General features: G+C 70.8%; 54 protein-coding genes and 4 pseudogenes (2 of these 58 only partly in view). 27 read left to right on the top strand and 31 right to left on the bottom strand.

The features are described 5' to 3' along the window. A protein-coding gene (gene dacB / locus IH68_RS0133755; protein ID WP_030942585.1) for a D-alanyl-D-alanine carboxypeptidase/D-alanyl-D-alanine-endopeptidase crosses the window boundary here: on the bottom strand, positions 1 to 640 show its 5' portion. 989 nt of this gene lie to the left of the window's left edge; the window shows 640 of its 1,629 coding nt (coding positions 1–640); it begins with the start codon at positions 638 to 640; the stop codon falls past the left edge of the window. Positions 641 to 719: 79 nt separating this feature from the next. On the opposite strand from dacB, the gene IH68_RS0133750 reads away from it, so the two are divergent. Both IH68_RS0133750 and IH68_RS0133745 read left to right on the top strand, forming a co-directional pair. Then, complete coding sequence (locus IH68_RS0133750) at positions 720 to 1,211, top strand: inorganic diphosphatase (RefSeq protein WP_030942583.1); 492 nt, start codon at positions 720 to 722, stop codon at positions 1,209 to 1,211. Positions 1,212 to 1,315: 104 nt separating this feature from the next. Continuing rightward, positions 1,316 to 2,986 (top strand): threonine/serine ThrE exporter family protein, encoded by a 1,671-nt coding sequence (locus IH68_RS0133745; RefSeq protein ID WP_030942581.1) that lies wholly within the window; start codon positions 1,316 to 1,318, stop codon positions 2,984 to 2,986. A 116-nt stretch (positions 2,987 to 3,102) separates the two neighbouring features. Here the strand turns inward: IH68_RS0133745 and IH68_RS0133740 are convergent, their stop codons facing one another. After that, positions 3,103 to 3,984, bottom strand: coding sequence for a DedA family protein (locus tag IH68_RS0133740; RefSeq protein ID WP_030942579.1), 882 nt, complete (start codon positions 3,982 to 3,984; stop codon positions 3,103 to 3,105). A 142-nt stretch (positions 3,985 to 4,126) separates the two neighbouring features. Between IH68_RS0133740 and IH68_RS0133735 the strand changes: the two genes are divergently transcribed. Then, the gene (locus IH68_RS0133735) at positions 4,127 to 4,492 is read left to right on the top strand and encodes a YbjQ family protein (RefSeq protein ID WP_030942577.1); all 366 of its coding nucleotides are present in this window, start codon (positions 4,127 to 4,129) and stop codon (positions 4,490 to 4,492) included. Positions 4,493 to 4,510: 18 nt separating this feature from the next. Here IH68_RS0133735 and IH68_RS0133730 read toward each other — a convergent pair whose 3' ends face one another. Then, positions 4,511 to 5,293: a MerR family transcriptional regulator gene (locus tag IH68_RS0133730; RefSeq protein WP_030942575.1), complete on the bottom strand. Its 783-nt coding sequence runs from the start codon at positions 5,291 to 5,293 to the stop codon at positions 4,511 to 4,513. Positions 5,294 to 5,414: 121 nt separating this feature from the next. Here IH68_RS0133730 and IH68_RS0133725 point away from each other — a divergent pair, with 121 nt between their 5' ends. Beyond that, positions 5,415 to 6,701: an ion channel protein gene (locus IH68_RS0133725; RefSeq protein ID WP_030942573.1), complete on the top strand. Its 1,287-nt coding sequence runs from the start codon at positions 5,415 to 5,417 to the stop codon at positions 6,699 to 6,701. A gap of 33 nt (positions 6,702 to 6,734) precedes the next feature. Next, positions 6,735 to 8,135, top strand: coding sequence for a glutamate decarboxylase (locus IH68_RS0133720; protein ID WP_030942571.1), 1,401 nt, complete (start codon positions 6,735 to 6,737; stop codon positions 8,133 to 8,135). 84 nt (positions 8,136 to 8,219) lie between these two features. Here the strand turns inward: IH68_RS0133720 and IH68_RS53865 are convergent. The 5 genes and pseudogenes from IH68_RS53865 to IH68_RS0133695 form a co-directional block, all read right to left on the bottom strand. Continuing rightward, positions 8,220 to 8,409, bottom strand: a pseudogene (locus IH68_RS53865) (ATP-binding cassette domain-containing protein); the annotation flags it as partial. A 3-nt stretch (positions 8,410 to 8,412) separates the two neighbouring features. Continuing rightward, positions 8,413 to 9,054 (bottom strand): PadR family transcriptional regulator, encoded by a 642-nt coding sequence (locus IH68_RS0133710; RefSeq protein ID WP_030942569.1) that lies wholly within the window; start codon positions 9,052 to 9,054, stop codon positions 8,413 to 8,415. A 23-nt stretch (positions 9,055 to 9,077) separates the two neighbouring features. Beyond that, on the bottom strand, positions 9,078 to 9,617 hold the full coding sequence (locus IH68_RS0133705) for a DinB family protein (RefSeq protein WP_030942567.1): 540 nt from the start codon (positions 9,615 to 9,617) through the stop codon (positions 9,078 to 9,080). Between the two features lie 120 nt (positions 9,618 to 9,737). Beyond that, entirely contained in the window at positions 9,738 to 11,201 is a 1,464-nt protein-coding gene (locus tag IH68_RS0133700; protein ID WP_030942565.1) for an aldehyde dehydrogenase family protein, read from the bottom strand. 112 nt (positions 11,202 to 11,313) lie between these two features. Continuing rightward, positions 11,314 to 12,138 (bottom strand): helix-turn-helix domain-containing protein, encoded by an 825-nt coding sequence (locus IH68_RS0133695; protein ID WP_051833872.1) that lies wholly within the window; start codon positions 12,136 to 12,138, stop codon positions 11,314 to 11,316. A gap of 360 nt (positions 12,139 to 12,498) precedes the next feature. Between IH68_RS0133695 and IH68_RS0133690 the strand changes: the two genes are divergently transcribed. Continuing rightward, positions 12,499 to 12,993 (top strand): ATP-binding protein, encoded by a 495-nt coding sequence (locus tag IH68_RS0133690; protein ID WP_030942562.1) that lies wholly within the window; start codon positions 12,499 to 12,501, stop codon positions 12,991 to 12,993. 93 nt (positions 12,994 to 13,086) lie between these two features. Here the strand turns inward: IH68_RS0133690 and IH68_RS0133685 are convergent, their stop codons facing one another. The 5 genes from IH68_RS0133685 to rpmG all read right to left on the bottom strand — a co-directional run bounded on the left by IH68_RS0133685 (position 13,087) and on the right by rpmG (position 15,485). Next, a complete protein-coding gene (locus IH68_RS0133685; protein WP_051833879.1) occupies positions 13,087 to 13,305 on the bottom strand; it encodes a DUF397 domain-containing protein in 219 nt (72 codons plus the stop codon). A gap of 388 nt (positions 13,306 to 13,693) precedes the next feature. Beyond that, on the bottom strand, positions 13,694 to 13,927 hold the full coding sequence (rpsR, locus tag IH68_RS0133680) for a 30S ribosomal protein S18 (RefSeq protein WP_030942559.1): 234 nt from the start codon (positions 13,925 to 13,927) through the stop codon (positions 13,694 to 13,696). Between the two features lie 5 nt (positions 13,928 to 13,932). Beyond that, positions 13,933 to 15,060: a CobW family GTP-binding protein gene (locus IH68_RS0133675; RefSeq protein WP_030942558.1), complete on the bottom strand. Its 1,128-nt coding sequence runs from the start codon at positions 15,058 to 15,060 to the stop codon at positions 13,933 to 13,935. Further along, a complete protein-coding gene (locus IH68_RS0133670; RefSeq protein ID WP_030942557.1) occupies positions 15,057 to 15,311 on the bottom strand; it encodes a type B 50S ribosomal protein L31 in 255 nt (84 codons plus the stop codon). Before IH68_RS0133670 ends, IH68_RS0133675 begins: the two co-directional genes overlap by 4 nt. Positions 15,312 to 15,320: 9 nt before the next feature. Beyond that, positions 15,321 to 15,485, bottom strand: a complete 165-nt coding sequence (gene rpmG / locus IH68_RS0133665; RefSeq protein ID WP_030573688.1) for a 50S ribosomal protein L33 — start codon at positions 15,483 to 15,485, stop codon at positions 15,321 to 15,323. A gap of 74 nt (positions 15,486 to 15,559) precedes the next feature. Here rpmG and rpmB point away from each other — a divergent pair, with 74 nt between their 5' ends. The 4 genes from rpmB (at position 15,560) to IH68_RS0133645 (ending at position 17,441) form a co-directional block, all read left to right on the top strand. Beyond that, a complete protein-coding gene (gene rpmB, locus IH68_RS0133660) occupies positions 15,560 to 15,796 on the top strand; it encodes a 50S ribosomal protein L28 (RefSeq protein ID WP_030942555.1) in 237 nt (78 codons plus the stop codon). Then, a complete protein-coding gene (gene rpsN, locus IH68_RS0133655) occupies positions 15,796 to 16,101 on the top strand; it encodes a 30S ribosomal protein S14 (RefSeq protein ID WP_030942553.1) in 306 nt (101 codons plus the stop codon). The genes rpmB and rpsN overlap by 1 nt, the downstream gene beginning before the upstream one ends. Positions 16,102 to 16,284: 183 nt before the next feature. After that, positions 16,285 to 16,812, top strand: a complete 528-nt coding sequence (locus IH68_RS0133650; protein WP_030942551.1) for a hypothetical protein — start codon at positions 16,285 to 16,287, stop codon at positions 16,810 to 16,812. Positions 16,813 to 16,916: 104 nt separating this feature from the next. After that, positions 16,917 to 17,441, top strand: a complete 525-nt coding sequence (locus IH68_RS0133645; RefSeq protein ID WP_030942549.1) for a DUF4232 domain-containing protein — start codon at positions 16,917 to 16,919, stop codon at positions 17,439 to 17,441. 212 nt (positions 17,442 to 17,653) lie between these two features. Here the strand turns inward: IH68_RS0133645 and IH68_RS0133640 are convergent, their stop codons facing one another. Further along, a complete protein-coding gene (locus IH68_RS0133640) occupies positions 17,654 to 18,811 on the bottom strand; it encodes a DUF2786 domain-containing protein (RefSeq protein WP_030942546.1) in 1,158 nt (385 codons plus the stop codon). Between the two features lie 34 nt (positions 18,812 to 18,845). Further along, the gene (locus tag IH68_RS0133635) at positions 18,846 to 19,790 is read right to left on the bottom strand and encodes a S41 family peptidase (protein WP_030942544.1); all 945 of its coding nucleotides are present in this window, start codon (positions 19,788 to 19,790) and stop codon (positions 18,846 to 18,848) included. Between the two features lie 112 nt (positions 19,791 to 19,902). Here IH68_RS0133635 and IH68_RS0133630 point away from each other — a divergent pair, with 112 nt between their 5' ends. Genes IH68_RS0133630 through IH68_RS0133620 form a run of 3 tightly spaced genes read left to right on the top strand, consistent with a single transcriptional unit; the run spans position 19,903 to position 23,020 of the window. After that, positions 19,903 to 20,526: a LysE family translocator gene (locus IH68_RS0133630; RefSeq protein WP_030942541.1), complete on the top strand. Its 624-nt coding sequence runs from the start codon at positions 19,903 to 19,905 to the stop codon at positions 20,524 to 20,526. 31 nt (positions 20,527 to 20,557) lie between these two features. After that, a complete protein-coding gene (locus tag IH68_RS0133625; RefSeq protein WP_030942539.1) occupies positions 20,558 to 21,286 on the top strand; it encodes a Clp protease N-terminal domain-containing protein in 729 nt (242 codons plus the stop codon). 42 nt (positions 21,287 to 21,328) lie between these two features. Then, a complete protein-coding gene (locus IH68_RS0133620) occupies positions 21,329 to 23,020 on the top strand; it encodes a bifunctional 3'-5' exonuclease/DNA polymerase (protein WP_030942538.1) in 1,692 nt (563 codons plus the stop codon). 49 nt (positions 23,021 to 23,069) lie between these two features. Here the strand turns inward: IH68_RS0133620 and IH68_RS0133615 are convergent, their stop codons facing one another. From IH68_RS0133615 to IH68_RS58440, 3 genes and pseudogenes are all read right to left on the bottom strand, one after another. After that, a complete protein-coding gene (locus IH68_RS0133615; protein ID WP_030942536.1) occupies positions 23,070 to 26,102 on the bottom strand; it encodes an AfsR/SARP family transcriptional regulator in 3,033 nt (1,010 codons plus the stop codon). A gap of 357 nt (positions 26,103 to 26,459) precedes the next feature. After that, on the bottom strand, positions 26,460 to 27,353 hold the full coding sequence (locus tag IH68_RS0133610) for a glycosyltransferase family 2 protein (RefSeq protein WP_107057564.1): 894 nt from the start codon (positions 27,351 to 27,353) through the stop codon (positions 26,460 to 26,462). A 171-nt stretch (positions 27,354 to 27,524) separates the two neighbouring features. Then, positions 27,525 to 28,322, bottom strand: a pseudogene (locus tag IH68_RS58440) (IS200/IS605 family accessory protein TnpB-related protein); the annotation flags it as partial. Here IH68_RS58440 and IH68_RS59905 point away from each other — a divergent pair. After that, on the top strand, positions 28,203 to 28,469 hold the full coding sequence (locus tag IH68_RS59905; protein ID WP_420719020.1) for a 3-oxoacyl-[acyl-carrier-protein] synthase III C-terminal domain-containing protein: 267 nt from the start codon (positions 28,203 to 28,205) through the stop codon (positions 28,467 to 28,469). The pseudogene IH68_RS58440 and the gene IH68_RS59905 overlap by 120 nt on opposite strands. A 15-nt stretch (positions 28,470 to 28,484) precedes the next feature. On the opposite strand, the pseudogene IH68_RS59520 reads toward IH68_RS59905, so the two are convergent. From IH68_RS59520 to IH68_RS0133585, 5 genes and pseudogenes are all read right to left on the bottom strand, one after another. After that, positions 28,485 to 28,637 (bottom strand): annotated as a pseudogene (locus IH68_RS59520) (XRE family transcriptional regulator); the annotation flags it as partial. Between the two features lie 35 nt (positions 28,638 to 28,672). Further along, positions 28,673 to 29,611: a DMT family transporter gene (locus IH68_RS0133600; protein WP_234341698.1), complete on the bottom strand. Its 939-nt coding sequence runs from the start codon at positions 29,609 to 29,611 to the stop codon at positions 28,673 to 28,675. Between the two features lie 88 nt (positions 29,612 to 29,699). Then, a complete protein-coding gene (locus IH68_RS0133595; protein WP_030942528.1) occupies positions 29,700 to 30,197 on the bottom strand; it encodes a YbaK/EbsC family protein in 498 nt (165 codons plus the stop codon). Beyond that, entirely contained in the window at positions 30,194 to 32,203 is a 2,010-nt protein-coding gene (locus IH68_RS51960; protein WP_159403764.1) for a class II fructose-bisphosphate aldolase, read from the bottom strand. The genes IH68_RS0133595 and IH68_RS51960 overlap by 4 nt, the downstream gene beginning before the upstream one ends. A gap of 77 nt (positions 32,204 to 32,280) precedes the next feature. Next, complete coding sequence (locus IH68_RS0133585; protein WP_030942524.1) at positions 32,281 to 33,726, bottom strand: hypothetical protein; 1,446 nt, start codon at positions 33,724 to 33,726, stop codon at positions 32,281 to 32,283. A gap of 924 nt (positions 33,727 to 34,650) precedes the next feature. Here IH68_RS0133585 and IH68_RS59515 point away from each other — a divergent pair. From IH68_RS59515 to IH68_RS0133525, 12 genes are read left to right on the top strand one after another with little or no spacing between them, the layout of a single operon-like run. Beyond that, positions 34,651 to 35,016, top strand: a complete 366-nt coding sequence (locus IH68_RS59515) for a hypothetical protein (RefSeq protein WP_324607691.1) — start codon at positions 34,651 to 34,653, stop codon at positions 35,014 to 35,016. Positions 35,017 to 35,018: 2 nt separating this feature from the next. Beyond that, on the top strand, positions 35,019 to 35,591 hold the full coding sequence (locus IH68_RS50440; RefSeq protein WP_199931960.1) for a thiamine pyrophosphate-dependent enzyme: 573 nt from the start codon (positions 35,019 to 35,021) through the stop codon (positions 35,589 to 35,591). Beyond that, positions 35,588 to 36,625, top strand: a complete 1,038-nt coding sequence (locus tag IH68_RS0133570; protein WP_051833870.1) for a hypothetical protein — start codon at positions 35,588 to 35,590, stop codon at positions 36,623 to 36,625. The genes IH68_RS50440 and IH68_RS0133570 overlap by 4 nt, the downstream gene beginning before the upstream one ends. Next, positions 36,622 to 37,554 carry an isocitrate lyase/phosphoenolpyruvate mutase family protein gene (locus IH68_RS0133565; protein WP_051833869.1) on the top strand — a complete coding sequence of 311 codons (933 nt, stop codon included), beginning with the start codon at positions 36,622 to 36,624 and terminating at the stop codon, positions 37,552 to 37,554. The genes IH68_RS0133570 and IH68_RS0133565 overlap by 4 nt, the downstream gene beginning before the upstream one ends. After that, complete coding sequence (locus IH68_RS51955) at positions 37,551 to 38,672, top strand: hypothetical protein (protein WP_030942515.1); 1,122 nt, start codon at positions 37,551 to 37,553, stop codon at positions 38,670 to 38,672. The genes IH68_RS0133565 and IH68_RS51955 overlap by 4 nt, the downstream gene beginning before the upstream one ends. After that, on the top strand, positions 38,669 to 39,133 hold the full coding sequence (locus tag IH68_RS0133555; protein ID WP_030942513.1) for a YjbQ family protein: 465 nt from the start codon (positions 38,669 to 38,671) through the stop codon (positions 39,131 to 39,133). The genes IH68_RS51955 and IH68_RS0133555 overlap by 4 nt, the downstream gene beginning before the upstream one ends. Then, entirely contained in the window at positions 39,130 to 40,272 is a 1,143-nt protein-coding gene (locus IH68_RS0133550) for a pyridoxal-phosphate-dependent aminotransferase family protein (protein ID WP_030942511.1), read from the top strand. The genes IH68_RS0133555 and IH68_RS0133550 overlap by 4 nt, the downstream gene beginning before the upstream one ends. Continuing rightward, positions 40,272 to 40,577, top strand: coding sequence for a glutaredoxin domain-containing protein (locus IH68_RS0133545; protein WP_030942509.1), 306 nt, complete (start codon positions 40,272 to 40,274; stop codon positions 40,575 to 40,577). Before IH68_RS0133550 ends, IH68_RS0133545 begins: the two co-directional genes overlap by 1 nt. After that, positions 40,574 to 41,776 (top strand): ATP-grasp domain-containing protein, encoded by a 1,203-nt coding sequence (locus IH68_RS0133540; protein WP_051833868.1) that lies wholly within the window; start codon positions 40,574 to 40,576, stop codon positions 41,774 to 41,776. Before IH68_RS0133545 ends, IH68_RS0133540 begins: the two co-directional genes overlap by 4 nt. 20 nt (positions 41,777 to 41,796) lie before the next feature. Continuing rightward, positions 41,797 to 42,462, top strand: a complete 666-nt coding sequence (locus tag IH68_RS51950) for a metallophosphoesterase family protein (protein ID WP_159403763.1) — start codon at positions 41,797 to 41,799, stop codon at positions 42,460 to 42,462. Positions 42,463 to 42,491: 29 nt separating this feature from the next. Next, positions 42,492 to 43,649: an ATP-grasp domain-containing protein gene (locus tag IH68_RS0133530; RefSeq protein ID WP_030942503.1), complete on the top strand. Its 1,158-nt coding sequence runs from the start codon at positions 42,492 to 42,494 to the stop codon at positions 43,647 to 43,649. Next, positions 43,646 to 44,923, top strand: coding sequence for an MFS transporter (locus IH68_RS0133525; RefSeq protein ID WP_051833866.1), 1,278 nt, complete (start codon positions 43,646 to 43,648; stop codon positions 44,921 to 44,923). Before IH68_RS0133530 ends, IH68_RS0133525 begins: the two co-directional genes overlap by 4 nt. 329 nt (positions 44,924 to 45,252) lie before the next feature. Here the strand turns inward: IH68_RS0133525 and IH68_RS0133520 are convergent, their stop codons facing one another. The 6 genes from IH68_RS0133520 to IH68_RS59510 all read right to left on the bottom strand — a co-directional run bounded on the left by IH68_RS0133520 (position 45,253) and on the right by IH68_RS59510 (position 53,216). Continuing rightward, a complete protein-coding gene (locus tag IH68_RS0133520) occupies positions 45,253 to 46,443 on the bottom strand; it encodes a PTS fructose transporter subunit IIC (RefSeq protein ID WP_051833865.1) in 1,191 nt (396 codons plus the stop codon). A gap of 300 nt (positions 46,444 to 46,743) precedes the next feature. Then, on the bottom strand, positions 46,744 to 47,928 hold the full coding sequence (locus IH68_RS0133515) for a hypothetical protein (protein WP_030942496.1): 1,185 nt from the start codon (positions 47,926 to 47,928) through the stop codon (positions 46,744 to 46,746). A gap of 221 nt (positions 47,929 to 48,149) precedes the next feature. After that, positions 48,150 to 48,551, bottom strand: coding sequence for a barstar family protein (locus tag IH68_RS50425; RefSeq protein WP_037885640.1), 402 nt, complete (start codon positions 48,549 to 48,551; stop codon positions 48,150 to 48,152). 77 nt (positions 48,552 to 48,628) lie between these two features. Beyond that, positions 48,629 to 49,288 (bottom strand): ribonuclease domain-containing protein, encoded by a 660-nt coding sequence (locus tag IH68_RS0133505; protein WP_030942492.1) that lies wholly within the window; start codon positions 49,286 to 49,288, stop codon positions 48,629 to 48,631. 632 nt (positions 49,289 to 49,920) lie between these two features. Further along, positions 49,921 to 50,193, bottom strand: coding sequence for a hypothetical protein (locus IH68_RS56610; RefSeq protein WP_159403762.1), 273 nt, complete (start codon positions 50,191 to 50,193; stop codon positions 49,921 to 49,923). A gap of 56 nt (positions 50,194 to 50,249) precedes the next feature. After that, complete coding sequence (locus tag IH68_RS59510; protein ID WP_037885638.1) at positions 50,250 to 53,216, bottom strand: winged helix-turn-helix domain-containing protein; 2,967 nt, start codon at positions 53,214 to 53,216, stop codon at positions 50,250 to 50,252. Positions 53,217 to 53,748: 532 nt separating this feature from the next. Here IH68_RS59510 and IH68_RS0133495 point away from each other — a divergent pair. Next, positions 53,749 to 54,515 (top strand): annotated as a pseudogene (locus IH68_RS0133495) (site-specific integrase); the annotation flags it as partial. Positions 54,516 to 55,313: 798 nt separating this feature from the next. Here IH68_RS0133495 and IH68_RS0133490 read toward each other — a convergent pair. Both IH68_RS0133490 and IH68_RS51945 read right to left on the bottom strand, forming a co-directional pair. Next, complete coding sequence (locus IH68_RS0133490) at positions 55,314 to 56,120, bottom strand: hypothetical protein (protein ID WP_030942486.1); 807 nt, start codon at positions 56,118 to 56,120, stop codon at positions 55,314 to 55,316. A gap of 50 nt (positions 56,121 to 56,170) precedes the next feature. Further along, on the bottom strand, positions 56,171 to 56,357 hold the end of the coding sequence (locus IH68_RS51945; RefSeq protein ID WP_051833864.1) for a helix-turn-helix transcriptional regulator. The gene runs 836 nt beyond the window's last position; only the last 187 of its 1,023 coding nucleotides appear in the window; its start codon lies off the right edge, out of view; the stop codon is at positions 56,171 to 56,173.

The following is a 56,357-nucleotide window of genomic DNA, read 5'->3' as shown; positions in this document are numbered from 1 at the left end:
GCGCGGCGACCGCGGTGGCGATCTTCGTGACGGATGCGGGGGTCAGTGCGGTGTCGGCACCGGTGCCGTACAGACGCTTGCCGGTGGCGACGTCGACGACTGCGGCGGTGTGCCGGCTGCCGAGCGCCGCGTCCTCCAGCAGGGGGCCCAGGAGGCCGGAGAGGGCCGTGCCGGTCGGGGCCGACTTGACGGTGCTCGTGGCGCCGCCCAGGCCGGTCAGGACGGATGCGGCACTGGGGGCGGGGCGCGGGCCGCCGGCCGCCGCATCGCCCGAATCGGACGTATCGGGATTACGTCCGTGATCTGCGCCACCCGTACGGTCCAGGGCGGCTGCACGGTCCGCCTCGGCCGTACGCTGACCGGTGGAGTCCCAGGGGCCGGCGGCGGTCGCCACGGCGACGGCCAGCGTCACACCGACGGTGGCGGCGCCCGCGGTGTACTGCCAGGTCCTGACGGTCTTCGGCCATCTGATGCGGGTGGGCCGTACCCGTGTGAGCTGCGGTTTCGCAGCTGCCGCGGCTCGTTCGAGCTTCGGGCGCACGGCCTGGGCGGCCCGTGCCAGACGCGGTCGGACGGCGTTCGCGGCCCGCACCACATGCGGCCTCGCGGCCCGCCAAGGCCTCAGCTCTGGCACGACCACCAGCCCCTTTCGCGATCACACACCTGCGTGAGGGACACTTAACCACCAGAACTATGTGCTGATCATGGAGGAGCCACCGGTGGAGTTCGACGTCACGATCGAGATCCCGAAGGGTTCGCGGAACAAGTACGAGGTGGACCACGAGACCGGTCGGATCCGCCTGGACCGTCGACTCTTCACCTCGACCGCCTACCCGACCGACTACGGCTTCGTCGAGAACACTCTCGGCGAGGACGGCGACCCGCTGGACGCGCTGGTCATCCTGGACGAGCCGACCTTCCCGGGCTGCCTGATCAAGTGCCGTGCGATCGGCATGTTCCGGATGACGGACGAGGCCGGCGGCGACGACAAGCTGCTGTGCGTGCCGGCGACGGACCCGCGCGTGGAGCACCTGCGTGACATCCACCACGTGTCCGAGTTCGACCGCCTGGAGATCCAGCACTTCTTCGAGGTCTACAAGGACCTGGAGCCCGGCAAGTCCGTCGAGGGCGCCAACTGGGTGGGCCGGGTCGACGCCGAGATCGAGATCGAGCGGTCCTACAAGCGGTTCAAGGAGTCCGGCGGCCACTGAGGCCCCAGTCGTCCAACGGGCCGTACGCGCACGCGTGCGGCCCGTTCGTGTTTCTGTGCGCATACTGGCCTAGCTGCACGCGTCGTACAGGGAGCGTTACTCAAGTGACGGAGGCGGAGGACCGCAAGCCGCAGTCGGACGAGGCCAGGGGCACGTTCGATCCAGAGATCACCTCGGAGTTCGCCATTCCGGCGGGGTTCGCAGCCCCCAGAGTCGTCGTCGAGCCGGAGACCACGTCCGAGTTCGCCGTCCCCGACGGGCTGGACGTTCCACAGGCATCCAATGCCGAGCCCGGGGGTTCGGCGTTCAGCACGCCGAGGACCTACAGCGCCCAGCACGCCCTGGCCGCCTTCACGCCGGCGACCGGCATACCCGTGGTCAGCCTCACCAAGGACCTGCCCTGGCAGGACCGGATGCGCACGATGCTGCGGATGCCGGTGGCCGAGCGGCCCGCTCCGGAGCGGGGCCCGAAGGCGGAGGAGGGCGGTCCGGCCGTCCCACGCGTCCTCGACCTGACCCTGCGTATCGGCGAGTTGCTGCTGGCGGGCGGTGAGGGCGCGGAGGACGTGGAGGCCGCGATGTTCGCGGTCTGCCGGTCCTACGGCCTCGACCGCTGCGAGCCGAACGTCACCTTCACCCTGCTGTCGATCTCGTACCAGCCGTCCCTGGTCGACGACCCGGTGACGGCGTCGCGCACGGTGCGCCGCCGGGCCACCGACTACACGCGGCTGGCGGCCGTGTTCCAGCTGGTGGACGACCTCAGCGACCCGGAGAACCACATCTCCCTGGAGGAGGCCTACCGGCGGCTCGCCGAGATCCGCCGCAACCGACACCCGTATCCGGGGTGGGTGCTGACCGGCGCGAGCGGGCTGCTCGCCGGGGCGGCCTCCGTGCTCGTCGGCGGTGACGTGATCGTCTTCATCGCGGCCATGCTCGGCGCGATACTCGGCGACCGGCTGGCCTGGCTGTGCGCGGGGCGCGGGCTGCCGGAGTTCTACCAGTTCACGGTCGCCGCGATGCCTCCGGCGGCCATCGGGGTCGCGCTCACCGTGGCGCATGTCGACGTCAAGGCGTCCGCGGTCATCACCGGTGGGCTTTTCGCGCTGCTGCCGGGGCGGGCGCTGGTGGCGGCCGTGCAGGACGGGCTGACCGGGTTCTACATCACCGCGTCGGCGCGGCTGCTGGAGGTCATGTACCTGTTCGTCGGCATCGTCGTGGGTGTGCTGGTGGTGCTGTATTTCGGGGTGAACCTGGACGCCAAGCTCAACCCCGACGCGGCTGTGCGCATCGCCGAACGGCCCGGGTGGCAGATCGGGGCGTCGATGCTTCTGTCGCTGACGTTCGCCGTGCTGTTGCAGCAGGAGCGGGCCACCGTGCTGTGGGTGACGCTGAACGGCGGAGTCGCGTGGTCGGTGTACGGCGCGCTGCACTATCCCGGCGGGTTGTCGCCGGTCGCCTCCACGGCCGTGGCGGCCGGGCTGGTGGGGCTGTTCGGGCAGTTGTTGTCGCGGTACCGGTTCGCTTCCGCGTTGCCGTACACGACGGCGGCGATCGGGCCGCTGCTGCCGGGGTCCTCGACGTACTTCGGGTTGCTGTCGATCGCCCAGAACAACGTCGACAAGGGGCTCGTGTCGCTGGCCACGGCTGCGTCCTTGGCCATGGCCATTGCCATCGGCGTCAATCTGGGGTCGGAGATCTCGCGGTTGTTCCTGCGGATTCCCGGCGGGGGTTCTGCGGCGGGGCGGCGGGCCGCGAAGCGGACGCGGGGGTTCTGAGCGCCCAATGGCTCGGGGGCTTGTGTTGGACGGCGCGTGCGGGTGCGTTGTGGTTTCTCGCGCCCACGCGGCGGAGCCGCATTTCGATACAGCCCCGTGCCCCTTATGGGGCGCCTCTAGTACCCCTGGTTGTAGGGGTACTGCCCGTTCTGCTGGTCGCCGTACTGGCCCTGCTGGTACGGCGGCTGCTGCTGCGGGTACTGCTGGGCGTACTGCTGGTCCGGGTAGTACGGCTGCGGCTGCTGCTGCGGCTGCTGCTGGTACTGCTGGTGGTAGCCCTGGTCGTCGGCCGGGGGGATGCGGCGGAGTTGGGTCGTCGCGTCGTCCATGACGGGCGGCTGCTGGTGCTGGGGCGCGGCGGGTGCCTCGGGGGTCTTCTTCGCCTTGGAGCGGGCGCGCAGGAACTCGATGATGATCGGGATCACCGAGACGAAGACGATCAGGATGAGGATCGCTTCGATGTTCTTGTGGACGAAGTCGATCTTGCCGAGCCAGGAGCCGAGCAGGGTGACGCCGGCGCCCCAGAGGACGCCGCCGATGACGTTGAAGACCACGAACGAGCGGTACTTCATGCCGCTGACGCCCGCGATGATCGGCGTGAACGTGCGCACGACGGGCACGAAACGGGCCAGGACCAACGACTTCGGGCCGTACTTCTCGAAGAACTCGTGGGCCTTGACCACGTTCTCCTGCTTGAAGAGGCGGGAGTCGGGGCGGTTGAAGAGCGACGGGCCGACCTTCTTGCCGAACATGTAGCCCGCCTGGTCGCCCAGGACCGCGGCGACGCAGATCAGGGCGATGGCGGCCCAGAGCGGGAAGTTCAGCTGGTTGGTCGTGATCAGCAGGCCGGCGGTGAAGAGCAGCGAGTCGCCCGGCAGGAAGAAGCCGATGAGCAGGCCCGACTCCGCGAAGACGACGAGGAGCAGGCCCCAGATGCCGAACGTGTCGAGGAGGTAGTTCGGATCCAGCCAGCTCGGGCCGAGGGCAAGCGTCGTCACGGTTCCGGGCTCCTGAGGGGGTGGAGGAAGGTACGGCGTCCTTGTGCGGGCGCCCAAAGCTATCAACGCAAGGTGACCGCCCCAGGTTCCACCGGTGTCTCCAGGATGCACTGTGCGTCGACTGGCACAAAGCTGTGAGGTTATGGGCATTGATGAGTACGGCGGCGGGCAGGGACCCCAGCCGGATGTGTTGGTCGTCACGACGAACGACGTTCCCGGGCACCGGGTTCAGGAGGTCCTCGGTGAGGTCTTCGGGCTGACGGTGCGCTCCCGGCATCTGGGGAGCCAGATCGGCGCGGGGCTGAAGTCGATGATCGGCGGCGAGCTGAAGGGGCTCACCAAGACGCTGGTGCAGACCCGGAACCAGGCCATGGAGCGGCTCGTCGAGCAGGCACGCGCGCGTGGGGCGAATGCCGTGCTGATGTTCCGGTTCGACGTGACCGAGGCTGCGGACGTGGGCACCGAGGTGTGCGCCTACGGGACGGCGGTGGTCCTGGCCCGGGAGTGAAAACCCGGGCCAGGAGGGCTACGAGGTGTGGCGGGACGCGTTCGCCTCGATGGCTTCGCTGAGGTGTTCGGCGAGGCCCGGGCGCATGGAGTCGTAGAACGCCTTGAACCGCTCGTCGGAGACGTACATCTCCCCGAAGCAGCGGTGCATCTCGTACGGAACCTCGAAGAAGTACCTGCTGATGTGCTGCCGGTGTTCCTCGGCCAGGTCCATGGCGGCCTCGCCGGTGGGCTGCTCCCCGGCGGCCACCAGGTCGGCGTACCGGCGGCCCCAGTCGTCGACCTCGGCCTGGATGCGCTTCCAGTCCTCCTTGGTGTAGGTGGCCGCGCGGCGCTGTGACTCGGCGTACGCCTCCGTGCCGCCCCAGCGTTGTTCCGCCTCCTCGGCGTACTGCTCGGGGTCCTTGTCCCCGAAGACCTCGAACCGCTCTTCGGGGGTGAGGTTGATGCCCATCTTGCGTGCCTCCATGGCGTGCTCCACGGCCGCCGCCATCTTCTGCAGCCTCTCGATCCGGGCGGTCAGCAGCTCGTGCTGGCGGCGCAGGTGCGCGCGCGGGTCCGCGGCCGGGTCGTCGAGCAGGGCGGCGACCTCGTCGAGCGGGAAGCCGAGCTCGCGGTAGAACAGGATCTGCTGCAGCCGGTCGAGGTCGGCCTCGCTGTAGCGCCGGTGGCCCGCGTGGCTGCGCTCGCTCGGGGCGAGCAGGCCGATGTCGTCGTAGTGGTGCAGCGTGCGCACCGTGACGCCGGCGAAGCCCGCGACCTGTCCCACGGAGTAGCCGTCCTGTCCTGCCGAGTGACTCACTTCGTCCGCTCCCTTCTCGGTACGCACTCCACGGTGAGTCCTCACGTCACGTGAGGTGCAAGCCCGGAGCCAGGAGAAGATTCCGGATGTTCTGATCCTTTTGTTCGCTTATGGTGAGCCCGTGGCCCACGACACCGCGCAGCAGGCGCCCGCCTCCCCCGCGGCACCCGCGCGCGCGTTGCTGCCGTTGATCCTCCCTGCTCTCGTCGTGGGCGTGGGTGCCGGCCTGCTGTTCACCGGGGTGAGCGCGGCGGGCGAGCAGCTCCAGCACGTGCTCTGGGAGAACCTGCCGGACGCCCTGGGGGTGGGCCGGTACTCCGTGCTCTGGATGCTCGTCATGCTCACCGCGACGGGTGTTGCGGTGGGGCTGGTGGTGTGGAAGGTGCCCGGTCATGCGGGGCCCGATCCGACGACCCTGGGGCTGGACGCTCCGGTGCTGGCGCCCGCCGTGCTGCCGGGGCTGCTGGTGGCCACCACCCTGATGCTGGCGGGCGGGCCGAGCCTCGGTCCGGAGAACCCGGTCATCGCGGTGAACGTGGGGCTCGCCTTCTGGCTGGGGCGGCGGCTGCTCCCCCGGATGCCGGGCGGGCTGTGGGCGGCGCTGGCGGAGGCGGCGACGATCGGTGCGCTGTTCGGGACGCCGGTGGCGGCGGCGCTGGTCATCTCCGAGGCGCTGGCCGGGCGGCAGCTGAAGGGGCTGCTCTGGGACAACGTGTTCGGGCCGCTGCTGGCGGGCGGGGCGGGCGCCCTCACGACCACCCTGGTGGCGCATCCGAGCTTCGACCTGGATCTGCCCCCGTTCGGCGGGCATCCAGGCTGGGGCGATCTTCTGGCCGCCCTGGTGATCGCGCCGCTGGCGGCGCTGCTCGGCATGTGCGCGGTGTACGCCTTCCCGTACGTCCACGCCGTCTTCCGGCGCCTGAGACACCCGATGATCGCACTTCCGGCCGGCGGGCTGGTCCTGGGGCTGCTGGGCGCCCTGGGCGGGCATCTGACGCTCTTCAAGGGGCTGGACCAGGTCGCGGAGCTGGCGCGGGATCCCGAAGGCCGGTCGGCGGGCGCGTTCGTCGGGATGGCGGTGGTGAAGCTGGCTGCGCTGGTCGTCGCGGCGTCCTGCGGCTTCCGGGGCGGGCGGATCTTTCCGGCGGTGTTCGTCGGCGCCGCCTTCGGCCTGGGCACGCATGCCCTCTTACCCGCCGTTCACCCGACGCTCGGTGTCGCCGCGGGAGTCCTGGGCATGCTCCTCGCCGTCACCCGGCAGGGCTGGGTGAGCCTGTTCACGGCCGCAGTCCTGGTGGCCTCGCCGACGATCCTCGCCCTCCTGTGCATCGCCTCGCTGCCCGCCTGGCTGCTGGTGACCGGCCGGCCCCAGATGCGGCTGCGCGACGACGGAACTCCGGTCCGCTGACACCCGTTCCCGAGAAGACACGAGGAGACGTCCATGCCGCTCCACGAAGGTCCCGAGAAGCCCGACGAGCGCCCGCTGTCGGTCAACCCCTTCTACGGGGAGGCCAATCCGGTCGGCGGCATGACCCAGGCGCCGCCCAAGCACCGGCTCCCGGACACTCCCCTGCCGCCGATGACGGCGTACCAGCTGGTGCACGACGAGCTGATGCTGGACGGCAACTCACGGCTGAATCTCGCCACTTTCGTCACCACCTGGATGGAGCCGCAGGCCGGCGTCCTGATGGCGGAGTGCCGGGACAAGAACATGATCGACAAGGACGAGTACCCGCGCACCGCCGAGCTGGAGCGGCGCTGTGTGGCGATGCTCGCCGACCTGTGGAACGCGCCGGATCCGTCGGCGGCGGTGGGCTGTTCGACGACCGGTTCGAGCGAGGCGTGCATGCTCGCCGGGATGGCGCTCAAGCGGCGCTGGTCCAAGCGGAACCCTGCCCCGGGCGCCCGCCCCAACCTCGTCATGGGCGTCAACGTCCAGGTCTGCTGGGACAAGTTCTGCAACTTCTGGGAGGTGGAGCCCCGTCTGGTCCCCATGGAGGGCGAGCGCTTCCACCTCGATCCGGAGGCCGCGGCCGCCCTCTGCGACGAGAACACCATCGGGGTCGTCGGCATCCTCGGCTCCACCTTCGACGGCTCGTACGAGCCCATCGCCGACCTGTGTGCGGCGCTCGACGCCCTCCAGGAGCGCACGGGGCTGGACATCCCGGTCCACGTCGACGGCGCGTCCGGCGCCATGGTCGCACCCTTCCTCGACGAGGACCTGGTGTGGGACTTCCGCCTCGCGCGCGTGGCGTCCATCAACACCTCGGGGCACAAGTACGGGCTGGTCTACCCGGGCGTCGGCTGGGCGCTGTGGCGCGACAAGGAGGCGCTGCCCGAGGAACTCGTCTTCCGCGTCAACTACCTGGGCGGCGACATGCCGACCTTCGCCCTCAACTTCTCGCGCCCCGGCGCACAGGTGGTCGCCCAGTACTACACGTTCCTGCGGCTGGGCCGGGAGGGCTACCGGGCCGTGCAGCAGACCACCCGGGACGTGGCGACGGGCATCGCCGAACGGGTGGAGGCGCTCGGCGACTTCCGGCTCCTGACCAGGGGCGACGAGCTGCCCGTCTTCGCCTTCACCACCGCGCCGGGCGTGAAGTCGTACGACGTCTTCGACGTGTCCCGGCGGATGCGCGAGAAGGGCTGGCTGGTGCCCGCGTACACCTTCCCGCCGAACCGCGAGGACCTGTCCGTGCTGCGGGTGGTGTGCCGCAACGGCTTCTCGGAGGACCTCGCGGAGCTGTTCCTCGAGGACCTGACCCAGCTGCTGCCGGAACTGCGCCGGCAGCCGCACCCGTGGACCAGGGACAGGGGAGCGGCCACCGGCTTCCATCACTAGCGAACTACCGGCTCAGGCGCGCGCCCCCCCCACGGCCAGGGGAAAGAACACCGCGGGCAGCCGCGGGGGTCGAGGCCGGTCGTAGAGGGCCGCGTGCCGGCCGAGCAGGCCGATGCGCAGGCACACGGCCCGGGCCTCGGTCACCACGTCGTGCCCGGCCACCTCGGTCCGGCCCGCGTCGGGCCGCAGCAGGGTGGACAGGATCCGGACCAGGGTCGTCCTGCCCGCGCCCGTTCGGGCCCAGGACTGCTTGCACGGTGCCGCGGGCGACCGTGGTTTAGCGGTCGTCCTCGGGGTGCCGCTCCCCCGTCGCGTACGGGTTCTCCTCACCCTCGACGAGGACGCCGACGAACGGCGCGCCCTCCCCCGCGAACGTGTACGCCCCGCTCTCGATCCGCCCGATCAGCCCCTGGGTCCACTCGGCCTCGGCGTCGGCCGTGTGGACCCAGAGGTTCATGATCTCGCCGATGTGGCCGAGCTGTTCGGGGCCGTCCTCCGGGATGTAGTGCTCGGTGACGGCCCCCCGCCACTCCTCGATCCGCCGGATCCGCTCCTTGAGGAGCGCTGCCGCCTCGGCGCGCGGCAGGTCGACGAGGAAGCCGATGGCCGCCGACTTGACGTCCATCTTCTGGTCGTACGAGGTCAGCGCCTCGCGCAGCAGCCGGAAGTACTCCTCGGTGCCCCGGTCGGTGATCTCGTACTCCGTGCGCGGCGGGCCGCCGGCCGTGGACGGCGCGATCTCGTGCGCGTGCATCAGCCCTTGCTTCGCCATCTGTTTGAGCGCGTGGTAGATCGAGCCGGGCTTGGCGTTGGACCACTCGTGCGCGCCCCAGTACTCCAGGTCGTTGCGCACCTGGTAGCCGTGGGCCCGCCCGTGCTGGCGGACCGCGCCGAGCACGAGGAGACGGATCGCGGACATGCCGTCCAGCTTATTGTCAAGGCTCAGCCCGCTTGCTCCAGGGCGACCAGTTCGAACGCCGTCTTCCCGTCGAGGGATTCGCGGATGATGTCGGCGTGACCCGCGTGCCGGGCCGTCTCGCGGATCAGGTGCAGACAGAGCCAGCGCACCGAGACGCGGCCCTCCGGCGGGAACCAGGGGTCGTTCGGGAGCGGGAAGGTGTCGTCGAGGCTCGCCACCGAGCGGATGTACGCCTCCGTCTCGGCGGCGACCTTCTCCCAGTACGCGAGCTGGGACTCGACAGTCTCGCCGTCGACGAGCTGGAAGGTCTCGTGCCAGTTGGTCTCGTCCCGCTTGATGGCCGGCGGCTCCTGCTTGGCCCGGGCGATCCAGCTCTGCTCGACCTCGACGACGTGCTTGAGCAGACCGGAAAGGGACAGCTCGCTGGCACTGGGCCTGCTCGCGGCCTGCTCCTCGGTCAGCCCGAGCAGCGCGCGCCGGATGCCGCCGCGCTGTTCCTCGATGAACGAGAGCAGTGCTCCGCGCTCGTCTCCCCGAGCCTCTGCGGGAACGTGAGTGACCATGACCGCCGCCTTTCGCCGGTGGCAGGGAGTCCGTCCCCCTGCCTGACACCGACGAAGCTACGGGCCATTGAGGTCAGGTTCTGTCCTCAATGGCCCCGCTGCGGAAACTCACCCTGGAACTCAGAAGGGGAACCCGCTCCGCCCGTGCTGAACCGAGATCCACTTCAGGGTGGTGAAGGAGTCGATGGTCGTCTCGCCGTTGAGGCGGCCGACGCCGGAGCTCTTCTCGCCGCCGAAGGGGACGAGGGGCTCGTCGTGGACGGTGCCGTCGTTCACATGGAACATGCCGGTCTCGATCTGCTTGGCGAAGGAGACGCCCCGCTCGATGTCGCCCGTGTGGACGGCGCCGCTCAGGCCGTACGGCGTGTCGTTGACGAGGCGTACGGCCTCCTCCTCGCCGTCGAAGGGGATGAGGAAGGCGACCGGACCGAAGACCTCCTGGCGGAGCAGGGCCGAGTCGGCGGGGACGCCGGTGAGGACGGAGGGCTCGACCAGGTTGTCGGTGGTCGTGCCGTGCACCAGGGCGGTCGCGCCCTCGGCGATGGCCTGCTCGACGGTGGCCGAAAGGGAGTCCGCCTGCGAGGAGTTGATCACCGGGCCGATGACGGTCCCCGGGTCGCTCGGGTCGCCGACCTTCAGGGTCTTCACCTTGGCGACGAACTTCTCCGTGAACTCGTCGGCGATCGAACGGTCCACCAGCACCCGGTTCGCGGCCATGCAGACCTGGCCCTGGTGGACGTAGCGGCTGAAGACCGCCGCGTCGACCGCGTAGTCGATGTCGGCGTCGTCGAGGACCACGATCGCGCTGTTGCCGCCGAGTTCGAGGACCGAGCGCTTGAAGTGCGAGGCGCAGACGGTGGCCACATGACGGCCGACCTTGTCGGAGCCGGTGAAGGAGATGACCTTGGGGATCGGGTGCTCGATGAAGGCGTCGCCGATCTCCGCTATGTCCGTGATGACGACGTTGAGCAGACCGCCGGCCAGTCCGGCGTCCTCGAAGATCTTCGCGACCAGGGAGCCGCCGGTGATCGGGGTGTTCTGGTGCGGCTTCAGCACCACGCCGTTGCCGAGCGCGAGGGCCGGGGCGACCGACTTGATCGACAGCAGGAAGGGGAAGTTGAAGGGGCTGATGACGCCCACGACGCCGACCGGGACGCGGTAGAGGCGGTTCTCCTTGCCGTCCACCGGCGAGGGGAGGATCTTGCCCTCGGGGCGCAGCGCCCACTGGATGGACTCGCGCAGGAACTCCTTGGCGAGGTGCAGCTCGAAGCCGGCCTTCAGATGGGTGCCGCCGAGCTCGGCGATGATCATCTCGGTGATCTCCTGCTCGCGCTCCTCGATCAGTTTGAGGGCCTTCTCGAGGACCGCCCGGCGCGCGTACGGGTTGGTCGCGGCCCACTGCTTCTGGGCGCGGGCCGCCGCCTGGTACGCCTCGTCGACCTCGTCGACCGTGGCTATGGTGATCGACGCCAGCTTCTCACCGTCGTACGGGTTGAAGTCGATGATGTCCCAGGAGCCGGTGCCCGGGCGCCACTCACCGTCGATGTACTGCTGGGCCAGGTCGGTGAAGTAGGACGACGACATGTGATCCCCAAATCACTAGCAGACACACGATCAACGTGACGGTCTGATCACACGTCATCGTACTTGCGGCCCAGGTGAGTTGGGGACTCTCGGCGAACCTATGGGGATAACCCTACGAGAGCTGAAGGAGACCCCGTAGAAGATCGCGGCTCTCGTCCGGTCCGGGGCTGTCCTGCTGGAGTTCCTTGAGCGCCCTCTCGTACTGGACGACGTCCTCGTGCTTGTCCAGGTAGAGCGCGCTGGTGAGCTGCTCCAGATAGACGACGTCCGAGAGGTCGGACTCCGCGAAGCTGAGGATCGTGAACGCGCCGCTCTCGCCGGAGTGGCCGCCGAAGCTGAACGGCATGATCTGCAGCCGCACGTTGGGGCGTTCGGACACCTCGATCAGATGCTGGAGCTGGTCCCGCATCACCTCGCGGTCGCCGTACGGGCGGCGCAGCGCGGCCTCGTCCAGGACGATGTGGAAGTCGGGGCCGCCCGCGGAGGCGAGGTGCTTCTGCCGCTCCAGACGCAGCGCCACACGCTTGTCGATGTCGGCCTTGCTCGCGCCCTTCATGCCACGCCGTACGACTGCACGTGCATACGCCTCGGTCTGCAGCAGGCCGTGCACGAACTGCACCTCGTACGCCCGGATCAGGTGCGCCGCGCCCTCCAGGCCCACATAAGTGGGGAACCAGCTCGGCAGGACGTCCGAGTAACTGTGCCACCAGCCCGCGACGTTGGCCTCCCGGGCGAGGGAGAGCAGCGAGGTGCGCTCCTGCTCGTCCGTGATGCCGTACAGCGTCAACAGGTCTTCCACATCACGCGTCTTGAAGCTCACCCGGCCCAACTCCATCCGGCTGATCTTCGACTCGGACGCGCGGATCGAGTAGCCCGCCGCCTCGCGAGTGATGCCGCGCGCCTCGCGCAGCCGCCTGAGTTGCGAGCCGAGCAGCATGCGCCGCACCACCGATCCGGGCTCTCCCACGCTCACGTTCGCCAGCCTCCCCAACGCCTTCAGGGGCCGAAGTCTGCCACTAAATCACTCCGAGCAGTACTCGTCCGATTACAGAGAAGGAAAGAACCCAAAGATTCTGCACAGGAAGAGGGAAGGAGTTGGCAAGCAGCGGGAGAGAAGATGGCGGAAAAAATGGCCAACAAGCGGTACGGGAGGGTCCAATTCGGTCGCGTGCACGTGCATCTGCACCTTGCATCTGCACCGCGCATCCAAGACCATGGTCTCGCGCAACCGCTGCATCGCAACGCAACGACCGCGAATTCCTCGGGAGTGCCTCGCATGGGGACGAATGGATCGACCATGCTCGAGCCGTTACGGCAGGGCCTTCCGCCGCTGGATCCCGCGGCCGTGTCCAACGCCGCCTCCTGCGCTCTGCCCGCCCGCTACGAAGCGGTGCGCGAGGCAAGGCTGTTCACCCGCAGAACGCTCGACCAGTGGGACATAGGCGACCGTTTCGACGACGTCTGTCTGGTCGTCTCCGAACTGGTCACCAACTCGCTGCGGCACGGACTGCCGGCCGGCACCCTGTGCACCGCCGAGCAGAGCCCGCCCGTGCGGCTGCACCTGATGCGCTGGACGGCGCGGCTGGTGTGCGCGGTGCGCGACCCGAGCCATGCGACCCCGGCCCCGCGCGAGGCGGACGACTTCTCGGCGGAGTCGGGCCGCGGCCTGTTCCTGGTCGACTCCTTCGCCGACAGCTGGGGCTGGCACCCGATGGCGGGCACGCTCGGCGGCAAGGTCGTCTGGGCGCTGTTCCAGCTGCCGCACCCGCCCCAGCCGCTGCCCTCCGAATAGCGCACCCCGGCGCCGTATGACGCCGGGGTTCTACGCGCGTTACTGCACGTAAAGCGCCGATTGCCCCGAGTTGCACCCGGGGGTGAACCGGTGTCAGCCCGCTATCAGGTGGTCGAACTCGCCGTCCTTGATGCCCAGGAGCATCGCCTCGATCTCCGCGCGCGTGTAGACGAGCGCCGGACCGTCGGGGAAGCGCGAGTTGCGCACGGCAACGTCCCCGCCGGGCAGGCGGGCGAACTCCACGCAGGAGCCCTGCGAGTTGCTGTGCCGGCTCTTCTGCCAGGCCACACCGTCCAACTCCGTGGCCGCCATGCCGTTGTACACGTCGTGGTCCACAGGTCGCTCCCGGTGGTGCGGTGGCTTTGGGGCCAGTGATGCAGTGGTCAACTGGTCCGGATCATAGCCGTGTTCACGTGCGGATGCATGAGCAGATGCACGTGCACGCGGGGTGGTTCTGTGGTTACAGCTGTGACGTACGGGGTGTGGCATCCGTTCCAGCGCATGCCCCGGAGCCCACATGACATGCGCCGGAGCCAAAACCCTCGTGCACTAGGGAGAGACGCGTATCGCGGCCTTCTTGTTCCACCTTCAAGTGCTCGACCGGCATGATTCAGCCGTCCGGCGTTCGAGGACGAGGCCGTTGAGGCCGATCGGGGGTCCAGGGGGCAGAGCCCCCTGGGGACGGTGCCGTGGCGAAGCGTCAGCGGCCGACGTACGGCAACAATGCCATCTCCCGGGCGTTCTTGATCGCGCGGGCGAGCAGTCGCTGCTGCTGGGCCGTGACACGGGTGACGCGACGGCTGCGGATCTTGCCGCGGTCGGAGATGAACTTCCGCAGCAGGTCGGTGTCCTTGTAGTCGATGTACGTGATCCCGGCCGTGTCCAGCGGGTTGGGGCGGGACTTGGCGGGGCTGCGGTCGGGCTTGCGGGCCATGCGGGTCAGACCTCCAGGAGGGTGTCGAAGGCGGGCGGCAGCCGCTTCCAGGCGGCGCGCCCGGCGGCGTACTCGGCGTCGGTCAGCAGGCAGGACTCCAGCAGGTGTTCGAGTCCGTCGCGGTCGAGGCCGGGCGAGGTGAAGACGAGGTGCTGACAGCAGTCGCCGTGCTCGGGATGCCAGTCCAGTGCGGCGGCGGCGCGGCGCACGGGCGGGACCATGTCCCAGGCGGCGTCGGGGAGCGAGGCCAGCCACGGCCCCGCACTCTCCACGCACAGGGCCCCGCCCGCCGCGTCCCAGTGCAGCAGTGTGTCCGGCTTGTCGGCGAGCCAGAACCGGCCCCGGCTGCGGGCCGCGGCGCAGGTCAGATCCTCCAGCGCCGCATACAGCCGCTCCGGGTGGAAGGGGCGGCTGCGGTGCCAGACGAGGGTGGAGACGCCGTGCGCGTCGGCCTCGGCGGGGAGGAGCGCACAGGCCGGATGCTGGGCCGCAGCCGCCGCCTCGACGTCAAAACCTGCGAGGGCGGCCACCGCCAGGTCACCGTGGCCGATGACGACTTGGCGGGCCGTCGGGTGGAGCTGGGCGAGCAGCTCACGGTCCTCCTCGTCGGCCTCCTCGGAGTCGGTGACGGCGAGGATCGGGGCGTACTCCAGCTGGCGCGCGAAGGTGTCCGCGACCGTCCGCTGGTCCGTGGCCGCCGCGGCGAGGCCACCGTCGGCGAGGTCGTCGCCGTTGCCGAGGTAAGGCAGGACGAGTGCCGGGTCCACGGCTGTGATGACGCCGGTGACCGTCAGGCCTCCGGCCACGACCACCTCGGCCATGGCCTTTGGTTCGACGGAGTCCCACAGCTCGACGACGGCGAGGCGCGTGTCCCCCGCGTCCGCGAGCCGGCGCAGCTCGGGGACGAGGTCCTCCCTGAGCGCACAGCACGCGCAGTCGTTGACCAGGGGCGCCTCACCGGCCGACACGAGACCGCTCGCGTCGCGGATCGTCCGTACGACCGTGCCCGCCGCGGCCGTGGCGAGGTCGTGGTGGAGTACGACGCTGCCGGGGACGTCGGCCAGCAGTCGGGCGACAGCCGCCTTGCGGGCGTCGGCGTGCAGCCCGCCGACGATCACCACCGACAGGCTCACGCTCGGCCCCGCTTCCCGAACCGGCGCTCGAAGCGCTCCACACGGCCGGCGGTGTCCAGGACACGGGCGGTACCGGTGTAGAAGGGGTGGCTGACGTTCGAGATCTCGACGTCCACGACGGGGTACGTGTGGCCGTCCTCCCACTCGATCGTCTTGTCGCTGCTCATCGTCGAGCGGGTGAGGAAGGCGTGGTTCGCGGCACGGTCGCGGAAGACGACGGGACCGTAGGCCGGGTGGATTCCGTTGCGCATGGCGTTGGTTCAGCGCTCCTCTCGGAAGTCGACGTGGCGGCCGGCGACCGGGTCGTACTTGCGCAGGGTCATGCGGTCGGGGTCGTTGCGGCGGTTCTTGCGGGTCACGTAGGTGTAGCCGGTCCCCGCCGTGGAGCGGAGCTTGATGACCGGGCGGAGTTCGTTGCGAGCCATGGTGATACCTTACTGAAAATGAATTCCATTAGCGACATCGCTTCAGGGATCACATCAGGAGAGGTACGTCACCCATGTCCGCGCACTGCATGCTGACCGGGGCACAGCCCGGATTCGGCAACCGCATCTCCCGCTCCCACCGGCGGACCTCCCGCCGTTTCGACCCCAACATCCAGAGCAAGCGGTACTGGCTGCCGAGCGAGGGCCGATACGTACGGCTGCGGCTGAGCACGAAGGGGATCAAGACGGTCGACACGATCGGCGTCGAGGCGGCCGTGGCGCGGATCCGCGCTCGGGGGGTGCGGGTCTGATGGCGAAGAAGAGCAAGATCGCGAAGAACGAGCAGCGGCAGGAGATCGTCGCCCGGTACGCCGAGCGGCGCGCCGAGCTGAAGGAGATCATCCGGCGGCCGTCGACGACGGAGGAGGAACGGCTCGCCGCCCAGCGGGAGTTGCGGCGCCAGCCGCGCGACGCCAGCGCGACACGCGTACGCAACCGGGACCAGGTGGACGGGCGGCCGCGGGGGTACTTCCGGGCGTTCGGGCTGTCACGGGTCTCGTTGCGGGGGCAGGCGCATGCCGGGTACCTGCCGGGGGTGCGCAAGTCGTCCTGGTGAGCACGGGTGGGGCCTGGGAACGCGGGTGGGTGCGGGGAGCGCGGGTGGGTCCGGTGAATCTCACAGCCGCTCCTCATGGGCCGGACGGCCGTCCCTGGTAGCTTGCTGCGGGCGTTCGGGCCGTACGGCCCGGCCACCTGCTATGGCTTGCCCCTGCTCGTTGCTACTGCTTGGGAGCTACCAGTGACTTCGGCGACCTTCACGCGTCCGGCCCGCACGGTGTCGCGCCGGCAGCTGCGGATCGCGGCCGCCGCCGCGGGGCTGGCGGGTGCGCTCGTGCTCACCGCGTGCAGCGGCGGCAGCGACTCCAAGGACGACTCCTCGACCGGCCCCTCCGCGTCCGCCGCCTCCACCGCGGACACGGGCGGCGGCACCGGCGGGACGACGAGCGCGTCCGACGGTCTGCAGGGCAGCTGGCTCGCCACGACCGGCGGCAAGGCCGTCGCCCTCGTGATCAACGGCAAGCAGGCCGGGCTCTTCTCGACCGGCGGGTCCGTGTGCAGCGGGAGCGCGGGCAAGGAGGCCGGGATGCAGATGATCCACCTCACCTGCACGAAGGGCGGCAAGGAGCGGGCGACGGGGATGGTCGACTCCGTGTCCAAGAACTCGCTGAAGATCACCTGGTCGGGCACCGTGGGCAAGGAGACCTACACCAAGGCGGAGGGCGGGACCCTGCCGTCGGGGCTGCCGACCGCGAACCTCGGTCAGTAGTCCGGCAGGGCGGGCAACCGCTGCAGGGGATCGTGCGTGATGATCCATGCATGCGATCACCGGCATCGCGCCGCCGAGTACCAGCACAGCATCAGAGGATCCACATGCGCGCCACCCCGATCACCGTCGCCGCTCTCGCCGCGGCGCTCCTCCTGACCGCCTGCGACGGCAGCGGCGGTGACAGCGGCTCCACCGACAAGGACAAGGCCGGCGGCGCCTGCACGCTCGACGCCGTCGGCGTGCAGGTCGCGGCGAGCGCCGCACCGTCCGCCGGGGACTCCGGCAATGTCACCGTCACGCTCACCAACCGCGGTTCCAAGTGCACCCTGAACGGCTTCCCGGGTGTCGACCTCTACGCGGGCAACGTCTCGAGCACCGTCCTCGCCACCAAGGCCGCGAAGGCCCAGAAGCTGACCCTCACCAAGGACGCGACCACCTCCTTCACGATCACGTACGTCCGGGGCGAGGCAGGCGGCAAGAAGAGCCTCCCGGTGAAGACGGTGAAGTTCACCCTGCCCGGCTCCACCGCCGACCACAGCTTCAAGTGGTCGTACGGCGACGTCGCCCTCAAGGGCGACACGAGCGAACCGAACGCCTCGGTGACGCCCTTCCAGCAGGCCGGGGACTGAGCGCTCCGCCCGGTTGTGCCGATCTGCGGCTCCGCCGCGGACCGCGGGGCGATGATGCTCCGTCGACGTCTGCGGCACCGTCGCGGCCGGCCGCTCCCCCACCGCGGCGCAGCCGCATACCGACAGGCCCCGCGCGCCTTGGGGGCGCTGCCGAGCCGGAGCGGAGTTCGCGCGGCCTGCTCAGGGCCGCCAGGCCCTGACGTCGGGGCACCTCACGGGAGCCGTGGCCGGGCCCCCACCTGGGCCCGGTCCGCTGCCTGGGCGCCCTCCGTCCAGCCTGCCTCGTCGTTCACCCCGCGCAGGCGGGTCGTCGTCGTCTCGGGGAACATGTGGTCCGTGTGGGCCGTGACCGCGACCTCGCGGGAGGCCAGTACCGGGAGCAGGTCGTCGGTCACCTGCGTCTCGGCGGCCGCCGCGAGGCGCGTGCCTATCCGGTGGGCATAGGCCGCGAGGAAGGACTGCCGGAAGGTCTTGGTGCGCTTGCGGCCGCCGGCCCGCTGGGCGGTCTCCGACTTCGTCATCGCCGTCGTGGCCTGCACGAGGAGCGAGGTGTAGAGAAGCTCGACGGCTTCCAGGTCGGCTTCGAAGCCGACGACGGTGGAGAAGCCCAGCGGCTCGTTCCACACGGCCCGACAGTGGTTCGCGGTGGCGACCGCGTCCAGCAGCACTGCCTTGGCCTGCTCGTACGGCGCCTCGACGCCGATCCGGCAGGCGCCGGGGGCGTCGGGGGACGGCGCCCGGGCCGCGAGCAGTGCCTCGTCGATGCTGTGCCGGGCCATCAGCTCCTGTGCCTTGGCGGACAGCGCCTCCGCCTCGTCCGGGAACCCGGTCGCCTCCGCCTTGGCGAGCAGCGCGCGGATACGGGTGAGCATGCGGGACTCGGATGTCGGGCCGGCTCCGGGGGCGGAACCGGGCCGCCGCGTGGGCTCGTCGAGGGGTTCGAGGGCCGGCAGGCGCAGCAGCAGGCGGTACAGCTCCAGGAGGGCGGTCGCGTGCGAGAAGCGGTCGATGCGGGGTGGGGTGCCGGTGGCCCCGGCGGTTTCGGCCGCTTCGGCGGTGAGCTCCTCCAGCTGCGCGGTCCAGCGGGGGCCGCGCGGCCCGTCGTACGGTGTCTGCGCCCGGATCAGCGCCGATGCCAGGCCCACGTGTACGTCGTCCAGCTCGCGGCGCACGATCCGGACCAGGTCGGCGGGCTGCCAGCCGCGCCGCCAGGCCGTCGCCACGAACTCCCGGCCGCGGCGGGCGAGTTCGGCGTCCGCCGCCGGGTCTGCGGCCAGCAGGGAGGCGCCCGTGTCGAGGGCGGTGTCGGACTCGGCGTACAGGGCGGCCTTGAAGGCGCGTTCGACGGTGCTGGACGGAGTGCTGGTCACTCGTCGATCGTGCCATGCGGCACTGACAGTCGGGTCAGCCGTGGATCAGGGCCAGGGCTCGGTCGAGGGCGTCCGGAGCCGGGCACGGGATGTCGGGGAGGACGCCGGTGCCTTCCCAGTTGGTGCCGGAGACCGGGTTGACGGCACGGGCGACCGGGATGGTGGCCTCCAGGTTCGGGTGGACCGTCCAGCCCTCCCGAGGGTGGGCGCCACCGCGGGTGCTCTCCCCCACGACGGTCGCGCGGCCCAGTTGCTGGAGGTCGTAGGCCAGTTCCTCGGCGGCGGAGAAGGTGTGGGGCCCGGTGAGGACGTGGACCGGCTTGGTGCCGCCGAAGCGGGTGCCGGGGACGTGCGGCAGGGTCCAGGACTGGTCGTGCCGGTCGCCCACGCGCGCGTACATGGTGTTGAGGTGGGTGCGCTCGTCAAGGAGGTAGCTGCAGACGAAGGCGACGGTGTCCGGGTCGCCGCCGCCGTTGCCCCGCAGGTCCAGGATGAGCGCCTCGGCGCGGGCGACCAGGGTGAGCGCCGCGGCGAGCGGCTCGGCCGACCAGGACAGTGGGAAGAGGAAGGGGGCCAGTTCGAGGAGGGCGGTGCCGCCCGAGAGCAGCTCGACCCTGGGCACGCCGCCCAGGGAGGTGTCGAACTCGCGGCGCATCGCGGCTTCCGCAGCCTCGCCCTGGCCCTGCGGCACCTGCTCGGGGTGGTACATGAGGCGCAGGTGCAGATCGCCGTTGACGGACTGCAGATCCGCGGTGACCAGGTCGCTCAGCTCCTCGGCGCTCTGCACGTCGTACGCCCCCTCCGCGAGGCGCCGGCGCAGCAGCACGGCCAGTTGCTCGGCGGCCTCCGGAAAGACGTAGTGCTCGGTGAGGAGCCGGGCCGTCTCGTCGACGACCGCGGGAACGTCCTGGACGGGGGCGGGTGTTGAGGCAGGGGCAGGGGCCGTGGAGGAGCTCGTCGTCAGCGTGGTCGTGGTCATGGCAGGTGAGTCAATCACCGTCCCCATGCATCCCACATGGCGTTTTCCCGGACTCGTCTCACCCACCGAAATTCGTTTCGCTCCTCTCCCTTGCCGGTTCAAGCATGGATCCATGGTGGACATGTCTTCGTACGCGGCATTCCTCGTCGCCGCCTTCGCGCTCTGCATCACTCCCGGCCCCGACATGATGTTCATCGTGGCGATGGGCGGACGGGGCGGGCCCAGGACCGGAGTGCTGGCCGCGTGCGGCGTGGCCTGTGCGATGTTCGTGCACTCGGTCGCCGCGGCGCTCGGTCTGTCGGCGCTGTTCCTGGCCCTGCCGACGCTCTATCACGTGCTGCGCTGGGCGGGTGCGGCCTATCTGCTCCACCTCGCGGTCAGGGCCTTCCGGGACCGGGCGGTGCCGGTCGAGGAGGGTACGGCGGCGGGGCCCGGGCGGCGGCGGGCCTTCTGGCAGGGGGCGGTCACCAATCTGCTCAACCCCAAGGTGATCCTCTTCAACGTCGCCTTCCTGCCGCAGTTCGTGGACCCCGGGCTGGGGCACGTGCGCGAACAGTTCCTGGTCTTCGGGCTGACGATCACGATCATGGGGCTGGGCGTGGACGGCTCGATCGGACTGCTCTCCGGAAAGCTCTCCTCGCTGCTGCGCCGGAGCCGGCGGGTGGCGCGCGGGCTGAACATCTTCAGCGGGACGGTGTTCACGGCATTGGCCGTTCGACTGTCAACCCAGGGTTGACAGTCCCCTGCTGTCAACCTAAGGTTGACACATGACGACGAACCCGAGCATCACGTCATCCGTACGTCTCGACGACCTGATCACGGCGATCAAGCGGGTCCACGCCGCGCCCCTCGACCAGCTCCAGGACGCGGTGATCGCTGCCGATCACCTCGGCGAAGTGGCGGACCACCTGATCGGCCACTTCGTCGACCAGGCCCGGCGTTCCGGAGCGTCCTGGACGGACATCGGCCAGAGCATGGGGGTCACCCGGCAGGCCGCGCAGAAGCGGTTCGTGCCGAAGGAGTCGGCCGACCTCGACCCGAGCCAGGGCTTCAGCCGGTACACCCTGCGTGCTCGCAACGTGGTGATGGCGGCCCACAACGCCGCCAAGGACGCGGGCAACTCCGAGGTGCTCCCCGCACACCTGGTCCTCGGCCTGCCGGTCGAACCGGAGGGCCTCGCAGCCAAGGCGATCGTCGCGCAAGGCATCACTCTCGACGCCGTGCGGCAGGCGGCGACCGCCGCGCTGCCGCCCGCCGCCGAGGAGGTCCCGGAGCTCGTCCCGTACGCCTCGGACGCCAAGAAGGTCCTGGAACTCACCTTCCGCGAGGCCCTGCGCCTGGGCCACAACTACATCGGCACCGAGCACATCCTGCTGGCCCTGCTGGAGTTCGAGCACGGCACAGGCCTGCTGGCGGATCTCGGCATCGAGAGGAAACCCGTGGAGGCGGACATCGCCAAGGCCCTGGAGGGCCATCCCAAGCTCCGGGACAAGTAGAGCCGGAGGCCGTTGTCAGACCCCCCTGCCACACTCGCAACCATGACCGACCGCTGGGCGCTCGCTCCGGCCGAGGACGGTGGCGTGGAGATCGCCCCCCTCGGTCCGGACGGGCTGCTCGCCGGGCCGGTCCTGTGGGAGCCCGACCTCGCGACGGCCGTGCGGGGACGGCCGGAGGTCGTGCGGTGGGTGTGGCGTTCCACGGCCGAGGTGTATCCGCGTCTGCTCGCCACGGGGGTGCGAGTGGAGCGGTGCTACGACGTCGAGGACGCCGAAACCCTCCTGCTGGGCCACGAGGGGCGGTACGGCGAGCCCCGCTCGGCGGCCGCCGCTCTGGCCCGGCTCCGCGGCGGCCCCGTACCGCCCGACCCTCCCCTGCGCTCCGCGGAACCCGGCGCGCAGTCCCCGCTCTTCGAACCGCAGACCGTCCCTGTGCCGCTGCCCGACCTCGTCGAGGTGTACGCAGAGCAGCAGCGCCGGCACGACGCCACTGTGCACCCCGACCGGATGCGGCTGCTGACGGCGGCCGAGTCGGCGGGGATGCTGGTGGCCGCCGAGATGAACCGCGCCGGGCTGCCCTGGAGCGCCGAGGTGCACCGCCGGGTGCTGCACGAACTGCTCGGCGAGCGCTATGCGGGCGGTGGCGAGCCCCGCCGCCTCGCCGAACTCGCGGACGAGGTGTCCGCCGCCTTCGGGCGCCGCGTCCGGCCCGATCTGCCCGCGGACGTCATCAAGGCGTTCGCGCAGGCCGGGATCAAGGTGAAGTCGACCCGGCGCTGGGAGATCGAGTCCGTCGACCACCCGGCGGTGAAGCCGCTGGTCGAGTACAAGAAGCTGTACCGCATCTGGGTCGCCCACGGCTGGTCCTGGCTGCAGGACTGGGTGCGGGACGGGCGGTTCAGGCCCGAGTTCCTCGCGGGCGGGACCGTCACCGGCAGATGGGTCACCCATGGCGGCGGCGCCCTGCAGATCCCCAAGGTCATCCGGCGCGCGGTGGTCGCCGACCCCGGCTGGCGGCTGGTCGTCGCGGACGCCGACCAGATGGAGCCGCGCGTGCTGGCCGCCATCTCCCGCGACCCGGGGCTGATGGAGGTGGCCGGGCGCGAGAGCGACCTCTACCAGTCCGTCTCCGACCGGGCCTTCTCCGGCGACCGCGCCCAGGCCAAGCTCGCCGTCCTCGGCGCGGTCTACGGCCAGACCTCCGGCGACGGCCTGAAGAACCTCGCCGCGCTCAGACGCCGCTTCCCCAAGGCGGTCGCGTACGTCGACGACGCGGCGCGCGCGGGCGAGGAGGGCCGGCTCGTGCGGACCTGGCTGGGGCGGACCTGCCCACCGGCGGCCGGGGCGGGCGAGGACGCGGCGGAGGAGGCGGGCATCCCTCAGGACGAACCGGCCGAGACTCCCGCCGGGACCGAGTGGGTGCCCGGTTACGCCTCCACCAACACCCGCGCCCGCGGCCGCTTCGCCCGCAACTTCGTCGTCCAGGGCAGCGCCGCCGACTGGGCCCTGCTGGTGCTCGCCGCACTGCGGCAGACCTGCGCGGACATGGCGGCCGAGCTGGTCTTCTTCCAGCACGACGAGGTGATCGTGCACTGTCCCGAGCAGGAGGCGGAAGCGGTGGTGACGGCGATCCGGGAGGCGGCGGAGCTGGCGGGGCGGCTGACGTTCGGGGAGACGCCTGTGCGGTTTCCGTTCACTACGGCGGTGGTGGAGTGTTATGCGGATGCGAAGTGAGCGGTGACCGGTGCTGGTGACGATTGCCCGCAGGCTGGGGCGGTTTTGATCACCGGGTGCCCGCCTCGGCCAGCAGTTCCCGCAGCTCGGTCACCACTGCCTTCTCGTCCGTTCCGTCCAGGGCGTCGAGGGCCGCGCGCCACTGTTCGTACGCCTGCTCGGTGCTCCCGCACTCCCGCAGCAGAAGCCCGTGCTGGTGGCGGGCGAGACCGCCTGTGTAGCGGTCGGCGCGGGCGTCCGCGCGGCGGAGCAGTTCGGCGCACTCGGCGCCGGCCCGTTCCGTTCGGCCGAGCAGGCGCAGTGCCCGCACCAGCCCGAGCCGGGTCTGGGACTCGCCGTGCCAGTCGCCGTGGCCGCCGAGAATGCGCAGGCTCTCCTCGAAGTGGGGTACGGCGGCGGCCGGTTCGCCCAGGGTGAGGTGGGCGTAGCCGATGTTGCAGTGCGCGGAGTGCTGCACGATCACGGCGCCGATCTCGTCGCCGATGGCGAGCGAGAGCCGGTGCTGCTCGATCGCGGCCCGCGGGTCGGTGTGCTCGTAGAGGTTGCCGAGGTGGCTGTGGGTCACGGCCTCGCCGTGCGGGTCGTTCAACTGCCGTGAGTACTCCAGGCTCTGGCGCAGGGCCCGGCCGGACTCCTCGTAGCGGCCGAGGCCTTCGAGCAGCAGGCCGCGGTTGTTGAGGCAGCGGCGCATCCAGGAGACGCGGTCGAGCCGGCGCCAGATCGTCAGTGCCCGGTCGTTGAGGGCGAGGGCCTCGCTCTGCCGCCCGGTCAGGAAGTGCAACGCGGCGAGGTCGCCCAGCGCGTACGCCTCGGCGGACTCGTCACCGAGCCGCCGGGCCACGCGCAGGGCGGCCCCGCCGAGCACCTCCATCTCGGCGACGCGGCCACTGCGCAGCACGTAAGGGAAGACGAGGCGGATCAGCGTCGAGATGCGGGCGGCCCTGAGCGCCTGTACGTCGGCGTCGGCACCGGCGTCCTCGGCGTACCGCTCGACCAGCGTGACGATGTTCACCAGCTCCGTGTCGCCCCAGGCGAAGGCCTGTCCGGCGGATTCGAAGGTGGGAAGGGCGGCGACATGTGCCGCGTGGTCCGGCGGCTGGGCCGCGGTCGGGCGGCGGCGGTCGTCCTGGTCGAGGCCCGGTTCGACGATCGCGGTCAGGGCGCGCTCGGCGACGGCGGCGTACCAGGGCAGGGCGGCATCCACGTCACTGGCGCCCGCGGCCAGTTCGCGGGCGAAGTCGCGGACCAGGTCGTGCGGGGCGTAGCGGCCGTACGCGGTCTCCTCCAGGAGGGCCACGTCGACGAGCCGGTCCAGCGCGGCCTCGGTGCGGCGCTCGTCGGTGCCGACCAGGTGGGCGAGGAGCGGGGCGCCGTAGGCGGGCAGGTCGAGCGCTCCGATCCCGCGCAGCACGCGGGCGGCGTCCCGGTCGGCCTCGCGCTCCGAGGCGGCGAGCGCGTCGTGGGCGACGGCCAGGGACCGTCGGACGCTCAGGTCGTCGTACTCCAGGTGGTGCAACCTGCCTTCCGTGGCGGCGAGTTGACCGGCCAGCACCTCGGGGGTGAGCGCTCGGCGCGCGGCGAGGCGGGCGGCGACGATGCGCAGCGCGAGCGGAAGGCGGCCGGTGAGTTCGACGAGGGGATGGGCCGCGTCCAGGGCGTCGCGGCCGGAGACCGCCCGCAGCAGCTCGGCGCTCTCCTCGCCGCTCAGGGGGGTGAGCGGGAAGCGGCGGGCGCCGTCGAGAGCGGTCAGCGGCGAACGGCTGGTGACGATCACGGCGCACCCGGCGCCGGCCGGCAGCAGCGGCCGTACCTGAGCGGCGTGCGCGGCGTCGTCCAGGAGCAGCAGGGTGCGGGTCGGGGCCAGCAGGGAGCGCAGCAACGCGGCGGCCGCGTCCGGGTGTTCGGGGATGCGGCGGGGCTCGGTACCCAGGTCACGGAGCAGGGCGATGAGGGCCTGGGCTGACGTGAGAGGGGTCATGCCGGGGGTGGCGCCGTGCAGGTTGATGTACAGCTGGCCGTCGGGGAAACGTTCCCTCAGGCTGTGGGCGACCTGCAGGGCGAGGGCGCTCTTGCCCACGCCGGCCATGCCGCTGATGACAGCGATCGCAGGGGTCCGACCGGGCTCAAGGACGGAGCGGAGGTCGTCGAGTGCGGGGGTGCGGCCGGTGAAGTGGGCGGGCGGAGGGGGCAGTTGGGCGGGCCGGGGCGGCTGCGGAAGGGCGGGCGCGGAGTCGTCCGTGCCGCCGGACGCGGTGTCGTCCTCACGGGGAGCGCCGGGGCCCCCGGTGGTGGCGAGCACCTCGACGTGCGCCTCCTGCATCGCCGGGCCCGGTTCCACACCCAGTTCCTCCACCAGGCGGGCGCGCAGGTCCCGGTGGACGGCCAGGGCCTCGGCCTGGCGGCCGGTGCGGTGCAGGGCGAGCATCAGCTGACGGTGGTACGCCTCCCGGAGTGGATACTCGGCGGCCAGTGCGGACAACTCCGGTACGAGACCGTCCAGTCGGGCACCGTCGACGGCCAGCTCGGCGTCGTAACGCCACTCCAGAAGCAGCAGCCGCGCCTCCTTCAGGCGCTGGACGAAGGCGTAGCCGCCCAGCTCGGCGGGGAGCCCGTTCAGTGGGGTGCCGCGCCACAGGGCGAGCGCGGAAGTGCACTCGCGCACCACCCGCTCCCAGTTGCGGGCGGCGTACGCCCCGCGTGCCGTGGCGAGATGACGCTCGAAGACATGCACGTCCAGTTCGCCCTGTTCGACGCGCAGCAGGTAACCGGGCGGCACCGCACGCAGCCGCTCGGGGTCGTCGAGCAGCCTGCGCAGCCGGGCCACATGGTTGTGCAGCGAGGCCTGCGCGGACGCGGGCGGGGCCCCGCCCCACAGCGCGTCCTTGAGCGACTCGACGGAGACCACACGGCCGGCTTCGAGAAGCAGGGCGGCGAGCAGGGTGCGGACCTTGGGGCTGCCGATGGCTTTGACGTCGGCATCGCCGGAGGCATCCGTGCCGTCGCCGAAGTCGCCGGCCTCGCCGTGGACGTCGTAGAGAACCGGCGGCCCCAGCAGTCCGAACCGCAGCTGGCCCCGCCTCACGCCGCCCACTGCCTTCCCGCATCCTTGGCGGATTTCCGCCCTCGTCACGGCGGTTTCCCGCCACCTGTGCCACGGCGGTCGCCGCGGGAATCCGTTACGGCTGCGGCCTTCCGGCGAGGCCGGCCGACGGCTTCGCGCCAGTCGGCCGAGGCCGGAACGGAGAACCGTTGGCCACATGTTAGCGATCCGTTGGTGCCACCTGATGTGATCACTTCATCGGATCTGGCCCGGGGGTGCGCGCGTAGAACGCGCAACTCGGGGGAGTGACGCCGCCGTGGCCGGATCCGTGGGACGTCAGAGGGTCCCGGTCGGCGGAGGTGACCGTCCGGGACCCTCGTCCCCTCCACTCGCTTCTCTTCAGATGACGGGCGGCCGCCCCAGCCGCGAGAGGCGCCACACGGTCCGCCACCGCATGGGCCGCCGCTCGCCCGCCGGTTCCCTGAGGCCCTCCACGAACCCGCCGAACCAGGCGCGCAGCCCGGCCCGCGAACGGGTCCGTACGAGCGTGAGCAGCGTCCAGATCGCCAGGTGTACGGGGATGAGCGGCAACGGCAGTCGGCGGCGGACGAGCCACACCCGGTTCCGGGCGTTCACCCGGTAGTAGATGGCGTGCCGGGCCGGCGAGGTCTTCGGGTGCCGGAGCAGCAGTTCGGGTGCGTACAGGATCCGCCAGCCGGCGTCGGCGGCCCGCCAGGCCAGGTCGGTCTCCTCGTGGGCGAAGAAGAACTCGGCGGGCCAGTCGCCGATCTCGTCCAGCATGGCGGTCCGCAAGCCGTGGCCGCCGCCGAGGAACCCGGTGACGTAACCGCCCCGCATCGGGTCGGAGGCGCCGACCCGGGGCACGTGCCGCTGCTGTGTCTCGCCGTGCTCGTCGGCGATACGGAAGCCGACGATGCCGAGCTTCGGGTCGGCGGCGAACAGGTCCCGTACCCGTCGCAGCACGTCGGCGTCCACGAGCAGGCCGTCGTCGTCCAGTTCGACGACGACGTCGACGTCCCTGAACTCCCGCAGCCTGGCCAGCGCCTGGTTCCGGCCGCCCGGGCAGCCGAGGTTCTCGTCGAGTTCCAGGAGGGTGACCTCGCCGGGCAGCGTCAGCCGCTCGGCGTAGTCCGGCAGCGGGCAGCCGTTGCCGACGATCACGATCCGCGCGGGCGCGAGGTCCTGCTTGGCCACGGACTCCAGCAGCGCGTCGACCTCGGCAGGCCTGTTTCCCATGGTCACCACGGCGACGGCGATCCTCGGCGCTCCCAGGTCCTGCATGCCCTTCACCCCATCACGGCCGCCGGCAATCCCGGCCGCGATGCTAACCGTTCACGGTAAGGACTTCCTGAGTACGCCGATTCTTGGGTCAGGCGTGGCGGTTCTCATCCCCGGGTCAGGGATGTCGGTTCGTACGGCGGTTCTCCCTGCGCCGTACGAACTTCAGGCCCGACCAGTCCACCGTTCCTGATCAGTGAGCAGGAGTGAGTCTTGGACCCATGCCTGGTCGCTGCGGACATCCCGAACGGTTTTGGGTGTCCTGGTCGCCCGCGTACTCGCCGCGTCCGGCGGCACGGATCGTGTCCGTGGTCCGGGGGTGCGGAGGCGGGGTCCCTCACGCCCGGGGGCACGCCGGTCGGCCTGGACGGTCCGATGCCCGTGCACATCGCTCTGGTGTGCACGGGGCGGTGGCGTCCGTCGCCGGATCGGGTGTCCCTGGGCGCATCGTCCGATCGCGATGCCGGCGGCATCGTGCCGGGTGGTCTTGCGGGTGGGGCCGGTCATCGGCTGTTGCCAGTGCTGGGCGCCCCATTTGCCGGTGCAGGCCGGGTCCATCGCGATGATCGCGATACCTGTGGTGTCGGCCATGGAGGTCAGCCGGGCGCGGAGTTTGCCGGTGGGCATGCCGGAGATGAGCTGCCGGAATCGGCGCTTGCGGCCGTGCTTCTCTCTGGTTTTCTCGGCCTGGAAGTCGAGGTCTTCGACCGCGATGGCCTTGACGGCGCAGGTCTTGGCCCAGTTCAGCAGCCGCGTGAGGGCGTGGCGTACCTGGGCGTCGCGGTGCTGGGCGGTGCCGGACAGGTCGTAGAAGAACCGGCGCGGCCGGCCGATCGGGTTGCCGTGAGTGTCGAGGCGCCATGCGGCGGTGGGGGTCCCCCCGCGCGAGCGAAGCCGAGCGTGGGGGAGGTCGGCGTTGGTGTCCACGCCGAGGGCCCCTCCCGCAGCGTCTTCCAGTACGACCGCGACGGCCACCTCGGCGGCGCGGCCCCGTTCCTCGCCCTGGACGAGCTGGAGCGGGAAGGCCGGATCGCCTCCGGTGACCTGGTGGTCGTGGCGACCGCCGGCTCGGGTTTCACCTGGGGCGTGACGGCGATCCGCCGGACGTGACCCGCGCGGCGAGTCGGGTTCCGCGTGGTAGAACTCCAGGATGTTGCCGTCCTGGAGATCGGCGGACTGATACCTCAACTCCAGCTCGCCGACCACCGGATGGCTGAGGAGCTTGGTGCCCTCGATGCAGTTGGCCACCCGCCGCCGGCACCAGAGCGCCGCCGACACGATGGGGCCGCCCGAGGCGGCAACGCGCACCCCGCTCAGCGGACCACGCGCTCCTCCGCCTCGACGTCAACCGCCTCATCCGGCACCACGACCGGCCGCGACGCCGGACGAGGCGCACCGTGCGCCGCCATGATCCCGGCGATGACCAGCACCGCCCCGAGCGGCTGGTTCCACGTCGGCCGCTCACCCAGCAGGATCACGCCCGCCGTGACACCGACGACCGGCGTGAGATAGGTGACCGCGGAGGCGTTCACCGCGCCCCACGCCTGGACGATGTTGTTGTTCCACAGGTAGGCCAAGCCTGTACTCAGGGCGCCCAGAGCCAGCATGCCGAGCGCGATCGGCGCGTCGATGCGGGGCGTGGGCTCCGCGAGCCAGGGTGTGGCCGCCAGCATGATGACCGCGCCGATGGTGACCTGTACGAAGGCGACGCTAACCGCCGGCAGTCCGCGTGGGGCGATGAAACGGCGCAGGTAGACGAAGGCGACGCCGTAGCAGGCGGTTGCGCCCAGACAGGCGAACTCGGCCAGGAGATGGCCACCGCCGGCGGCCAGGCCCGCTGGGCCGATCAGCACCAGGACCCCGGCGAACCCCGTGAGCAGGCCCGCCGCACGGCGCCGGTCGAGCCGCTCGTCAGCCAGGGCTGCCGTACTGACCGCGAGGGTCAGCAGCGGGGTGGTGGCGTTGAGGATGCTCGCCATGCCGGAGTCGAGGTGCTGCTCGGCCCAGGAGAAGAGCAGGAAGGGGACGACGCACAGCAGGACGGACACGACGGACAGCCGCAGCCAGAGCCCGGGATCCCGGGGGATCCTGCTACGGGTCACCGCCATGACCGCGCAGAGCGCCAGCGCGCCCAGCACCAGCCGGCCCCACACCACCTGAGCGGGTGTCAGCCCGTCCAGCGCGACCTTGATGAACAGGAAACTCGAGCCCCACGCGCACGCCAGCGCGACGAACTGTGCCCCGATTCGCACTCGCAAGCCGACGCACCCCCCTTTTTTCTTGTGCAGGTCCTACTCCGTGCAGGTCCTACTCCGTGTCGGTCATACTCCGTGCCGGTCCCTACTCCGCTGCGACGGCAACCACCGGCGCCGCGATGGGCGCCACCGCGGGCGCCACGATCCGTACGTAGTCCTCCGTGGCCATGACCACCGACCGGTCCAGCCGCCCCGCGTTGAAGGCGATCTCCTCGTGGGCCGCGAGGAACTCGGCGTCCACGACGACGGGCAGCGTGCCGGACAGCGACAGCGGCGGGATGGCGCCGACCACACAGCCGGTGAGCTCCTCGGCCAGTTCCGACGGGGCGAACCCGCCCTTCTTGCCCTCGACCGCGGCGACGACCTTCTTCAGGTCCGCGCGCCGGTCGCCCGCCAGCACGGCCAGCACCGCCGGGGACTCGATCCCCTTCACCCGGCACACGAGCGCCTTCGCGCCCTGCGACACGGTCGTGCCGCGCACCGCGGACACCTCCTCGGAACGTCCTTCGGCCGGGTGCTCGACCACGCGGTACCTGGCCTTCTCACGGTCGAGAAGGTCGACGATCTGCTCAAAGGGACTCAACGGCGGCCTCCCTGGGCCTCTGCTGGCGTACGGCCACGGAGCGGGGCCGCGTAGCACCGCTCCAGCCGACTGACGAAGGTCTCGACGAAGGACGGCGGCGCATCGGTCCACGACCGCCAGTCACGTGTCGCCTCCGCAAGGTACGACATGCGCCGGACATGTTTCCAAGTCCCCATACCTGTCGGTGAATTGAGGTCACCGGCGAGATCGGCTGCGAGATCCACGGGCAGTTGGGCGCGCAGCGCTTCCAGATAGTCGGCGTAGACCCCGCTGCCGAAGTTCACCCGGGCGACTCCGTGCGCCGGCAGGGACGCGAGGTCGACCCTTGAGAGCGAGCTGCCGCCATGCACGACCAGAGCGCGGCCGGTGCCCTCCAGGACGCCGGTGAGCGCCTGGACGAGCCCGTGGTCGATCGCCGCGTACCGGTGCTCGCGCGCGGGCTCGGTGGCGAAGACCTCGTCCCACAGTTCGGTCTTGCGCCGCGCCTTGGCCAGCCGCTGCTCCAGCCACTCCTTCTCCAGGGCGTCGAGCAGCGGCCGCTGGAAAACCGGGACACGGGTCCGCGCCTCGCGGAACACGGCGTCGAGCCGCGGCCCGGCGTCCGGCCCGTCCCCTTCCGTCGTGGCCCGACGGGCCAGCGCCGCCACCAGCCGGTGCTCGGCCGAGTAGCCGGGCAGCCCGGCGTCGTTGAGGTCCTTCTCGACGCGTGCGCAGGCCTCGGCGAAGGCGTGCAGGTCGTCGCCGGTGGCACGGTCGTCCAGGAGGCCGACCGTGGCCAGCGATCGGCGGGTGGCGGCGAAGCCGTAGTCGAAACTGTGGAACTGGCCCACGTGCGCCCCGACCAGATCGAGGTCCGTGTTCTCGACGAACCTGGTGAAGTCGCTCAAGGTCGTCTTGTTCCATTTGCGCAGCCCGGCCCCGTCGATGGAGCCGATCTCGCCTTCGACGAGGACGTCGTAGCGCCGTGCCAGTTCCGTGGCCGCGTTGGTGAACAGCACGTTCTGGTGGAGCGTACGACCGGACCCGTCGACCATGACCGAGTCGAACCCGGCCTCGCAGGCGGCCTGGACCACCTCGTAGTCGTCGGCGTGGTCGAGGTGCAGCCGCAGCCGCGAGCCCAGCGCGGTGTTGAGCCGGTCGACGTCCTGCCGGAGCGTGCCGAAGACCTCGGCGACGGCGGCCACCGGCCCCCGGCCGGCGCTGCCCGCCACGAACAACAGGGCTTCCTGAGGCGAGATCTCGCAGTAGACGTCCCGCCGCGTGCGCGCCGAGAGCAGGGCGTACGGCAGCAGCATGGACGGGTGCTTCACGTTGAAGTTCGGCACGGTGCCCGTCCACCGGGCGGGGGGCGCCGCAGCTTCCCCGGCCGGCCGTGTGCCGGGCCGCCTGTTGCGCAGTTCCCAGTGGTATTCGCGCCGCACGCCCTGCACTTCGGCAAGGAAGTCGGGCAGGTCCGTGTCACCGGGCGTCAGGGTGCGCACCAGCGGGCCGAGGGCGCGGGGGTCCAGGGCCCGGTGGTCCTCGACCATGAAGACCACGCCGAGCAGCGGGTCGTTGCGGCGCAGCGCCTCGGTGCGGCGGGCCGCCCAGGTCATCGCGGCCAGGCCGCTGACCGGGAGTTCCTCGCACACGAACGCCACCGACTGGGCGGCGAGCGTGTCGAGGACCCGCTCGCACGACAGCCGCTCGTCGGCGATGACGGTCCGCAGTCCGAGCCGCTCGAGGAGCTGCCGGGCCCACTCGGTGTGCCAGACCTCCGCGCCGATCACGGCGTGCGGTGCGTCGGCGCGGTGCGGCCGCTCGGCGGCGCCCGGCACGCCCGGCGGCAGGGGGGGCCGGGGGATCAGGCGGGTCATCGGGGAGCCGGGGGCCGTGGCGCCCGCGGGGATCGCCGGGGCCGCCTGGGCGGTGGCCGAGGGGGCCGTCGTACTCGCCGGTGTGGCAGTGCTCGTACGGGCCGCCGTGCCCGCCGCATCCGCCGTGGCCGCAGCGCTCCTACGGGTCACCGTACGCCCTGTGTCCGCAGTGTTCGCCGGGTCCGCACCGTTCGCTGTGGGCGACGCGTTCGCCGGAGTCGCCGTGCTCACCGGAACACCTCCCCCAGGAGACGGGCCGCGGCCGGTGAGCCGACGTAGGCGTCGAAGGAGTAGGCGAGTCGGTCCAAGGTGTGGTCCTGGAGGAGGTCGGCGACCTCGGCGCGGACCGTCGTGGGCTCGGCGCGGCGCAGCACCACCTTCGCCACCAGCCGGGCCACCTCGCGCATCTCCGCCTCGCGCAGCCCGCGCCTGGTCATGGCCTGGACGCCGAGCCTGAGGCCGTGCAGCCCGTTGGCGCCCGGTACCTCGATGTTGGTGGTGCGGATACCGGCGTGCGCCAGGTCCCCCAGGGACAGCCGCAGCGCGTCGGCGGCCGACCCGGTGATGACATGCACCTGGTGGGTCTCGGTGAACCCGAAGGACTCCCCGGAGACCCGCACCCCCTCCTCGTGCAGGGCGTGCGCGAGGGCCTTGGAGTTGGCGAGGATCTGACGCGCGTAGTCGTGGCCGTAGAGGGCGATCTCGGACAGGGCCACGTACATGGGTGCGATCAGCTCGGCGTGCGAGTTGCTCTGCATCTGTGGGCAGACCCAGTCCGACACCGCCCTGAGCTTCGGGTGGTCCGCGTCCCGGAAGGCGATGTACGCCTTCTGCGGTCCGGCGATGGTCTTGTGGGTGTTGCCGTGCACGGCGTCCGCGCCGAGCAACGTCGGCTGCGGCAGCGCGCCGCCGGCGATCAGGGCGCCGTCGTGGCTGGCGTCGTAGGCGAGGAAGACACCCTCGGGCAGCGCGGCCCTGATCTGGGCGAGCGGCTGCCAGCGCAGTTTGAACGACTGGTCGAGGATGACGAGCTTGATCTCCGGGTGCTCGGCGCACAGCGTGGCCAACCGGTCCACGTCGACGAGCAGGGTCCGGTCGACCATCGGCAGGTGGTAGGTGTTGACGCCGGCCGCGCCGGCCAGCGCCTCCAGGGCGAAGTGGCCACCGTCCTTGTGCGCGAAGTGCACGAAGCCGTCGCCGCGCCCGCAGGTACCCAGCAGCACGGCCTGCTCGGCGACCGAGCCGCCGTTGGGCCGCCAGTCGAAGGTGGCCGCCTCGAAGAGCTGCCGGCCGATCCCGGTCAGCTTCCCCACCAGGGACGCGTTCGCGCCGGAGTCCGGGAAGGCCCACTCCCCCGCCTCGGCCGGGTACGGCGGGGCGAACTCGTAGAAGCCGCCCTGCAGTCCGCTGCCGAGCATCCGTACCAGCTTGCTCGGGTAGTTCTCGCTGGCCGTGAGGCTCAGGTGCTGCTCACGGTAGGTGTTGTCGAGCACGAAGTCCGAGGCGAGCCGCTCCAGCAGGTGCGCCACCCGGTCGTCCGACCACACCGGGCCGAACGCGCCGCCACTGTCACCCCCCGCGGCCTCTTCGACGATTTCCTCGGCCGCCACGACCGCGGCCTGTGCTTCGTCGTCGACAAAGTCGATACCACTGCCTTGTTCTGCCGCGCGCATAAGCCAGCCCCCGCTGCATGTCGGAAAGAATCGAAAGGAAAGGAGAAAGACGCCGGAATGGCGTAGGGAAGGAACCCGCGCACGACACTGTGCGGGGAGATGCGCCGGGCAAGCCGACCGCCGACGTCGATGTCTACTACGAGCCTGTCCGCCCTGGCGGCTCCAGGACCCACCCGGAAGGCATCCACACGTCAATGGCGCCGACTGTACGGGCGGCGATCAACGCCGGTCCACCGAAATCCAGCCACTCTGCACTCCGGCCCTGCCTGTGGAAACCACGCTCCGGGCAAGGCCCGTGGCCAGGAAGGGATGCACCGGACATCCGCCTGGCAGCCCCAATTGCGGGCCCACGCCCCTGAGTTCGCATGCCCTACGGACGGTCCAAGAGGTACCCGAGAACCCGTCCCGCGAGCCTGACTCAAATTCGATGCACCGACCACCGACAAGAAACCCGCAGGCCAAGAGGGGTGGCGTGGAGGGTGGCCGGGATGTCGGCCAGGGAACGGAGCCACGACCCCACGATCCTCCACTTCAAACATCGAAATTCAGTCATTGCGTTCCGGAGATTGGCCGATTAGGCAGTCAACCATAAGACCATCGAACGGCGGATATGTCCGGTTCGGCTCTACGAAATCAACCAGTCCGTATTCCGGAATGTCGTTGCGGATTCCACTGCCGGTCATGCACGATCCATGCCGCCGGGGGGCACGGAGACGCTCCTCGCCGGGCGTGATCACGTCCGTGCTTCGCAAAGAAAGGTCATGCGTGCTGCCTGAAACTTCACCGGCAGCGGGATCCGTGGCCACAGTCGCGGAAACCTTGCTCAACGCCTTCGTAGCCCGCGGGCATTCGCACTTCACCGGCGTCCCGTGTTCCTTGCTGAAGGGGTTTTTCCGGTTACTTGAGAGCCCCGACTGTCCGGCCGTGTACATACCCGCGCCGCGTGAGGACAGCGCCCTGGGAGTGGCCTCCGGTCTCGCCGTGGCGGGGGCCAGGCCCGTGGCCCTCATGCAGAACTCCGGCCTCGGCTACTCGCTCAACGTCCTCACCTCGTTCAACCTCATCTACGACGTCCACCTGCCGATCGTGGTCAGCTGGCGCGGTCACGACGGCAAGGACGCCGTCGAGCACGACGTCATCGGACGCGAACTCACCCGGCTGCTCGACGTGTTCGGGCTTCCCTGGACCGTGCTGGACAACGAGCACCCCGAGGACTCCGTGGAGGCGTTCCTCAAGCAGTACGACGCCGGCCGCAGCACCGCCGTTCTGATCGTCCGGGAAGGGATTTAGCGTTGCTGGACATCCGTGACGCCCTGGCCGCACTGCTGGAGCGCGAGTCCACCGCCCTGACGGTGAGCACCTGCGGCTACATCACGCGCGACGTGTACAACATCCGCGATCGCGCCAACCACTTCTATCTCGTCGGCTCCATGGGCATGGCCGCGCCGATCGGGCTCGGCATCGCGCTGGCCCACCCGGACCGCCGGGTGCTGGTGCTGGACGGCGACGGCTCGTTCGCCATGAACCCGGGCTGTCTGCCGATGATCGCCGAGCACCGGCCGAATCTGGTCCACGTCGTCCTCGACAACGGCGCCCACGAGAGCACTGGCGGCCAGCGCACCGCCGCCCTCGGCGACCCGGCAGCCATGGCCCTCGCAGCCGGTTACGCCGCCGCCCACACCGTGGACGACCTCGACCAGCTGGCCGCGCTGGACCTGACCGGCACGCCCACCCTGGTGCGGATCCGCTGCAGGCTTCGCAGCCACCCCGCGGGAAAGCGCGTGGAGTACACGCCCCAGGAGCTGGTGGCGCGGTTCCGCGCCCAACTGGCCGATCCGGCGGCGCACTTGGAAGGAGCCGTGTGAAACCCACCCTGCTCGACTGCACCCTGCGCGACGGCGGGAACCAGAACGACTGGCAGTTCACCGCCACCGACGTGCACACCATCGTGAGCACCCTGGACGCCGCCCGCATCGACGTCATCGAGGTCGGCTACCGCGGCGGATCCGGGAGCAGGGCAAGCGCCACCGCGGGGCCCTCGGCGCACTGCACGCCCGAGTACCTGGCCGCGCTGCCGACCGTCTCGCACGCGGAGCTGGCCGTGATGGTCGTACCCACCGTGTGCCCGGTACGGGCCATGGACGACCTGCCCGACAGCCCGGTGTCCATGGTGCGCGTCGCCGCCTACCCGTGGAACATCGACGGGGTCCCGGAGTACGTCCGTGCCGTGCGGGCCCTCGGCCTCAAGGTCGGGGTCAACCTGATGGCCGTCAGCTACACCACCCAGGAGCAGCTGGCCGAGGCCGCCGCGGTCGTGGCGTCGGAGGCACCGGACGTCTTCTACATCGCCGACTCCTTCGGCGCGCTCACCCCGGACGACGTACGCCGACGTGTCGAGCTGTTGGCCGAGCGGCTGCCGACACCGCTCGGCATCCACGCCCACAACAACCTCGGCCTGGCCGCGGCCAACGCGGTCGCCGGCCTGGACGCGGGCGTGAGCTGGCTGGACGCCTCGCTCTGTGCCATGGCGCGGGGCGCCGGCAACCTCGCCACCGAACAGGCCGCGGCCTTCCTCACCGCGTGGCCCAAGTACGACACCCACGCCGATCTGCCCCTGGTCTGCGAGGCCGCCGAGTACGTGGCCGAGCAGGTGCTGCCACGCCCCATGACGGTGCGCCGGGCCGAGATCGCGGCCGGCATCAACGACCACCACTTCTACTTCCAGGACCGCATCGAGAAGATCAGCGCCCACCACGGACTCGATCCGTGGGAGGTCGGGCGCAGGATCGGCGCGGCACGGCCGCGCAAGGTCCTCGACGAGACGGTCGAGGACGTGTGCCGAGAACTGGCCGGACAGACCGGACAGACCGCCGAACAGACAAACGGAGGGGACGCATGACCGGGAGCCGACCGCCCCAGCAGGAACAGAACGACCCGCCGAACGCGGCACAGCGGCTGCGCTCGGCGCTCGTCGCACCGCGACTGACACGTGCCATGGGCTCGCACAGCCCGCTCAGCGCGCGGCTCGCCGAGGAGGCCGGCTTCGACGTCGTCTGGTCCAGCGGGCTGGAGATCTCGGCGACGGCCGGCGTGCCCGACGCCAACATCCTCGCCATGGGCGAATGCCTCGACGCGGCCGCCGGCCTCGCGTCCGCCGTGGACATCCCGGTCCTCGCGGACTGCGACTCCGGGTTCGGCAACGTCAACAACGTCATCCACATGGTGCGCTCCTACGAGGCGCGCGGCGTGGCCGGCGTGTGCATCGAGGACAAGCAGTTCCCCAAGCTCAACAGCTTCATCGAGGGCAACCAGGACCTCGCCCCGCTGGACGACTTCGCGGGCAAGATCCGGGCCGCCACAGAGACGCGTACCGACATGGTCGTGGTCGCCCGTCTGGAGGCGCTGATCTCCGGGCAGGGGATGGCGGAGGCACTGCGCCGGGCCGACGTGTACGAGCGGGCCGGGGCGGACGCCCTGCTCATCCACTCCAAGCGCAAGGACCCCGAGGAGGTCTTCGCCTTCCGCGAGGCCTACCGCGGCGGACTCCCGGTGATCGTCGTGCCCACCACGTACAACCAGGTCACCGTCGAGGAACTGGAGCAGCGCGGCTTCGCCATGGCGATCTACGCCAACCAGGCGCTGCGCAGCTCGATCCGGGCCATGCGGGATACCCTCACCAAGATCATGCGGGACGGCACCACGCTGAACGTGGAGCCCGAACTCGCCCCGCTCAAGGAGATCTTCGACCTGCAGCGCATGCCCCAGATGCTTCAGCAGCAGGAGCACTACGAGTCCCTGGGACGCGAACTCGCGGAGGCCGCACAGTGACCAGCCCGACCGACTCCACCGCCCTGTGGCTGGACTTCCACGGCACCCACCTCGACCTTGAGGTGGCGCCCGGCGCCGACATCGACGACGCGCTCGCCTTTCTCGGCACCCATCTGGTCGCCGAGGAGGCCAAGCCCGGCGAGAGCGACCGCGAGCCGGTCGCGACCCTGCGCGTCCACGCCCCGGACCCGGGACGCCTGGCGCCTGCGGCCGGGACCGTGACGGAGGACATCTACCTCCGCAAGAGCGCGAGCGAGTTCTTCACCGTGCCGGCCCGGCGGGCCGTCGTGGACGGCCGCGAGTACCTGGAGTGCACCAAGACGGGCAGCCGCTTCGTCTTCGACCGCGCCGCCCGGGTGATCGACGTGACGCTCGGGGCCGGCGGGCACATGGACCTCGTCGAGCTGGTGCGCGACCTGGTGCTGAAGCACCAGGAGAACACCGGCGCCGCGGTGCTGCACGCCACCGCCGCCTACCGGGACGGCGAGGTCGTGCTGGTCACCGGCGCGAAGGGGGCCGGCAAGAGCACGGTGCTCCTGGAGCTGGTGGAGCACTTCGGCTACCAGGTGCTCAGCGGCGACAAGACCGTGCTGCACGAGTTGCCGGACGGCTCGGTCGTCGCGGCCGGCTGGCCCGACTACCCGCACCTCGGGTACGGCACCGTCGCCAAGTACCCGGGCCTGAAGGAGATCGCGGGCATCGGGGACGACTACGTGCCCGCCGAGGGCCACGCGTTCTCGCCCGTGGGGAAGTTCGCGGTGGACCCGCTGCCGTTCCGGGACCGCTTCCCGAGCGCCCCGGTCGGGGTGCGCGTGCCCGTCGCGGCGATCCTGCACCCGGCGATCGGCCCCGGCGAGCGCACGGTCGTCGAGCCGCTGACCGGCAGCCGCCAGGAGCACGCCGACGTCCTGCGCGCCAACGTGGAGTCGGCGTTCGACGGGGCCAACGCCGGCTGGCACCACTACCTCGAGGACGGCCGCGCCGCCCACGCCGATCAGCTCGCCCGCATCGCCGATGTTCTGGCCGGGGTACCCGCCTGGACGCTGACCGGGCCGGGCGACCTGACGGCCGAGAACGTGCCGCCGACGATCGGCGGGCCCGCGGAGGTGGCCCGGTGATCGAACTGACGGTGGAGAGCACCGGCCTCAACTCCCACTACGACCTCACCGACCGGATCGCCGCCGCTCTCCAGGAGCACGGCACCGGCGACGGTCTGGCCGGGGTGTTCGCGCACGGCAGCACCATCGGGCTCACCGTGATGCGCTATGAACCGGGCGCCGTGCAGGATTTGTTGCGGACCCTGGAACGGATCGCACCGGAGTCCCCCGCCGACGGCGGCCGCTATCTGCACGAGCTGACCACCGCCGACCCCAACGGCTTCTCGCACCTGAAGTCGTCGCTGCTCGGCACCAGTCTCCTCGTCCCCTTCCGGGACGGCCGCCTCGCCATGTCACCGAGCCACCGCGTGGTGCTCTTCGACTTCGATCTGAAGCCCGCCACCCGCCGCGTCTTCGTCGACGCTCCCCGGCCCGCGGCGACCGCCCCCCACACCCACGAGATCAAGGAGAACAGCCGGTGAAGCTACGGCTGGCCACACCCGGCCCCACCGAGGTGCCGCAGCGCCTGCTGCTGGCCGGGGCCCGCGAGATCATCCACCACCGCTCCACCGAGATGGAGCAGCTGATCCACGAGATCAGCGGTGCCCTGCCCCCGCTGTTCGGCACCAGCGCCCCCGTGTACACCATCGCCTCCTCCGGGACCGGTGCGATGGAGGCCGCGGTCGCGGGCTGCTTCTCGGCCGGCGACGAGGTCCTGGTCGTCTCCAACGGCTACTTCGGCGAGCGCTTCCAGGCGATCTGCAAGTCCTACGGACTCGTCGTGCACGTCGTCGAGAGCGACTGGGGCACCAGCGCCGACCCCGAGCGGGTGGCGGCCGCCTACCGCGAACACCCGGAGATCAAGGGCGCGTTCGTCGTCTACAGCGAGACCTCCACCGGGGCGCTCAACGACGTCGAGGCGATCGGGCGGATCTTCCGCAACACCGACGTGGTCGTGGTCGTCGACGCCATCAGCGGTCTGCTGGTGCACCAGCTGGAGATGGACGCATGGGGCCTGGACGTGGTCCTCGCCGCCTCCCACAAGGGCTTCATGCTTCCGCCGGGACTCGCCTTCGTCGCACTCTCCGACAAGGCGTGGACGGCTGTGGAGCGGTCCACCGGGCCGAACTACTACTGGTCGTTCAAGCGGCTGCGCCAGTTCTACCCGATGTCGTCCTCGTCTCCCGCGGTGTCCCTGCTGCTCGCCCTGCACGAGTCGCTGAAGATGCTGGACGAGGAGGGCATGGAGGCCTTCCGCAGGCGTCATGCCGTGCTCGGCAAGGCGGCCGAACGCGGCCTGCTGAAGCTCGGTTTCAGCACCTTCGTCCAGGCCCCGAACCGGCGCAGCCACGTCATCACCTCCGCCCTCGCGCCGGAGGGCATCGACACCGGGCAGCTGTTGAAGACGCTGTCCACCTCGTACGGCGTCACCATGACCGGTGGCCAGGCGCATCTCAAGGGCAAGCTCATCCGGGTCGGACACGTGGGCGCGGCCGACGCCCTCGACCTGAGCGGGATCTTCGGCGCCCTGGAGATGGCCCTGCTCGACCTGGGCCACACCTTCACACCGGGCTCCGGCGTCGGCGAGATCATCCGTACGTTCCACGAGGAGGGCCGCTGATGCTCGTCCTGTTCCAGCGGGAGACCTGCCCGGACTGCAAGCCGGTGCGCGAGTTGCTCACCAAGCTCCAGGTCTCCTACATCAACATCAACGTGCCCAAGCCGCGCGAGGAGCGGCACGAGCTGATCCGCACCACTGGCAGCAAGTTCATCCCGGCCCTGGTCGACGGCGCGACCGTCATCCCGGGCAAGCTGCGGGAGAACGCCGACATCATCGCCTACCTCAAGGAGCGCTTCGGCGACCCGGAGACGGTGACGCCCGAGGCGGGAACCGCCATGGACACCCAGCCGGAGCCCGTGGCATGACCTTCGGGCAGCAGGTGCCCGCGACACCGCGTATCGCGGTGCTCGCGGGCACCCCGCAACTGGTGCGCGCGGCCCGCGCGTTGGGCATCGACACCGTCTTCGTGCACGACGCGGCGCAGCCGGCGCCGCCCGTGGCCGCAGAGGCCGACATGGCCTTCGCCGTGGATCTGGCGGACACCGACGCACTGCACGCCGCCCTGGCTCCGCTGCACGCCGAACGCCCCTTCGGGCGGGTGCTGTCGCTCACCGAGCGCGGCCTGCTGCCCACGGCCGCGCTCGCCGAGCGGCTCGGCCTGCCCGGAAACTCGCTGCACACCGTGGGCCTGCTCCAGGACAAGCAGCGCATGCGGGAGATCCTCAACGCCCGCGGCATCGGCCCGGTGCACACCGCCGCGCCGCGCGACGCGGCCGACCTCGCCGCGTTCTGCCGTACGACAGGCGGTCCGGTCATCCTCAAACCCGCGGCCGGCACCAGCAGTCAGGCCGTCTTCCGGGTGGCCGGGCCGCAGGCCGCCGAGGAGGTCTGGCGGGCGTTCGAAGCGGCGGGCGGCACGCAGCCGATCGCCGAGGAGTACCTCGACGGCCCCGAAATCAGCGTGGAGAGTTTCTCCTACGACGGGAAGCACACCGTGCTGGCGGTGACCGACAAGCTGGTCGGTACCGCGTTCGTGGAGACCGGGCACACCCAGCCGAGCGCCCTGCCCGCGCCCGTCCTGGCGGAGGTCGCCGCCCTCGTCCACGCCTTCCTGGACGCCGTGGGACTGACGGAGGGCCCGGCCCACACCGAGGTCAAGGTCACCGGGAAGGGCCCGCGGATCCTGGAGTCGCACAACCGCATCGGCGGCGACAAGATCCGTGAACTGCTTCGCCGGGCCTACGGCCTGGACGTGGTGAGCCTCACCGCGGGCTGCCCGTTCGGTCTGCTGCGTCCACCCGCCGACCCGCCCGTCGCCCGCCGGGGAGCGGCCATCCGCTTCCTCACCCCACCGCCCGGAACGGTCCGGCACATCGCCCTGCCCGACACCGGGGGCACCACCGCCGAGATCCAGCTGGACGTCGCGGTCGGCGACCTGGTCCGCCCGGTGCGCAGCTCGCAGGACCGCGCCGGACACGTCATCACCGACGGCACGGACGCGGCCGACGCCGCCCGTGTCTGCGAGGAGTTGGCGGGCCGGGTGCGGATCGAAACGAGCGGGTGAGAGCGGTGCGCCATGCCGTGGTGACCGACATTCACGGGGACACAGCGCGGCTGCGGGCCGTTCTGGAGGGGATCCGTGAGCAGCGGGTGGACCGGGTGGTCTGCCTCGGCGACGTCTTCGAGTGCCGGATCGGGAAACGGGAGGTGGCCGGGTACGAGTTCGGCGGCCGACTGGCCGACGTCTTCGACCCGGACCCCGAACTCGCCCGGCTCCTGGACGGGGTACGGCTGCTGCGGGGCAACCAGGAGGAGCGGATCCGCGCCCTGGTGCCCGACCACCGCCTGCCCGACTGGACCCGCCCGCTGCTCGACGCCCCCCTGGAGCACCGCACCGACTTCGCCCTGTACTGCCACGGCCACCCGTTGCCGTGGCGTGAGCTGGAGCCGGGGCTGTGGTGCCCCGCCGAGGCGGACTTTCCCGGCCGGGCGCTGGTGCACGGACACCATCACCGCAGTGCCCTGTACCGCCTGTGGCCCGGTGACACCGGCCGCCCGGTGCGGGTGGAACGCCTGCCCGTACGGTTCGGGGAGCCGGTCCCGCTCGCGCCGGACGGCCGCTACGTCGTCAACGTGGGCTCCGTCACCCGCTGCGCCCCGGACCGTGGCCCCTCCCCCGTCTGGGCCGTCGTCGACGAGGCCGCCGCCACCGTCACCTACCACCACACACCACATCCCACGGCCCCATGACCCGCGGCCCCTCAACCCACGGAGAAGCAGTGACCCGGCAGGTACTCCTGCTCAACTCGGACAAGCCCGAGGTCCTCGAGGCCCTGGCCCGTCGGCCCGACGTGACCGTCCGCGTCATCACTCGCAAGGTGTACGCAGACCTGTACCGCGACCACGAGGTGGCGTACGTCGACAACTTCGCCGACCTGACACAGGTCGAGCAGGCGGCGTACGAGCTCGCCGCACACGGCCCCGTCGACCACGTCATCGCGGCCACCGAGAAGAGCGTGGTGGCGGCCGGGCTGGTCCGCGTTCTGCTCGGCGTGCCCGGTCCGAGCCTCGACCAGTCCCTGTGGGGCGCCCACAAGCGGGCCATGAAGGACAGGCTGCGCGCCGCCGGCCTCCCGGTGACGGACTACGCCCAGGCCGCCACGGTCGACGAAGTGCCCCGGGCGGCGGAGCGGACCGGCTGGCCCGTCATGATCAAGCCGGTGTTCGGCGCCGCCTCCACATGCACCCACCGCGTCGACTCCCCGGAGGAGTTCGCCGAGCGGCACCGGGCCGGCGACTTCGCCGACCTCGCGGACAAGCGGCTGCCGGTGCAGGTGGAGCGCCTGGTGCGGTTCACGCACGAGTACCACTGCGACGGCGTCGTCCACAACGGCGACGTGGCTCGCGCGGCCGTCTCCCGCTACTTCCTCCCGCCGCTTCGCACCTCGCCGAACCTGAACAGCGGGTACGTCGCCGACCAGACCGATCCGTTCTCGCGGGAGGTCCTGGACCTGCACCGCCGGGTGGTCACCGCGCTCGGCCTGCCGGCCGGGGTCACGCACCTGGAGGTGTTCCGCACCCAGGCGGGTCCGGTCATCGGCGAAGTGGCCGTACGGCCGGGCGGCATGGGCATCTCCCGGATGTGGTGGCACGCCTTCGGGCTGGACCTGTGGGAGGAGTTCGTCCGGGTCTCGGCGGGTGAACAGCCCGGCCGCCCGGCCCGCGAACCGCACCCCGAGACTATCGGCCGTACCCGGCTGCCCGCGCTGCCCGGCCTGCGCGAGCGCGTACTGGCCCTGCCCGGCGTGCTGGAGGTGCTGACGCCCGAGGAGTGCGCCAGCCCGGGGCATCTGGAGGCGTACTTCACGGCCGCGGACGAGACGGCAGCGGAGACGTTCATCGCGGGGCTGCACGAGTTGGCCAGGTCCGCGGCATGACCATCTCCGCTCAGGGCCGGGCACGTACCCTGCTCGACGCCGCTCTGCCCGCTCCCGGCGAACCCCGGCTGCTCGCCCTGTCATGGCTGATCAAGACGGTCGGCAGCGGGCTCTATCTGACCACCAGCACCCTGTTCTTCACGCGGGTCGTAGGACTGCCCGTGCACCAGGTCGCCTCCGGCCTCACCGTCGCCGGGGTGGCGGCGCTGGCCGGTGCCGTACCGCTGGGGAAGCTGGCGGACCGGTTCGGCCCCCGGCGGACGTACACCGGCCTGCTCGGCGTCCAGTTCGCCACGATGGCCGCGCTGGCCCTCGCCCGTACGTTCCCGGTGTTCCTGACGCTGATCCTGGTCTTCCTCCTCGCCGAACAGGGCAGCACCGCGGCCCGCGGCGCGCTGGTCGCCACGGTCGGGGAGGGCGTCGAACGGGTGCGGTTGCGGGCCTACCTGCGGGTGGTGACCAACGTCGGCGTCACAATCGGCGCGGCGGCCTCGGCGCTGGTCATCCAGGCCGACACCGCTGCCGGGTACGTGGCCCTGCTGTGGTGCACCGCGCTGACCTACCCGGGAGCGGCGGTGCCCCTGCGGTGGCTGCGTGCCCGGGAGACCCGGCCCGCCGAGAAGGCGCCGCGCACCGGTTCCGGCTGGCAGGTCCTGCGCGACCGGCGCTACGCCGCCGTCACCCTGATCTGCGGTGTTCTGTCCCTTCAGGCACAGGTGCTGTCCTTCGCCGTACCGCTGTGGGTGCTCCAGCACACCGAGGCACCGCCGGCCCTGGTCTCTGGCATCGTCGCCGTCAACACGGTGATGGTGATCTGTCTGCAGATACGGTTCAGCCGCGGCGCCGAGGACAACCGCCGGGCCGCCCGGATGTGCCGCGACTCGGGGATCGCCCTGTTCGCCGCGTGCGCGCTGGTGGCGTTCACCGGCGGGATGGGCGGCTGGCCGGCGACGGTTCTGCTGCTGCTGTTCGCGGCCGCCCTCACCTTCGGCGAACTGTGGCTGTCGGCGGGCTCGTTCGGGCTGAGCTTCTCGCTCGCACCGGAAGGCATGCACGGCCAGTACCAGGGCTTCTTCTCCCTGGGCCGCGGCGCCGCGACCGCGGTGGCACCGGCGCTGATCGCGGTGCTCTGCCTCGGCGACCGCCCGCGCGAGGGGTGGCTCGTGCTGGGCGCCCTGTTCGCCGCGGCGGGAGCGGCGGCCCCGCTGGCCCTGCGGGTGCCCGCGCCGTCCCTGCCGACTGCCACGGTGGACGGCACACGGGCCACTCGATGACGGAGATCCGCCAATACGCCGCCCACAACGCGGCCGCGGACCCCTCGGGCGACGCGGCCTACCGCTGAACGCGAGGTGCTCAAGCGGGCGCTCTCTACGGCATCCACAACGCCACCACCACAGAACACCTGGTCACAGGCCTGAGCCGACCAGTCCTGACGCGCACCCCGTGCGCTCCCCTTCAGGTGCCACCCGGCGAGCTGACCAACCATCAGCCGATCAGCACAAGAGACCAGGTCAGGAGGAACCTGACCTGGTCTCGAGTGGAGCCGCGTTCTGCTCAGGCTGCCGATCCGGCGCGTGCACTCCCCACGATCCCGGCGCCGCGGTCAGGCTCGGCCGGCCGCTACGGCCTTCTTGGGGGTGCCGGTGGCGACGCGGGCGGTGCTCGCGGCCGGTGCCGTGCGGCGCAGGCTCTTGAGGACGAGCACGAGGCCAGTGGTCACGAAGACGCCGAAGGCGACGGCGGCCACGAAGACCAAGGGATTGCCGAGGTGTCCGGCGGCGAAGACACCGCCGTACGGGACGGTCAGGGAACTGCCGAACGTCATGGTCACGGCACCGGCGACGGCGCCGCCCGCCGTCGAGGCCGGAACCACCCGCAGGGGGTCGGCCACCGCGAAGGGGATGGCGCCCTCGGGGACGAAGGCCGCGCCGAACAGCCAGGCGGTCTTTCCATAGGTTCGCTCGGCGGGAGTGAACAGCGAGCCGCGGACCACAGTGGCCAGGGACAGGGCCAGGGGCGGAACCATGCCGGCCGCCACCACCGTGGCCATGATCGTGAAGTTGAGGCTGTTCGGCGCGGTCTCCAGGCCCGTGGCGGCGAAGCCGATGGCGGCCTTGCTGATCGTTCCGCTGATGTCGGAGGAGACCATCAGGCCCAGGACCAGACCGCACACGATGCTGCTTCCCCAGGTCAGAGGGGGCAGCTCATGGCTCAGCCAATCGGAGAGAGACGTGATCTGCGGTCCGACGAATGCGTAGACCACGGCTGTGGTGACCACAGTGGACACCAGCGGGCCGATCACCACGGTGGTCATGGCGCCCAGCCGCGGCGGAACGGTGATCCGCTGGAGCAGCATGGTGACGGAACCGGCGATCAGCCCGGCGATCAGCCCGCCGAGGAAGCCGCATCTGAAGTTCAGGGTCACCATGCCGCCGAGGAGACCGGGAGCCAGTGCCGGCAGGCCGGCCATGCCGTAGGCGACATACCCGGCGACGACCGGTGCGAAGATACTCAGCGCGGTGGCACCGGTCTGCAGCAGCAGTGCGGCCCAGGTGTCGTGCTGGGTCCAGGTGCCGTCGTTCAGGACGGTGGACATCGTCGCGGTGATGCCAGGGCCGCTGATGGCGAAGGCGAGGACGGTCAACAGACCACCGACTGCGGCGAGGGGGGCCATGTAGGGCGTGCTGGAGGCCAGCCATCCGCCGATTCTGATGCCGATATGGCCGCTGCGGTCGGAACCGTGGTCCATGGGGGCGCCCGACAGGGCGGTGGTCCGGTTGTCTGAGTGGTTCATGGTCGCGAACTCCGGTTTTGTGGGTGGCGCCTGTGGTCGGCGGTCCGAGATGTCAACGCAGCCCGGTGAGGGGGCCGGTGGGTGGGGGAGGGCGGTCGCGTCGGCTGCGGGGCGCGAGGGGTCGGCAGGGCACGGCGTCGCTCGTGGATCGCTCGTGGAGGAGGGTGCGAGCCCGGGTGCCGCCTTCGATGGGCGGCACCCGGACCTGCGGCTTCCGCGCCGCCGGTCACGAAGCACGGAGCCGGCGAGGCTGACGTGCTGCGTCAGGAGGAGTGCGTACTCCGACGCCTTCTCGACGTCTCAGGAGTCGCCCTTCACGATCTCGGCGTTCGCGCTGTTGAGGATCGAGTTCACCTTGACGTTCAACATGCGGTCCTGGCCGTTGTAGTTCCAGACGGCGCCGCGGTGCATGCCCCCGATGATCGCGTCGTCTCCTCGGTACCCCGGTTCGAAGACGGGCGCACCCGAGTCACCCGGCGCCGTGAATTTCCCGCATCCGCAGCCGTTGTTGCCGCCTCGGTCGATGAGGAACTGGTCGGCCGGGTCGACGCAGTACGTGGCGCCGTGCCAGATGTAGCAGGACCCGTAGGTGGAGTACGAGACCGGATGGCCGCAGTGGTTGTAGGTCGACGCCCCGCTCACACAGAACTGCCGGCCCCAGTAGAACCAGTTGCTGTAGTCGCTGACCCAGAGGGTGCTGTCGCTTTCCTTGTAGCCGCCGGTGTAGATGCGGCCGGTGTAGTTCTTGCCCGTGATGGCTTCGGTGTCCAGCCACTGGTGGACCGACGTGACGTTGCCGTAGTCTTTCCCGTCCGCGGTCTTGATCTTGTCGTTCCAATAGAAGCAGTGGGCCGCAGTGACCATGCGCTTTTCACCGTCGGGCTTGTGCCTGATGGCGAAACCGGCTGTGCAGTCGTATTCGCTGCGAGAGCCGTCCTTTTTGATCGCGCCTCCGCCGTAGAACGGGTTGTAGTCGTTGAAGCGGTTGTTTTCCGGCGTGAAACGGCCGGGCTGCACTTCGATCGCGTCCGGCTTCAGGACTTTCAGTGAGGGCGCGGCGGACTTGGGGCCCTCAAGGTTGACGACGACCTTGTCCTTCTCACCGTCATAGGTGTAGCCGACGCCGTACTTGCGCGCGTCCTTGTTCCACTTGCCCGCCTTGATCGTCTTGAAGACCGAGTCCACCTCGGCCTTCGTGACCTTGCTGATCTTGACGGTGACCAGCAGGCCGGCCGGCAGCTCCTTCTTGACCTCCGCCTTCTGGGCAGCTGACGTCCCGGCCGGAAGCATCAGTATCGGATGGCCCTTCTCGGGGTCACCGAAGACACCGAGCGCCGAGTGTGATCTGGCCACTCTGTCCAGTTGTTGGAGCTGTGCCTGGCTCGGCTGCTGCGCGGGCTCCGCGGAGGAGGCGGCGGATGCCGCCGACAAGGATGCGGGTATCGCCAGTGGTGCCACGACGGCGACGGCAGTCGTGATCAGCACCCGTGTGAGGCGCTTCGTTCGCGTTCTGGGTCTCACTTTTCCCTCTTTCACGCAGGGTGAGCCGGCAGCCGGATTCGCCGGGCCGGCTCACAGGGGGGAGATGCAGATTTCCGAATGGCCTTTGGGCGGCCGTTTCCGACCTCCCGGGCGCCGGTGACCGGAGGCGGCCGGGGGCGAGCCGGTCCTGCTGAACGGTCCGGAGGGCAGGGCGCAGGCGGTGCTCAGTCCTCCGGCATCGGTGGCGGGGTGAAGCCTGCCGCCGTCATGCGCCGGGCCAGCTGCCCCAGGTCGTCGGCTGAGTCGTCCAGGAGGAGCAGGCCGAGGTCGCTGCCCGCCAGGATGTCCAGGAAGACGCTGAGCTCCCTCGGGCTCTCGTCCTCCAGGAGGAAGGCGGCGTTGCGGAGCACGATCGTCGCCGGGCCGGACCCGTCGGTCACGGTGCGCAGGCAGTCCTCGAACGCGTTCCAGTTGTGGCCGAACCAGGTCGGGAAGCCGAGCACCGAGGCCCACTCGGCGAACAGGTCGATGGTGGTGCGGCAGCGGGTGCCGAGGATCTCCTTGGCCGACGCGGGGACCGTCTCCGACGCGGACAGGGGGCGGATGCAGTGCGCGGTGGTGTTCATGTCGACGTTCTTCCGGGCTTGGAGGGTGGGAGCGCGGGCGCGCCCGCCGGGGGTCTGCCCCGGCGGGCGCACGCCGGCTACCAGCGGCCGAGGTAGTGGAAGGTCCGGTAGTGGTCGAACGTCGCGTAGACGTGGCCGTTGCGGGTGTTGCGGACGAGCCGCATCTGGCCCCGGATGCCGCTGTCGGTGCCCGTGTGGGCATAGACGTCGTACTCGCGGTATTGCCCGCCCCCGCCGTTGGCGTCCCAGGCCGAGACCCCGTAGTCGAACTCTTCGTGGTTCGCGACCCCGTTGTCCCGGTCCCAGAACTGGCCGCCGTACCAGATCCACCACGTCGTCCGGTTGTACCAGGGGCCGGTGGTGAACGAGTACCAGCCCCGGCCGGCCGTGTCGCCGGGCCAGCCTCCTTGGCCCGTGACGAGGTACCCGCCGCTGTTGCCCTGTCGGACGGTCTGGTGTTCGCTCCAGAACTGGGCCGCGGTGTTGGCGCCCCGCCAGTCCTCGTTGGAGACGCCGCTCGGCTGCTCCCCGCGCCACGGCGCGTCGGCGCGGCAGGTCTGGGCGGTGGGGGGGCACTGAGGGGAGTCGGCGGCGTGCGCGGCGGTGGACAGGCCGAGTCCGCTGAGGGTGACGCCGAGCAGCATGGCCGGGATCACGGCCTTGCGGGCGTGGGCCCGCAGCCGGGAGGACAGGGAGCGCTTCACGCTCGGGGTCTCCAAGGCCTCGGTCGAGGACATGGTGGCCTCCTTGGGATGGTGTCGGATTCCGGCCGGGGCGGGTGTTCCCCGGCCGAGCCCAAGAAGACCGGCCGTATGTCTCGGTGGTACGGCAACGGTTCGGCGACCGCATCACAGCGTGGCCGCCGAGCAATTGACGTACGGCTGTTACAGAACCGTCCCCGCCGCGGCCGAAGCGGTGCGTGGTGGAGTCGCCGCCTGCCCGGCGCCGCCACGCGGACTACGGTCCGGCCGCGCCGGCTGACATGCCGTCATATGTCGCAGCCCTTCAGGCGAACCCCGCGCCGACCACTGCAGCCCGCTGCCCGCTCTGCTGTCCTTGCTGTCCTTGCTGTTCAGCGGGAACCCCGAGCGGTACCCGTACACCAGCCGGACCTAGCCGGAGCTGTCGACGGAGCACGGCAGCGCCGCGACGTCGAGCTGACCGAGCGGATCAAGGAGGCCCTGTTCTCATACAGCTACGGCGAACGGACATGTAGCGCCGTGTGACTGCTGTGGTTGTCGTTTCCCCTCGCTGGGCGCCTAGTTGGGCTGAACGAGTGACCTCGGGCGGGGTGGAGGAGTCTTCCGATCTGGTGCCGACGAGACCGTCCCGAGCCTTGGAGGTCTCATGCCTCAGGGCACGCGCGTGGTCAGCGGCGCGGTGGGAGTGCTCTCCCCTCCGGGGGTTCTCCCGAACAGCCAGGCGGCCCGGCGCTCGGCAACCGGGCCTGGCCCACCGCGATGGCCAGGCCCAGGCCGGTGCCCTGGGCGGTCGTACGGAAGCACTGCGGGCCGGAGGTGTCCGAGACCGACGCGCAGCCGTGCGCGGCACCGACCCCCGGCTGCCGGTCGAGCTCGGCGCGAGCGTTGGAGGGCTGGTCTGCGGCGGTGAGGCGGTGGACCAGGACCCCGGTCGTCGCCACTACCGTGGTGGCCGCGGCGAGGGCGACCTTCGCGCCGTTCGTGGGCAGGTGCCCCCTCAGGCGACGCGGAGCTTGTAGCCGAAGCCGCGTACCGTCTCGATGCGGTCGCGGCCGATCTTGGCGCGCAGCCGCTGCACATGGACGTCCACCACCCGGTTGTCGCCGGACCAGGCGTAGTCCCACACCCGCTCCAGGAGCAGGTCGCGGGTGAGGACGGTGCCGGGCGAAGCGGCGAACTCCCGCAGCAGCTTCAGCTCGGTCGTGGTCAGGTGGACGGGTTCCCCGTCCCTGCGCACCACAAGTGACACGGGGCAGTACACCAAGTCTCCGAACCGGACCGCACGGGTGTCGGACGGCTGATCCGCGGGGACGGTGCGACGCAGCAGGGCACGGACACGGGCGAGCAGGAGCGTTCCGTCGAAGGGCTTGGCGAGGCAGTCGTCGGCGCCCGCCTCCAGGCCCCTGACCACGTCCGCCGGGTCGTCGCGGTCCGCGAGGAGCAGAACGGGCACCGCGGACTCCTCGTGGATCCGGCGGGCCAGGCCCATCCCGTCCAGGCCGGACAACCGCTCGCCAAGCACGGCGACGTCCGGGGTCTGCTGACGGAACAGGGTGAGCCCCATCAGGCCGTCGGCGGCGCGGCGTACCCGGTGGCCGCTCGCCTCCAGGATGCGCCGGGCGCTCTCCCTGACCGTCGGGTCGCCTTCGACCAGCAGTACGTCGCATACGCGGGGTCCCTCGTCGGGTGACGCAGGCCCGGTGTCCGCGGCGGCAGGCGCGTGTCGGCGGCGCACAGCGCTCGGCGCAGTCTCCTTGACGTCGATGTCACTGTCGGCGTCGATGCCGGCGCCGGTACCGGTATCACCCGCGGTGCCGATACCCCTTTCGGCACCGCGCTCACCGTCGGCGTCGGTGCCGGCGTCGTATTCGGTGCCGGTGTCGTACGCGGTGTCCCTGCCGCATGCGGGCCCGGCACCGGAATCCGTGTCGAGGGCGAGGGCGAAGTCGACGGCCTGTGCGCGGGCGCGGTGTGTGCCGCCTTCGGCGAACGCCTGCCGGTACGACGCCTCGCCCAGCGCAGCGATCGCGGCCTGCTCGCAGCGGGCATGCCACTCGGCCATCTGCGGCCCGAACGCACAGATCGAGCTGCCGGCGTCGTGCCACAGGGCATCCGCCAGACCGAGCAGCCGGGCGGCCCGCTCGTGAGCGCCGCCGGCGGCGGTGGCCCAGGCGAGCAGTTCCAGCATCCTCCCGACCATCGCGTAGTCGTTGAAGCCACGCATGCCTTCCAGCGCGGACCTGACCAGGGTCTCGGTCGCCTCGCGGTCACCACGGGCCCAGGCGTCGTGGCCCAGGGCCATCAGCACCAGGGCCCGGCCCCAGCGATCCCCGCTCGCCCGGGCGGCGGCGGTGAACCCCGCACCGGTCTGTGCGGCCCGAGGGTCACCGAAATGCGCCTGGCTAAAGGCCAGCGCGAGCCGCCAGGATGCCGCCTCGCACTCGTCACCCAGCGCTGTCATGGCGGCCAGGGCCTCCTCGTACCGGCAGATGCTGTCCCTGGGCCGCCCCTGGTTCTGCGCGGACACCCCGCGCAGGCCCGACGCCTGGATCCGCACCCACGGGTCCCCCAGCCACTCGCCGAGCGCGTCGGCCTCGTCCAGCCAGCGGTCGGCTGTCGCCAGGTCGCCCTGCGTCTGCGCCGCCCAGACGGCGACCAGCAGCGCGCGGGCGCGCTCCGGGCCGGACTCGGGCGCCGCGGCGAGCACCCGCTCGAACTGGCGGCGCCCCTCACTGAGGAACCCGCCCGCGCACCAGTGCCAACGCAGGGCGGCGACCAGCGCCAGCCGGGACCGCGGGTCACCCTCGTAGTCGAGGGCGGCCAGCAGATTGGGGTGCTCCACACGCAGCCGGGCCAGGTTCTCCACCTGGCCGGGGCCGTACCAGTTCCGGTCGATGCGGTGGGCGAGGGCCAGGAAGAAGTCGCGGTGGCGTCGGCGCAGTTCGTCCTGCTCACCGGAGTCCGCGAGCCGCTCCCGGCCGTACTCCCGGATGCTCGCCAGCAGCCGGTAACGCCGCTGACCATCCGCCTTGCAGGTCAGGACGACCGACTGGGCGACCAGCCGGTCCAGGAGGTCCAGCACCTCGGCCTCGGCGATCCCCTCCCCACAGCAGACACCCTCGGCGGCCTCCAGGCTGAACCCCCCGGCGAACACGGTCAGGCGGTTCCACAGCAGCCGCTCGGCCGGGGCGCACAGCTCGTAGCTCCAGTCGATCATTGCGCGCAGCGTGCGCTGATGGGCCGGTGCCGTCCGGCTGCCGCCGGTGAGCAGTGCGAAGCGGTTCTCCAGCCGGTCCGTCAACTGGCCGACGGTGAGCGTGCGCAACCGGGAGGCGGCCAGCTCGATCGCCAGCGGCAGACAGTCCAGATCGGCGCACAGGCGCGCGATGGCGGCGTGGCCGGCCTCGTCTCCATGGGATCGCTCCCACACTGCGACGGCCCGGTCCCGCAGCAGTTCCACCGCATCGTCCTGCGCGAGCGGCGCGAGGGTGAAAACGTGCTCGCCCGTGACACCCATGGTGTGGCGGCTCGTGGCGAGAATGCGCAGCTCGGGAGCAGCTGACAGGAGGGTTCCGGCCAGCTCGGCGCACGCCTCGACCAGGTGCTCGCAGTTGTCCAGCACCAGCAGCGCGCGCCGCCCGGCCAGATAACCCGTGAGCTGGTCCATGACGGGCAGCGCCCCGAGGTCGGGCACCCGCAGCGCGCCCGCCGCCGCGGCCGCCACCGCCGACGCTTCGCAGACCGGGGCCAGGTCCACCAGCCACACCCCGTCCGCGAACTCCTCCCGGGACGCGGCCGCCACCTCCAGCGCCAGCCGCGTCTTGCCCACACCGCCCATGCCCGTGAGCGTCACCAACCGCCGCATCCCCAGAAGGCGGCGGATCTCAGCGGTCTCCTGCCGCCGGCCCACAAAACTCGTGATGGCGGCGGGCAGATTCCCACACTCAGCGATCACCTTGGGCATGCTTTCCCCGTCTCCCCCGTACCATGAACGGAAATTTTCTGGAATTCTTGTCAATCTCTTACGGTCGGCCCCATAGTCGGCCCCATAGTCGGCCCCATGGTCGACCGCAGTGAAGGTCTTGGACGACTCAGGATTTACGAGGCGGGTTTCTGCTGTGTGAACAAGCACGGCCCCGCCACAAGCCGAATGCGGCGCCCGCCCCAACCTTGACCTGCACCGACCAAGGCAGTGGCAGTCTTGCGTGGTCCATCTCACAAACTCGACGCAGAGGACGTTGTCGCCTTGTAACCAATCACAGAGCCATCACGCGACCTGGCGGCCTTTGATCGAAGAACCGAGCCCTCCCTTGAAATCACTCGACTCAATTGTCAGGCAGCCGAGAATTGATTGGCGACATGAATCGCGCCAGTGATCAATCGCCTGGTCCTGTTCGGGCTGCGGGCCGACAGGGCGCGCGCCCTGTCGGCCCGGTGTTGGGACTCCGGCCTGGTGCAGGCGCGGTCCGGTCAGGGAGGCTCCGCCATCCTGGTTCGAGCGGGTCGCCCGGTGGCAACACACCGGGGAGAAGCCCTCCCCCGTCATGGTCTGGACGCCGGAACAGACCGGCGCCTTCCTCGACTTCGTGGCCGGTGATCGGCTGTACGCCATGTGGCACCTCATCGCCTTTCGCGGCCTGCGTCGCGGTGAGGCGTGTGGCCAGCCCTGGTCGGAGACCCTCGACCAGCACTCCCTCACGGTCACCGGCCAGCTGCTCCAGGACGGCTGGGAGGTCGAGGCGTCCGAGCCGAAGACCGACAGCGGCTTCCGAGTTGTCGCCCTGGACGACGCCACCGTCGGCGTCCTGGAGCGGCACCGCAAGCAACAAGAGGCGGACTGCGAGGAGTGGGAGTCGGCCTGGGCCGAGACCGGACTGGTCTTCACCCAGGAAGACGGCTCCTGGCTGCACCCCGGCAAGGTCAGCGACCTCTTCGAGCGGCTCGTCGCCGCCTCCGGCCTCCCGCCGATCCGTCTGCATGACCTCCGCCATGGCGCGGCCACGCTCATGCTCGCCGCCGACATCGATATCAAGATCGTGTCGGACACTCTCGGGCACAGCGACACCCGGATCACCCGGGACATCTACCAAAGCGTCCTGCCCCACGTCGGCAAAAACGCCGCGGAGGCCACCGCCAAGCTGGTCCCGCTCCAGCGCAAGTCGGAGGCGGAGAAGGCCCGCAAGGCCGGCAAGAAGGCCAAGGAGAAGGCGAAAGCCCAGGCCAAGGCTAAAAGAAGAGCACACGGAAGAAGCCGAAGAAGTAGGTCTGGCTCCGCTCCGCTCACGCATCGCTCACGCAAGCCACCTCGCGACCCCAGGACCGAGTAACGTGCCATGCCCGGAGCAACACAAAAGGCCAGGTCACGGGCTATGTGACCTGGCCTTTGCCGGAGCCGCCTTCGGGATTCGAACCCGAGACCCACGCATTACGAGACCATGAGTGATCATGCTGCCGGATACTGCGTGATGCCGCCGAGTGATGTCGTGCCTGATCAGAGTACTTGCGGCGGGTTACCCCCTGCTACCTCATGCTGCCCCGTCCAAAGGCGTCCGGCCACCGAGCGGCCACCGGATCGGGCACTCCCGAAGCAAAGGGCTCGAATCGTTGAGTTGTCGGACTCGGACAGAGCCCCCCACCCACTGGACATCCGGGCCACCGCCACTTGGTTCAAGCTGCAGATCGTGATCTTCATGTGCGGGACGCGGCTTGCCGCCGGTCGTGACTGGTGAGTGATCGTGCCTGGTAGCGGCGCCAGTCGGACCAGGCAAGTGCCACCTGTTGGGTCCGGACACTTACGAGCCCGGTTCACGCCCCGCCCCGCCTCACAGCGCCCGCTCGTGCGGACGGTTACCCCGCGTGGTGCGCGCACCACGCGGAAGTCCACCCGTGGGACGGCTCTGTCCGCCGTATCGTGACGGCCGGGCGGGGCCGTCACCCGGACCGCGTCGCCCTGGAGGGCGAGGCGGACACCCGGCCGATTCAGAACGGTGATCACGAATCGGTTGGCGCCGCGGGAATGCGTGCCATGCCGTTCCCTCGCTCGGCGGTCGCACCGGCGTCGTCACTCCAGCAGTGTCCTGACGACGCCCGCCGTTGCCGGGCTGCGCAGGAGGTCCGCGTGAGGGACGTCGACCGGGATGCTGCGGCCGGGGTGGGGTGCGGCGGTCGGGGAGGTCACGGCGGTGGTGTCGGGCCAGAGTTCGGCGGGGTCGAGGTCTGCGGCGGATGCTATGTAGCGGACGAACATCTCGTACGCGGTGCTGAGCTCGTCGGCCAGTTCGGGCAGGAGTTCCGCGCGGGCGAAGGCGGAGGTGGCCGCCTCGCGGAAGGTCCGGGTGAGGGTCGTACCGAATGCGCGGAACGTGGTGAAGTCGGTTGCCGCCTCGGCGGCGGTGCGGATCGCCCGCTCGGACTCCTCCGGCGTCAGAACGGAGGAGATGCGGGCCATGGCGTCCCGGAAGTCTGCGGTCATGCCGGCGGCGCTGGGCGGTTCGGGGTCGAAGAGCACCACCTGTGGGCGGGTGTCCTGGCCGCGCGCGACGAGGTGGGCCAGGCGGGCCGCGTACAGGCCGCCGACGCAGTAGCCGAGCACGGCCCGCACCGGGCGGCCGGTGGCGCGTACCGCCTGCGCCCAGTACTCGGTGAAGTCCTCACCACCGAAGGAGCGGGCCTGTTCCGGGTCCGGCTGTCTGGTCTCCCACAGGGGCAGCTCGGCGGCGAGGAGCGGGGAGAGCGAGGTGAACGTCGCCTCCGGGCGTCCGGAGACTGCGAAGTCCACGGCCAGGATCAGGGGTTCGTCGCCCCCCGGGTTGAGGACCTTCCACGCGGGCGACGCGGTGGCCTGCGAAAGCTGCGGGGGCTGGGGCATGAGGGATTCCTCACTTCGTAGGGCAGGTTTGGTTTCGGGCACTCGCCGGGTCAGCCGCACCGCTTCGCCGGTCGCAGGACTTCCGGCTCCGCGTCTCTGCGGCGCCCCGTGGGCGCCACGGCGGTCGGAGGCCAGCAGCCCCGGCGCAGCAGCCCGCACGCGTAGGCGCGGGCGACCAGGGCGACCCGGTTCACGCTGTCCAGGCGCAGCCTCAGGTTGGCCAGGTGGTATTCGACG

It is taken from the genome of Streptomyces sp. NRRL S-646 (assembly GCF_000720765.1).
Lineage (GTDB): Bacteria > Actinomycetota > Actinomycetes > Streptomycetales > Streptomycetaceae > Streptomyces.
This window is presented reverse-complemented; position numbering and strand designations above follow the sequence as displayed.

Excerpts from the sequence above, each read along its gene's own strand:
- IH68_RS0133735 (WP_030942577.1), top strand. The coding sequence starts at position 4,127 with ATGGGCATTGATGAGTACGGCGGCGGGCAGGGACCCCAGCCGGATGTG.
- IH68_RS0133720 (WP_030942571.1), top strand. The coding sequence starts at position 6,735 with ATGCCGCTCCACGAAGGTCCCGAGAAGCCCGACGAGCGCCCGCTGTCG.
- IH68_RS0133710 (WP_030942569.1), bottom strand. The coding sequence starts at position 9,054 with ATGTCCGCGATCCGTCTCCTCGTGCTCGGCGCGGTCCGCCAGCACGGG.
- IH68_RS0133705 (WP_030942567.1), bottom strand. The coding sequence starts at position 9,617 with ATGGTCACTCACGTTCCCGCAGAGGCTCGGGGAGACGAGCGCGGAGCA.
- IH68_RS0133700 (WP_030942565.1), bottom strand. The coding sequence starts at position 11,201 with ATGTCGTCGTCCTACTTCACCGACCTGGCCCAGCAGTACATCGACGGT.
- IH68_RS0133695 (WP_051833872.1), bottom strand. The coding sequence starts at position 12,138 with ATGCTGCTCGGCTCGCAACTCAGGCGGCTGCGCGAGGCGCGCGGCATC.
- IH68_RS0133690 (WP_030942562.1), top strand. The coding sequence starts at position 12,499 with ATGCTCGAGCCGTTACGGCAGGGCCTTCCGCCGCTGGATCCCGCGGCC.
- IH68_RS0133685 (WP_051833879.1), bottom strand. The coding sequence starts at position 13,305 with ATGGCGGCCACGGAGTTGGACGGTGTGGCCTGGCAGAAGAGCCGGCAC.
- rpsR (WP_030942559.1), bottom strand. The coding sequence starts at position 13,927 with ATGGCCCGCAAGCCCGACCGCAGCCCCGCCAAGTCCCGCCCCAACCCG.
- IH68_RS0133670 (WP_030942557.1), bottom strand. The coding sequence starts at position 15,311 with ATGCGCAACGGAATCCACCCGGCCTACGGTCCCGTCGTCTTCCGCGAC.
- rpmG (WP_030573688.1), bottom strand. The coding sequence starts at position 15,485 with ATGGCTCGCAACGAACTCCGCCCGGTCATCAAGCTCCGCTCCACGGCG.
- rpmB (WP_030942555.1), top strand. The coding sequence starts at position 15,560 with ATGTCCGCGCACTGCATGCTGACCGGGGCACAGCCCGGATTCGGCAAC.
- rpsN (WP_030942553.1), top strand. The coding sequence starts at position 15,796 with ATGGCGAAGAAGAGCAAGATCGCGAAGAACGAGCAGCGGCAGGAGATC.
- IH68_RS0133645 (WP_030942549.1), top strand. The coding sequence starts at position 16,917 with ATGCGCGCCACCCCGATCACCGTCGCCGCTCTCGCCGCGGCGCTCCTC.
- IH68_RS0133635 (WP_030942544.1), bottom strand. The coding sequence starts at position 19,790 with ATGACCACGACCACGCTGACGACGAGCTCCTCCACGGCCCCTGCCCCT.
- IH68_RS0133630 (WP_030942541.1), top strand. The coding sequence starts at position 19,903 with ATGGTGGACATGTCTTCGTACGCGGCATTCCTCGTCGCCGCCTTCGCG.
- IH68_RS0133625 (WP_030942539.1), top strand. The coding sequence starts at position 20,558 with ATGACGACGAACCCGAGCATCACGTCATCCGTACGTCTCGACGACCTG.
- IH68_RS0133620 (WP_030942538.1), top strand. The coding sequence starts at position 21,329 with ATGACCGACCGCTGGGCGCTCGCTCCGGCCGAGGACGGTGGCGTGGAG.
- IH68_RS0133585 (WP_030942524.1), bottom strand. The coding sequence starts at position 33,726 with ATGCGCGCGGCAGAACAAGGCAGTGGTATCGACTTTGTCGACGACGAA.
- IH68_RS0133565 (WP_051833869.1), top strand. The coding sequence starts at position 36,622 with ATGACCGGGAGCCGACCGCCCCAGCAGGAACAGAACGACCCGCCGAAC.
- IH68_RS0133545 (WP_030942509.1), top strand. The coding sequence starts at position 40,272 with ATGCTCGTCCTGTTCCAGCGGGAGACCTGCCCGGACTGCAAGCCGGTG.
- IH68_RS0133540 (WP_051833868.1), top strand. The coding sequence starts at position 40,574 with ATGACCTTCGGGCAGCAGGTGCCCGCGACACCGCGTATCGCGGTGCTC.
- IH68_RS0133525 (WP_051833866.1), top strand. The coding sequence starts at position 43,646 with ATGACCATCTCCGCTCAGGGCCGGGCACGTACCCTGCTCGACGCCGCT.
- IH68_RS0133520 (WP_051833865.1), bottom strand. The coding sequence starts at position 46,443 with ATGAACCACTCAGACAACCGGACCACCGCCCTGTCGGGCGCCCCCATG.
- IH68_RS50425 (WP_037885640.1), bottom strand. The coding sequence starts at position 48,551 with ATGAACACCACCGCGCACTGCATCCGCCCCCTGTCCGCGTCGGAGACG.
- IH68_RS0133505 (WP_030942492.1), bottom strand. The coding sequence starts at position 49,288 with ATGTCCTCGACCGAGGCCTTGGAGACCCCGAGCGTGAAGCGCTCCCTG.
- IH68_RS59510 (WP_037885638.1), bottom strand. The coding sequence starts at position 53,216 with ATGCCCAAGGTGATCGCTGAGTGTGGGAATCTGCCCGCCGCCATCACG.
- IH68_RS0133490 (WP_030942486.1), bottom strand. The coding sequence starts at position 56,120 with ATGCCCCAGCCCCCGCAGCTTTCGCAGGCCACCGCGTCGCCCGCGTGG.